Origin of the sequence: Enterobacter cloacae complex sp. 382A5, assembly GCF_050031095.1 — a bacterium.
GTDB classification, from domain to species: Bacteria; Pseudomonadota; Gammaproteobacteria; order Enterobacterales; family Enterobacteriaceae; genus Enterobacter; species Enterobacter cloacae.
The window spans coordinates 1-49830 of record NZ_JBLGVK010000003.1 but is presented as its reverse complement, the minus strand read 5'-3'; the positions used below and the strand labels follow the sequence as shown (position 1 = coordinate 49830).

The following is a 49830-nucleotide window of genomic DNA, read 5'->3' as shown; positions in this document are numbered from 1 at the left end:
AGGGGTCTGACGCTCAGTGGAACGAAAACTCACGTTAAGCAACGTTTTCTGCCTCTGACGCCTCTTTTAATGGTCTCAGATGTCCTTTGGTCACCAGTTCTGCCAGCGTGAAGGAATAATGGCCGAGCATATTGATATGTCCGTGGCAAAGCGGGGAGAGGCGTGCGATATCTTCATCATTCAGTGTTTCACCCTGCGCCCGGAGATGATCCAGGGCTGCCTGCATATAAATAGTGTTCCATAACACGACGGCGTTAGTGACCAGCCCCAGTGTGCCCAGTTGATCTTCCTGACCGTCGGTATATCGTTTTCTTATCTCACCTTTTTGACCGTGACAGATGGCTCTGGCAACGGCATGGCGACTTTCTCCCCGATTAAGCTGGGTCAGAATGCGCCGGCGGTAATCTTCATCATCAATATAATTAAGCAGATACAGCGTTTTGTTGATGCGCCCCACTTCAATGATTGCCTGAGTCAGTCCGGAAGGACGTTCACTTTTCAGCAATGAACGGACCAGCACTGAAACCTGTACTTTGCCCAGCTTCAGGGAGCCAGCGGTCCGGATCATTTCGTCCCACTGAGGGGTTCTAGGGATTTTCCGTCCAAAAACGACAAAGTGCTCTGGAGGCCCCGCCGTCTGTGGCCTCCAGAGGGGTATTACTTTTTTCGAGATCCCTATTTGGGCTCTGTTTGAGTAAGATTTAGTCTTTTTGGGCTAAATCCATGGCATTCGAAGAACGTGTCCAAATCTTGTCCGAGGCAGAACAAGATGAGTTATATGGACCCCCCGCTTTCACCTCCGCCGACCAACGCTTCTTTTTCTCGCTGAACGATAAGGAACTGGCGATCGCTAAAAGCCTCCGTCATCGGGGCCAGCGTTACATGCTGGTGGTACTGCTGGGCTATTTCAAAGCCAAGCCGGTGGTGCTGAATCCCGGCTTTCATCAGATCAAGCAGGACCTCAAATACGTTTATCAAACCGTTCTACCAGGCCCAGGCTGTAGACCCTTTAATCTCACGCCAAAAGAGAACGAACGGATTTACCAACGTGTTTTCCAGCTCTGCAACTACCAGCGCTGGAATGTCAAAGACCATGGAGCGGCGTTGAGAGATTACTTATCCCAGCAAGCCAGAGCCTGGACAGCGCCTAGGCACCTCTTCGATGCGGCCAATGAATATTGTTCGGGGCAGAAGATCGCAATCCCTGCCTACAGCACGCTGCAAAAGATCATCAGTCAGGTGGTGGGAGACGAACAGGAACACATGGCCGCGCACCTTGAGCGTGCAATGTCACGCGGTCTTAAGCAAGCACTGGCGGAGCTCGTGAACGGCACAGGTCCACTGCCGTTCCGACAGTTGCGACAATCGGCTCGTAACTTCACCGGAACCGAGTTGGAGAAAGAACTGATTGTCTATCGCCATATCCAGCATTGGATGCCGGAAGTGGATCTGCTGTTGAGCACGCTATCACTGTCGCAGAAAAATCTGCAACACCTGGCAGAGAAAGTCGACTACTACGGTGCCAAACTGAAACGTCAAACCGTAGGCAGCCAATGGCTGTATTTATTGTGCTATCTTCAAACGCGATGGCAGCAAGCGCTGGAACGTATTGCCGATGGCTTTGTGCATCATGTCAGACAGACCAAACAGAAGGCAAAGGATTATGCGCAGGAAGCGGTGTTTAAGGATTGGCAAAAAGCAGCTAAAAATGTCAGCAAGGCAGCTGAAGTACTGCACCTGTTCATTGATGACAGCATTGATCTGCAACTACCGTTTGCAACAGTAAGACAGCAAGCACTGAGCCTGCTGACCAAAAGGGATCTGGAATCTGTATGTCTCTTCCTGAACGAGCAGCGACGATCGGTCGATGAAGCCATGTGGCAGTACTGCGACGAGAAAGAAAGTCTGCGGAAAGGTTTGCTGCGAGAGTTGTTCCTATGTCTGCGCTTCGAAGGCTGCGACGGCACCCAGCACTTAGCGGCCGCCTTGGCGAAAACACAAAACGAACTCAACGGCCAGGACGCTCAGTTGCAAACTGCCGACACCAGACTCCTTTCCAAAAAATCACGTGAATTCCTGCTGGATGGTGAAGGGAATATCCTGATCGATCGTTATGAGTGGTTCCTCTATCAACAGATTCCTGATCGCCTGAATGGCCAGCTGACGCTGCCTGATATCACTAAATACCGGGCACTCGACGCCGACCTGATCGACGGGGAACATTGGCGAAAAAACAAATATACGCTGCTTCAACAGAGCCATTTTACAAAATTAGCGGAGGAGCCTGAAAAGCTGATCAAACAGATGGCCATGGAATTGGATACCCGTTTGTACGAAGTCGGCGAATATCTTGAACAGGAAGACAACCGGAATATCATCTTGCGTAATCCGCAGGGTAAACGCTTCTGGCGCCTGCCTTCGGCCAGCAAACATCATCTGGTCAACAATCCCTTCTTCCAGCAAATTCCCACAACGGGGATTGCGGATGTACTGCGCATGGTTGATCGTGACACCGGTTTCATTGACTGCTTCGCTCATGTGCTGGGTTCCCAATCCAGAAGCCGTTCCCATGAATATGACCTGTTGGCAATTCTGGTCGGCAATGCAACCAATCAAGGCATTTACGGCATGGCACAGATCTCTGATCGTACCTATGATCAGCTCAGCACTATCCAGGCGAACTATCTTCGCCTGGAAACATTGAATGCTGCTAACGACAACATCAATAACGCGACAGCCAAGCTACCCATCTTCCGGTACTACAACATCCAGGAAGATGTGATCCACGCCAGTGCCGATGGTCAAAAGTTCGAAGCCCGGCGCGAGACCTTCAAAACCCGTTATTCGTCGAAGTACTTTGGCACTCAAAAAGGTGTTTCTGCCATGACCTTGATCGCCAATCACGCTGCGATCAACGCCAGAGTGATCGGCGCCAACGAACATGAATCGCACTACATCTTTGATTTGTTGATGAGCAATACGTCAGACATCATTCCGGATGTGCTCTCAACCGATACCCATGGGGTGAACCATGTGAACTTCGCGTTACTGGATCTGTTCGGATACCAGTTTGCCCCACGCTATGCCCAGGTTGGCAAAGTGATCAATGACATGTTTGATGTCAAGGAAGACAAAGAACACCGAATTCAGCTGTGCTTAAAAAAGCCAATCAATACCCATCGTATTGCGCAGCACTGGGATACCATCCAACGGATTGCAGTATCACTTAAGCAGCGGAAAACAACGCAAGCCACCTTGGTGAGAAAGCTCTCGGAGTACAAGCGCAATCACCCGCTGCTGGAAGCCCTGACGGAATACAATCGCCTGGTGAAAGCGAATTATCTACTGTGCTACATCGATGATGCCAGTTTAAGAAACTATGTTCAGCGCGCGCTGAACCGGGGAGAGGCCTATCACCAACTGCGTCGGGCCGTGAGCAGCGTCAATGGGGATCAGTTCCGGGGCAGTTCAGACGAAGAAATCCAGCTATGGAATGAGTGCGCTCGCCTGGTCACCAATGCCATCGTTTACTTCAACTCCAGGATACTCAGCCAGCTGTTGACCAGCTTCGAATACCAAGGAGATACCAAGAGAATAGATATCGTCAAACAGGCATCCCCTGTGGCCTGGCACAACATTAACCTCAAGGGGACTTACCACTTCGAATTGAGCGAAAAATTGCCAGATCTGGAGGAGCTTATGCGCTCAATCGAGGGATATTTACCCGTCAGCGAAAAGTAATACCCCTCTGGAGGCCACGGACGGCGCGGCCTCCAGAGCACTTTGTCGTTTTTGGACGGAAAATCCCTAGAACCCCATTATCTAAAAATACTTAATTGTCTTTTAACGTCGCTAAATTTTAAATAAATAAGTGAAGAGTGTTAGTGGAGCCACTGATTTAAAGTTGGCAGAGTAAAACTTGAAGTGCGACATAAACCACCTAATTAATTTAAAGGGTTTATGGAGTATATAAAATTGTCATACCATCATCTTAACTTTGAAGATCGTACTGCATTAATGCTTGAGTCAAGAAAAGAAGGCTTTTCAGCCAGAAAATTTGCTGAACTCATTAAAAGACATCCTAGTACGATCTATCGTGAGCTTAAAAGAAATAGCATCAATGACGTTTATCAAGCTCGATATGCTTCTGATAACACCTTCGCTAGACGTAGACGTGGTCACAGAAAACTCAAAATCGATTCAATCCTCTGGAAATTTATTGTTGAAGCGATCCGTTGTTTATGGTCTCCTCAGCAAATAGCAAAGCGTTTAAAGACATTTCCTGATTTGGATCAAACAATGAATGTAAGCCATACAACGATTTATTCAACGATACGAGCATTACCAAAGGGTGAGTTGAAAAAAGACTTATTATCCTGTCTACGTCATGAAAATAAAAAGCGAAAAGCTAACGGTGAACCTAAAAAAGATTCTATATTACAGGATATTAAAACTATTCATGAGCGCCCAGCCGAAGTTCAAGAAAGAAAAATACCGGGTCATTGGGAAGCTGATTTAATTAAAGGTAAAGACAATAAAAGTTCGATAGCAACACTTATTGAACGAAATACACGGCTCTGTATCTTGGCAACATTACCTGATGCAAAGGCAGAATCAGTGCGCAAGGCTTTAACTGAAGCTCTGAAATATTTACCTGCAGAACTGCGTAAAACGTTGACCTATGACCGTGGACGTGAGATGTCAGAACATAAAATACTCGAAGAAGATTTAGGCATAGATGTATATTTCTGTGACCCACATTCACCCTGGCAAAAAGGCACATGCGAAAATATGAATGGTTTAATTAGGCAATATTTACCTAAAGGGATTGATTTAAATCAGGCAGATCAGCATTATTTAAATCAAGTTGCCATGTCACTGAATACTCGTCCTAGAAAGGCGTTAGATTGGCTTACACCATTAGGGAAGGTGCGAATAAGCGGGGAAATTCTTCTCGGCTGACTCAGTCATTTCATTTCTTCATGTTTGAGCCGATTTTTTCTCCCGTAAATGCCTTGAATCAGCCTATTTAGACCGTTTCTTCGCCATTTAAGGCGTTATCCCCAGTTTTTAGTGAGATCTCTCCCACTGACGTATCATTTGGTCCGCCCGAAACAGGTTGGCCAGCGTGAATAACATCGCCAGTTGGTTATCGTTTTTCAGCAACCCCTTGTATCTGGCTTTCACGAAGCCGAACTGTCGCTTGATGATGCGAAATGGGTGCTCCACCTTGGCCCGGATGCTGGCTTTCATGTATTCGATGTTGATGGCCGTTTTGTTCTTGCGTGGATGCTGTTTCAAGGTTCTTACCTTGCCGGGGCGCTCGGCGATCAGCCAGTCCACATCCACCTCGGCCAGCTCCTCGCGCTGTGGCGCCCCTTGGTAGCCGGCATCGGCTGAGACAAATTGCTCCTCTCCATGCAGCAGATTACCCAGCTGATTGAGGTCATGCTCGTTGGCCGCGGTGGTGACTAGGCTGTGGGTCAGGCCACTCTTGGCATCGACACCAATGTGGGCCTTCATGCCAAAGTGCCATTGATTGCCTTTCTTGGTCTGATGCATCTCCGGATCGCGTTGCTGCTCTTTGTTCTTGGTCGAGCTGGGTGCCTCAATGATGGTGGCATCGACCAAGGTGCCTTGAGTCATCATGACGCCTGCTTCGGCCAGCCAGCGATTGATGGTCTTGAACAATTGGCGGGCCAGTTGATGCTGCTCCAGCAGGTGGCGGAAATTCATGATGGTGGTGCGGTCAGGCAAGGCGCTATCCAGGGATAACCGGGCAAACAGACGCATGGAGGCGATTTCGTACAGAGCATCTTCCATCGCGCCATCGCTCAGGTTGTACCAATGCTGCATGCAGTGAATGCGTAGCATGGTTTCCAGCGGATAAGGTCGCCGGCCATTACCAGCCTTGGGGTAAAACGGCTCGATGACTTCCACCATGTTTTGCCATGGCAGAATCTGCTCCATGCGGGACAAGAAAATCTCTTTTCTGGTCTGACGGCGCTTACTGCTGAATTCACTGTCGGCGAAGGTAAGTTGATGACTCATGATGAACCCTGTTCCATGGCTCCAGATGACAAACATGATCTCATATCAGGGACTTGTTCGCACCTTCCTTAGAGAAATTTGCTCAGCTTGTTGATTATCATATGGCTTTTGAAACTGTCGCACCTCATGTTTGAATTCGCCCCATATTTTTGCTACAGTGAACCAAATTAAGATCATCTATTTACTAGGCCTCGCATTTGCGGGGTTTTTAATGCTGAATAAAAGGAAAACTTGATGGAATTGCCCAATATTATGCACCCGGTCGCGAAGCTGAGCACCGCATTAGCCGCTGCATTGATGCTGAGCGGGTGCATGCCCGGTGAAATCCGCCCGACGATTGGCCAGCAAATGGAAACTGGCGACCAACGGTTTGGCGATCTGGTTTTCCGCCAGCTCGCACCGAATGTCTGGCAGCACACTTCCTATCTCGACATGCCGGGTTTCGGGGCAGTCGCTTCCAACGGTTTGATCGTCAGGGATGGCGGCCGCGTGCTGGTGGTCGATACCGCCTGGACCGATGACCAGACCGCCCAGATCCTCAACTGGATCAAGCAGGAGATCAACCTGCCGGTCGCGCTGGCGGTGGTGACTCACGCGCATCAGGACAAGATGGGCGGTATGAACGCGCTGCATGCGGCGGGGATTGCGACTTATGCCAATGCGTTGTCGAACCAGCTTGCCCCGCAAGAGGGGCTGGTTGCGGCGCAACACAGCCTGACTTTCGCCGCCAATGGCTGGGTCGAACCAGCAACCGCGCCCAACTTTGGCCCGCTCAAGGTATTTTACCCCGGCCCCGGCCACACCAGTGACAATATCACCGTTGGGATCGACGGCACCGACATCGCTTTTGGTGGCTGCCTGATCAAGGACAGCAAGGCCAAGTCGCTCGGCAATCTCGGTGATGCCGACACTGAGCACTACGCCGCGTCAGCGCGCGCGTTTGGTGCGGCGTTCCCCAAGGCCAGCATGATCGTGATGAGCCATTCCGCCCCCGATAGCCGCGCCGCAATCACTCATACGGCCCGCATGGCCGACAAGCTGCGCTGAGCCATGGCTGACCACGTCACCCCCAATCTGCCATCGCGCGATTTCGATGTGACAGAGGCGTTTTATGCGAAGCTGGGCTTTGCGACGAGTTGGAAGGATCGCGGCTGGATGATCCTGCAGCGCGGCGGTTTGCAGCTCGAATTCTTCCCCTATCCTGACCTCGACCCAGCTACGAGCTCGTTCGGCTGTTGCCTGCGGTTGGATGATCTCGATGCCATGGTGGCATTGGTGAACGCGGCGGGAGCCGAGGAAAAAAGCACCGGCTGGCCGCGCTTCAAAGCTCCGCAACTGGAGGCGAGCGGCCTGAGGATCGGCTACCTGATCGATCCCGACTGCACGCTGGTGCGGCTGATCCAGAACCCCGACTGACCGCATGCCCGCGAAAATCAAGATTTGCGGGATCAGCACACCCGAGGCGCTCGATGCGACCATCGCGGCGCGGGCGGACTATGCCGGGTTGGTGTTCTATCCAGCGTCGCCCCGTGCGGTTACGTCGAATGTCGCGGGCGCTTTGACATCGCGCGCAGCTGGCCAGATCGCCATGGTCGGTTTGTTCGTCGATGCGGATGATGCTGTCATCGCCGACGCACTGGTGGCAGCCAAGCTGAACGCGCTGCAGCTGCACGGTTCGGAATCGCCCGAACGCGTGGCCCAGTTGCGCGCGCGGTTTGGCAAGCCGGTGTGGAAGGCGCTGCCCGTCGCCAGCGCCAGCGATGTCGCACGCGCCGCAGCCTATGCCGGGGCGGCGGACTTGATCTTGTTCGACGCCAAGACCCCCAAAGGCGCGCTGCCCGGCGGCATGGGGTTGGCGTTCGACTGGTCGCTGCTGGCCGGATATCGCGGTGCCTTGCCGTGGGGGCTGGCAGGCGGGCTAAATCCGACGAATGTTGCCGAGGCGATTGCGCGCACCGGAGCGCCGCTGGTCGATACCTCCAGCGGCGTCGAAAGCGCGCCGGGCGTCAAGGATACCGACAAGATTACCAATTTCGCCTTTGCGGTGCGCTTGGCCTAAATCGCGTCGATCAATAGGCGTCGTTCAGCGCAAAGATCGGCTTGCGGGTGCGCCACTGCCCTCGGGTGAAGTCGGGAAAATCTAACGTGCGATTGCCCTCAGCAATCGATTGTTCCGACAGAGGCGTGATCGCGCTCCAGGCCAGCGCGTCGTAAATGTCGATTGGCATCGGGGCCTTGGCCTTCAGCGCCTCGACAAAAGCGTGGATCACGAACCAGTCCATCCCGCCATGCCCGGCCCCTGCCGCCAGATCGGCGTAGCGTTTCCATAGCGGGTGATCGTATTTCGCAAACCAGCCCTCGGCAGGCTCCCAGCGGTGCGGCTGTGGGCTCTTGCCCTCCAGATAGATCGACTTGTTGACGTCCATCCACAGCCCCTCGGTGCCTTGCACCCGAAAGCCGAGAGAATAGGGGCGCGGCAGCGAGGTGTCGTGGCACAGCATGATCGTTTCACCATTAGTGCAGCCGATCATGGTGTTGACCACATCACCCAGTGCGAATTTCACCTCGGCGTTGGGATGATCGGCAGAGCCGTTCTTGACGACATAATCATGCAGCCCGCGCGCCTTACAGCCGAAGCCGCCAGCGCCCGCTTCGCCCGGCAACGCGACCTTCAGGGTGCGGGTCTGCGGCGGGTAGCACACGCCGGCATCGGCGCAGCCCTGGTACTTCACGGTCAGGGTGGTCGCGCTCGCGCCGGCCGCGGGCGTGCCGGTGAGGGTGCCGAGCAATTCCTTGCGGTAGGTTTCGACGTCGCCGAAGAATTCGTCGCGGTAGGCCTTGCCCTTCGGCAGCGCCATGGTCGCGCCGGTGAAGGCGGCATCGGCCTTGACCGAGGTGCGGTGCCGGTACAGGTAATAGCCGTCGGCGATCCGCCAGCGCACCTCGATGCGGTCCGGCGCGGTGGCCTGCGCGGACAGGACGAAGACCTCGTCGACCGGCGGCAGTTCGAAGTCCTGGGCGACGGCCGAGGTCGCGGGCAGCGCAAGCAGCAGGGCGAGCCCGGCCAGCCAGCGGCGCAGGCGGATCGTGGATGCGGTCATTGGCTCAGTTTACCGGTCGGCTCTCGGCGGCCAGCCATTGCAGGTATTCGGGCAGGCCGGACGCGGCTTCGACCGCGAGCAGCTCCGGGAGTTCGTAGGGATGCAGTTGGCGCAGGCGTTCCTGCAGGGCGGGGGGCACTGTTGCAAATAGTCGGTGGTGATAAACTTATCATCCCCTTTTGCTGATGGAGCTGCACATGAACCCATTCAAAGGCCGGCATTTTCAGCGTGACATCATTCTGTGGGCCGTACGCTGGTACTGCAAATACGGCATCAGTTACCGTGAGCTGCAGGAGATGCTGGCTGAACGCGGAGTGAATGTCGATCACTCCACGATTTACCGCTGGGTTCAGCGTTATGCGCCTGAAATGGAAAAACGGCTGCGCTGGTACTGGCGTAACCCTTCCGATCTTTGCCCGTGGCACATGGATGAAACCTACGTGAAGGTCAATGGCCGCTGGGCGTATCTGTACCGGGCCGTCGACAGCCGGGGCCGCACTGTCGATTTTTATCTCTCCTCCCGTCGTAACAGCAAAGCTGCATACCGGTTTCTGGGTAAAATCCTCAACAACGTGAAGAAGTGGCAGATCCCGCGATTCATCAACACGGATAAAGCGCCCGCCTATGGTCGCGCGCTTGCTCTGCTCAAACGCGAAGGCCGGTGCCCGTCTGACGTTGAACACCGACAGATTAAGTACCGGAACAACGTGATTGAATGCGATCATGGCAAACTGAAACGGATAATCGGCGCCACGCTGGGATTTAAATCCATGAAGACGGCTTACGCCACCATCAAAGGTATTGAGGTGATGCGTGCACTACGCAAAGGCCAGGCCTCAGCATTTTATTATGGTGATCCCCTGGGCGAAATGCGCCTGGTAAGCAGAGTTTTTGAAATGTAAGGCCTTTGAATAAGACAAAAGGCTGCCTCATCGCTAACTTTGCAACAGTGCCACAATGTGCGTAATGACCCCCCTGACCTCCAACCCGTCCTCATCGTCATCAGGTATAGCCCTGAAGTTATCCAGCTTATCGAGTTCCTGGAGACACCGCTTGGGGTGTAGTCGCAATCGCATGATCCTGAATTCTTGTTCCAGGACACAGAGCACCAAAGACCCGTCAACGGGCGTGCCCCCAAAATCTACTATGAGCAGCGCACCAGGCTTTATCCCTTCCCGGAAAGAGTAGGTATCACTTCGAAAAAAGAATACTCCCGGCGCTCCTGTATTACAGTGCTGATCGAGTGACAGCCTGTTTTCCTGGTAGTCGGTTGCTGGCGATGGAAAACCCATTTTTAACGGCCTCCGTTGGGGTTAAAAAGCATGAATGTCCGGTTCTCTCCTTCCTGAGTGGAAATGTCTTTAAAAACGGTCACGTAGGTTTCAATCCACTGATTTGCTTGGCGACAACTCCAGTGAAAATTAATCAGCGCAAGCTGGCTGACAAAGGCTTCTGTCGTAACTGTCTGACGACCGTTCGGCTCACGCTTAATGCTCGCACGCCAGGCTGAGTCAATTTCATAGTGTCTAGGCATGAAAAACCTCCGATCAATATAGCTGTATGCATATGGGTCTTCCCTTGTTGTGGTGGCTGAAGGCATGATAATGGTGTATTTAATCGCCAGAGGTCACCGCCATGGACGAAAAGTCCCTCTACGCTCATATTCTCAACCTGTCCGATCCGTGGCAGGTAAAGTCCCTTTCTCTCGATGAAAATGCCGGTTCTGTTACTGTCACTATTGAGATCGCTGAAAACACCCGGCTAGCCTGTCCGACCTGCGGTAAATCCTGTTCTGTTCACGATCACCGTCATCGTAAATGGCGCCATCTTGATACCTGCCAGTTCACCACTATTGTTGAAGCCGATGTTCCACGAATTATGTGTCCGGAGCATGGCTGCCTGACGTTGCCTGTTCCGTGGGCTGGCCCCGGAAGCCGGTATACGTTGCTATTCGAATCGTTCGTTCTCTCATGGCTGAAAATCAGCACCGTTGATGCTGTCAGGAAGCAACTTAAGCTCAGTTGGAATGCGGTTGACGGCATTATGACCCGGGCAGTTAAGCGAGGTCTTGCCCGGATAAAAAAGCCATTATCCGCCCGTCATATGAATGTGGATGAGGTCGCCTTTAAAAAAGGACATCGTTACATAACGGTGATCTCCGATCGCGATGGTCGGGCGCTGGCCTTAACGGATGATCGCGGCACAGAGAGTCTTGCCGGCTATCTTCGCACGCTCACTGATGGGCAGTTGCTGGCTATCAAAACGCTCTCAATGGACATGAACGCGGGCTATATAAGAGCAGCGCGTATCCACTTACCCAGTGCGGTTGAGAAAATCGCCTTTGACCGCTTCCATGTGGCGAAGCAACTGGGCGAGGTAGTTGATAAAACCCGTCAGAATGAACATCCGCACCTCCCTGTTGAAAGCCGACACCAGGCAAAAGGAACCCGCTTCCTGTGGCAGTACAGCGATAAGTGGATGACCGAATCCCGGCAGGAAAAGCTGATGTGGCTGCGTGCACAGATGAAGCTGACGAGCCAGTGCTGGGCGCTGAAAGAGCTGGCAAAGGATATCTGGAACAGGCCATGGAGCGAGGAAAGACGGAGTGACTGGCAGAGATGGTTGGCGCTGGCGGCTAACAGTGACGTTCCCATGATGAAAAATGCCGCGAAAACGATAGGAAAAAGGCTGTACGGGATCCTGAATGCGATGCGACACAGTGTCTCAAACGGAAATGCGGAGGCACTTAACAGCAAGATCAGGCTGCTGAGGATAAAAGCCAGGGGATACCGAAACCGGGAGCGCTTTAAACTGGGGGTGATGTTCCACTACGGAAAGCTGAATATGGCGTTCTGAGCCTTCCCACCATGATCGGGGAAGACCCATGCATATACAGTATAAAGAATCAGTTTTATTCTTCAACACACTGTTTATTATGTTGTAACTACTCCCTACCTTCAGGTTCATGGTTCATTTTGTTAACGGTCTGTTGCTTCACAGCTTTGCTGATAGTCGCCCGGCTACAACCCAGCACTTTTTGAATCTGGCTCCAGGAGCTGCCGCTCGCAATCAGCCTGTTTATGGCGTCATAGCGAGACTGATTAACCTGGCGGCCTTTATACTTCCCTTCCCTTTTCGCCCTGGCGATCCCCTGCTGCTGCCGTTCCCGGCGCTGTTCATAGTCTCGCCTGGCGACGGCGGCCAGCATATCCAGCAACATATCGTTTATGGCCGAAAACATTCGGCTGTCAAAATCATTGTGACCCGATGCGAGCCAGGTTGTCGGAACGTTGACGGCCACAACCCGGATATCTTTCTGCCGGATCATTTTCTTCAGTGTGTTCCAGTCCTCCCCTACCAGGCGTGAAAGCCTGTCCACATCCTCTACCAGCAAGATATCGTTTTGCTGACAATCTTTCAGGAGCCGGAACAACTCAGGGCGTTCAAGCTTAGAACCTGATTCATTTTCAATGTAGTAGTTACAGATGCTCAGGCCGCGCTCGATGGCGAAGGTATTTATCGTGTCCAGGGCGCGTGTTGCATCCTGTTCAGTCGTGGATGCGCGTAAGTAAGCTCTGACAAAGCCTTTCGGTACTGTTTGAGTCATTATAGGGAACCAGTTCATTTTGAGTTAACCAGACACACCCATACAGTACCCATTTCAGTTGGTTCAGGGAAGGCACACTCAAAAAGGGGTCGGTTCCGGCTGAGGGCGAAATGACACCCTAAGCGTTAGCTCTGTGTCGTTGCACGATGTCAGCGACGGTATTCTTGCTGATACCGAGCTCGCGTGCGATCCAGCGATAGCTGCGTCCCTCGGCCCTCATCGCAACCACCTTAGGCAAAAGTCGGTCTGATTTTGGTCGCACTCCGGCCTGACGACCAAGCCTCTTACCACGTGCCTTCGCAACAGCAAGGCCTGACTTGACCCGCTCGCTGATGAGATCCCGCTCAAACTCCGCAATGCCGGAAAGAAACGTCGCCAGCATTCGTCCATACGGCGACGAAAGATCGAACGCCATTCCATTCATGGCTATCACGGAAACCTTCCAGTTCTCCAGTTCACGTAGCGTATTGAGCAGATCGAGCGTCGAGCGCCCCCACCGGGAAAGCTCAGTGACCAGGATTGCATCAATTTGTCTGGACTGGGCAAGCGCCAGGACTTTCTTTCGCTCGGCCCGGTCGAGTTTAGTTCCTGAACCTGTTTCCTTAAATATTCCCACCACGTCGTAGCCGGCACGGCCGGCGAAGGCTCGCAGATCAAATTCCTGGCGTTCACAAGACTGATCCGCTGTTGAAACCCGGCAGTAAATGGCGGCACGATGTCCCAATTGAACCCTCCTGGATTTTTGTATCGGAACGCCCTGATTTATATGGGCTGGCTGTTGTCCAAAACAGACTATACTTCAAAAGGGACGAATTTGTATGTCACGACGCCATATTTTCACCGAACGGCAGCGAGCAGCGCTGTTCGATCTGCCCACGGACGAACTGTCGCTACTGAAGTTCTACACGCTGGGCGATGATGACCTGGAAAACATTAGGCAGCGCCGCAGACCGGAAAACAGGATTGGCTTTGCCCTGCAACTTTGTGCCTTACGATATCCGGGCCGTGCACTGGCTCCTGGTGAGATGATCCCGCGTGAAGTCCTTTCCTTCGTCGGTGCTCAGCTTGGAGTTCCGGCTGATGCGCTTCTCACTTATGCCACACGGCGCCAAACCCGTCAGCAGCACATGGACACGCTGCGCGAAATTTACGGCTACAAGACCTTCACGGGCCGTGGTGCCCGTGATCTGCGTGAGTGGACTTTCGGCCAGGCCGAAGATGCCAGATCAAACGAGGATCTTGCTCATCGTTTTATTGTGCGGTGTCGGGAAACTTCCACCATTCTGCCCGCAGTATCGACAATCGAGCGCTTGTGCGCGGATGCTCTGGTCGCCGCTGAGCGGCGGATTGAAACGCGGATTGCGGAAAATTTAACAGCGGATGTTCGCGATCACCTGGACAAACTTCTGAGTGAAATGCTCGCCGGCAATATCAGTCGTTTCATCTGGCTTCGCAACTTCGAGGTTGGTAACAACTCGGCTGCTGCTAACCGTTTGCTCGACAGGCTCGAATTTCTGCGTACCCTGAATATCAATCATAGTGCTTTGGCCAGCATACCTGCCCATCGCATTGCCCGGCTGCGTCGGCAGGGTGAACGCTACTTCACCGACGGTTTGCGTGACATCACTTCGGACCGCCGCTGGGCGATCCTTGCCGTCTGTGTTGTGGAGTGGGAAGCGGCGATTGCTGATGCCATAGTCGAAACCCATGACAGGATCGTAGGAAAAACCTGGCGGGAAGCGAAGCGCCAGCATGACGAAACAATTTCCGGCTCTAAAGCCACACTCACGGATACGATCCGTACCTTCACCGCGCTGGGAGCTTCGTTGCTTGAGGCCCGCAGTGACGGAACCCCGCTGGAGATGGCTGTCGCCAGTTCGGTTGCATGGGACCGGCTCGCTCAACTGGTAGCGACAGGGACTCAACTCAGCAACACGCTAGCCGATGAGCCTCTTGCATATGTCGGGCAGGGATACCATCGCTTTCGTCGTTATGCGCCCCGCATGTTGCGCTGTCTGAAGCTCGAAGCCGCGCCGGTCGCCGGACCATTGGTAGCAGCAGCTTTGTCGATCGGAGAGATGAAAGGTGTTGCATCGCCAGAAAGGCGTTTCCTGCGGCCCAACTCCAAATGGAACCGTCATTTACGAGCTCAGGAAAAAGGAGATACCCGTCTTTGGGAAGTGGCGGTACTCTTTCACCTCCGGGATGCTTTTCGTTCCGGAGATGTCTGGCTCGCTCATTCGCGCCGCTATGGTGACCTCAAGCAGGTACTGGTGCCGATGATCGCGGCGCAGGAAAATGCAAAACTGGCCGTGCCTTCCAACCCACAGGATTGGCTGGCAGACAGAAAGGCGCGACTCACGATCGCTCTTAAGCGGCTGGCCCGGGCTGCCCGTAACGGCACTATTCCGCACGGTAGCATAGAAGATGGAACGTTGCGGATCGACAGGTTGACAGCAGACGTGCCGGATGGTGCCGAGGCACTCATACTGGATCTGTATCGCCGAATGCCGTCCGTTCGGATTACCGACATGCTGCTTGAAGTTGATGCAGCCCTTGGTTTCACAGATGCGTTTACCCATCTGAGAACCGGGGCTCCATGTCGCGACCGGATCGGTCTGCTCAACGTCCTGCTCGCTGAAGGGCTCAATCTGGGCCTGCGTAAGATGGCGGAAGCTACAAACACGCATGATTACTGGCAGCTCTCACGCCTTGCCCGCTGGCATGTTGAAAGCGAAGCCATGAACCAGGCATTGGCAATTGTGGTGGCCGCGCAGGGTAAACTGCCGATGTCACGCGTCTGGGGGATGGGCACGTCAGCATCGAGCGATGGTCAGTTTTTCCCGACAGCGCGGCATGGCGAAGCCATGAACATGGTCAATGCCAAATATGGTTCTGTTCCCGGCCTCAAAGCGTATACTCACGTAAGCGACCAGTTCGCGCCATTCGCTTGTCAGTCGATCCCGGCGACCGTGAGCGAGGCACCGTATATTCTCGATGGACTACTGATGAACGAGGTCGGTCGCCATGTTCGCGAACAGTATGCCGATACAGCAGGATTCACCGACCATTTGTTCGGAGCCAGTAGCCTGCTCGGCTACAATCTCGTTCTGCGAATCAGGGATCTGCCATCGAAGCGGTTGTACGTATTTAATCCCGATACGACCCCCAGGGAGTTACGCAAGTTGGTAGGTGGAAAAGCCCGGGAGGATCTTATCGTTGCGAACTGGCCTGATATTTTCCGTTGTGCCGCGACGATGACCGCTGGCAAAATCAGGCCCAGCCAACTCCTGCGCAAGCTCGCTTCTTACCCACGACAAAACAACCTTGCAGTTGCGCTTCGTGAAGTTGGTCGTATTGAACGGACCCTTTTCATTATTGAGTGGATCCTGGATACGGACATGCAGCGGCGTGCTCAGATCGGTCTTAACAAGGGAGAGGCCCACCATGCGCTCAAAAATGCGCTCCGTATCGGGAGGCAGGGGGAAATTCGCGATCGCACGACAGAGGGGCAGCACTACCGAATCGCTGGGCTCAATTTATTGACTGCGGTGATCATTTACTGGAATACCGTCCATCTTGGTCATGCCGTCACGGAGCGGCGGAACGAAGGGTTGGATGTTCCCCCTGAATTTCTTCCCCACATATCCCCATTGGGCTGGGCGCACATTCTACTGACTGGCGAATATCTTTGGCCCAAGGAACCGAAAGCTTAGGGTGTCATTTCGCCCTCAGCCGGAACCGACCCCAAAAAGAACCAGCAAACAGACCCCAGCCCTATAGTGACAACGTCACACTAAAAATTTACAACATAAAGATGATGTAAAGACACACCAAGATTTACACCATAAAGCGCACATAAAGACACAGCAACATTTACCATGTAAAGACACCATAAAGATAAATATATCTTTATTTGTGCTTTACATGGTAAAGCCATTGCATTATAAAGACACTGTAAAGACAAAAGTATCTTTACGAAAAACACACCATGTAAAGACATTCATATCTTTACATGAGCTTTACAACATAAAGAGAGGGATTCTGAAATGGGTAAAATCTTGCTTGTCGTATCAGATAAAGGTGGGGTAGGCAAAAGCACCTACGTGGCTAACACAGGCTCAATGCTGGTCAACAAAGGTAAGTCGGTAATTATCCTGAAGACAGATAAAAACCACGATCTGTTGAGCTGGAACGAAAAGCGGACAGATAACGGCTTACTCACTATCCCGGTTCACGCAGCTTACGGAAACGTCAGCAACGAAATTAAGCGCCTTAGTAAGCTGTGTGAAGTTCTCATTGTCGATTGCCCCGGCCACGACAGCCAGGAGTTCCGTAGCGCCCTGACAGTATCAGATATCGTGGTGACACTGGTTAAGCCGTCCTCTGATTTCGAAAGCGAAACACTGACCAGTGTTACAGAGAAAATCCGCACCGCTCAGAAAGCTAACGCAGCTCTGGAACCGTGGGTGCTGTTCACCAGAATCAACTCAGCGAAACCCCGCCACAGAAAAGCGGCCATTGATCTGGATAAATTACTGCGTTCGGACAACATCTGGATTCAACCTCTGAAAACCCGGATATCCGAGCTGGATGTGTATGAAAGCGCCTGTAATGAAGGGGCAGGGGTACATGACGTTAGCCGGGCATCGAGCCTTTCAACAGCGAAAGCACAGATTGAACTTGTGGCACAGGAAATTGGCATTTTATAGAAATATCAACAATATTCATCGAAATCTTTACATTGTAAATACACCATAAAGATACTATGATATTTACAATTAATGCATACCGTACAAGGGGAAATTTTCATGGCTTTAAAACTAAACCGCCCGAACATCGATGAATCTCAGCAACCAGCAACAAACGCAGAAACCGCGCGTTTTATCTCCGGCGCTACCAGAGCGCCTGTAGCGGGTAAACCAAAGTTGATGAACTTCAGACTGCCAGCGTACTTTGAGGAGATCCTGGAAGCGGAGGCGCAGAGAACAGGCCAGAGCAAGACAACCGTTCTAAAGGCAGCGCTGGCCGCATTCGATAACCTGGACGAGAACCTGAAAAACCACTGGCTGCTTGAATCTGCAAAATTAGGGTAGCGTTATGGCTAAGAAAAAGAGATATGTTGTGATGGTTAGAGATAAACCAAATACAGCGGCAATCAGCGATTATTAGCCTGGTTAGTATGGTTCGCTAACAGGCATAATAAGGCCGTTGCCTATGACTGCGGAGAATGGATTGTCGAACCATCACATTGGTTAAGAATTGGAAATCCAAAATAGAAAGAAACCTAAGGAAAGAAAAATGTTCATATTCAGATATATTAAAACTCTTATTAATATCTACTTGTTATACATCCAACCGATATTGGGGATGTTCCTTATAGGTATAGGCTTATGGGGGTTCTATGCACCTGATGAGGGAACTTGTACTAATCTCAATATTGAGTTATGCGCTGTATCAGCTATTGATGTTCTGAAGCCTGCTATTTTTGTATTTTTAGGCATTATTACCGTTGCCGGATGGTACTTTACCGAACTTCAGCCGAAGCTAAGGGGGGAGGGCAAGTATATGAAGGTAAAAACAGGTGTAAAACCGGAAGATTTCGTTAAGTAAAAACCGAGCCTAAAGACGTTAACCGTGGGGGATTTATGAATAAATCATGGCTTGAACAACAGGTGCAAAATGAAAAATTAAAAAAAGTACAGGAAGAGAAAAAAGATGGCACTATCCAAAAAGGATTGTACAGGGTTCGTATAAAAGACAAATACAGGTGGGATTTGTGGGAAAATGATTTCAGAGTTGTTATTGCTTATTCGAAAGATGATGCAGAGCTAAAATTTACAGAAATGACAGGTTTTAATGAGCATTACTATATAGAAAGCATTGAAAAAATAGTGCTTTCAGATATAGAAAAAATCTTACTGGAAAACTGAAAAGATAGTTATCCAGAGGTTTAGTTAAATAATGGCGTCAGTTTTTCAACCAGTAGCAGATCGCTTAAACCGTCTAAAGAAACAACTTCTATACCAGAATCAACAAGTGAATCAACTCCACATACTTCACCGAAGCCGATAACCATAATCGGCTTTCGGTCTATCAAATCAAAAATCACCAAAGGCAATATTACACTGTTAATCGCTTCAAACTCCTGAAAAAACATTTCAGAGCCGTATTCGCTGGCAGGAAAAAGAATCTCACTTAATCTCAAACCATAAAAAATATGGTAGTGTTCTTTAAGGTTATCCTTTAAAATATTAACAGCCTTAGAATATTTTTCGTTAATAAACTCTTTAACCTGATATTTCATAACTCTCTCCAACAAGAACCGACTGTAGGTCACCGGGCAAACGTTGCGGAATGGCGTCAGAGACGTCATTTTGCGGCGTTTGCCCTATCCTGCATCGCAGTGAAAAGAACTCGCCTCGTGCGCTATGATTAACCGATGATAAAAGGCTGAAAGAAGCACTGCAAGCCGACTGGATAACATTGTTGCTTCACGGCTGATCATCATTGGTTGCCTCAGTGCTAGTGTGCTTTGCATCAGGAACCAGAAGACGATACCACGGCATTTTTTTGTTAAGCAGCTCCATCAGGGGAGTGGCAAACAAACTCAATCCCCACAGCGTTACGATTACTGGAATCGTGAAATTTTGCGGCGTCCAGAACTGGCGCTCAAGGTGGAACCATGTAACAACACAGAGCATTCCACCAATCCAGAAAATAGCTTTACTGAAAGCCCCCAGGACTGCCAGAGAAATAACAGAGACTAAATGCAGTGCGCCAGCCGTAGCAAGACGTAGATAAAACCAGAACCATTTAGCGTGCCGGATAACCGGGTTACCGTTCGTTTCTCGCAATCGTTTTTTACGTTCCCGGATGATTTCTTTTTTCAGCTTACTTCGTTCGGCTCCCTGCGGAAACTCATATATTTTAGCCATGTTTTGCCTCACTTATTCTTTTTTGGTGGAACGACTTTGTCAAACTCCTCTAAAAATGCCATATCATCTTCCGAAAAGGATGAGGATTTTTCATTTATACTAAACTCAAATCTAAGCATGTGAGCCATTCTCCCTTTTTTCCCAACAACAGAGAAAGATAACTGATTTATTTCCGTTTTCTCAATTATCTCATTAATGCTTTTATTGATAACATCACGAACAAAAAATGAGTATTTAGGATACTTATATTTCTTCTCCCCTTCCTCAATAGTATAAAGTCCCATTTCCTCTTTTAAATCATCCACGGATATATCAAAAGATTTTTTTGAACTATTCTGACTGTAATATTTCCTAATGACTTGATAAAGGTTTGTTGAGTTTACACTGTTCAACAACACAACTGATTTCAATACCTGAGTGGTATATCTATTTTCAGAACCAATCAACTTAGAAAAATATCGCTTAGCTGTATTTGTGAATTTTATCCGTACAGTTGCAAGATGATCGTAATAGGCACAGAATTCTGTTAAGTTTAAATCCAAGCGATCAGGTATTTTATTCTTAGATGATAGTATCCCAAGTTCATCAGCCAAATTTTTTAAATCATCTCTGTTTAAAACTAACGTAGTTGAAGAAAGAACTTTAGCTCCCTCTTTCAGAGCTGCATAAGAGGCATATTTATCTAAAGAAGTAGCTTTTGAAAAAAAGTCAGCATCAACCTCCAAAATATCATCATCTAACATTTCCTTTGTATCAATCTGGCAAAGAGCCAGAAAAAGCACTCTTTTTGCTGAAAGGGAAAGGGATGCAAGAGTTACCCCAACTTCATTTCTATGTCTAACTTTCGTTAATCCCGTTACTGTCTTCACGATAAGCCTCATATAACCTTTCCTATGTAGGCAAATCATAACCCCACAAAGGTTGTAATTCAAGACAACAATACAACCTTTAATTAAAAAACCTCTCACCTTTAGATATGAAGATCTGAGGATCTTCATATCTAAAGATAGCAACAACCGCATGTTTCACTTGATGTTCAGTCAAACTGTGGAAACCGTTAAAAATCTTCTCACCTTACGTGAAAAATCCTCTCATCTTTAGTGAAAAATCTAACTACCTTAACTTAAAAATCTTCTCACCTTACGTGAAAAATCCTCTCACCTTACGTGAAAAATCCTCTCACCTTTAGCAATTTTTTTCCATAATTTTCAGGTAATTGAAGCGAGCTAAGTTTTTAAGTTTTTAAGATCAAGAAGAAAATATAAGGCTTTTAATGCACAGCGTCTGTGGATAACTCAGCATAAATCCAGAGGATAGATCCGTCTGGCCTCCCTGAGCACTGCACCACCAAAAATTGAGCAAATATTAACCTTAGCGCGTAAGTGCTCTATTGAAACCCCGTGGAAATTCCGCTTCCTCGCTCACTCGCGGGCTTCGCCCTGTCGTTCGGCTGCGGCGAGCGGTGTAATCTCTCTAAAAGATCCAGACGGGATCCTTTTCCGATCCAATTCTTAAATGCTCTCAAAAGCCCTCAGAGGCGTTTTAACCGCTTTAACCCGGTCATGGTTCAACGGAGCGGGTAAAATGCGCTTAGAACGTCATACAGCTCGTTTTTAACCTGATCCCTAATCAGGGGGTATAACAGAGGCGGCCAAAAAATCCGGCCTTGCTCGTCAGAGTATCTACCGCGCATTATCCCCGAACGGAAACCCGACCATCACAACACTTGCACAGCTTGCAGCAGTAGCCGGGTTACAGTTCACTCTCAGTAAGCCCAACCACTAACCTTTCAGACAAGCCCCTCATACCGGGGGGATTATTTCTTATGCCAGCAAAATTTCACGACCGGCGAGGATGGCCAAGTGTTTTTTGCTGGCAATTTTCGTGCAGCAGCTGGCGCCCGGATTCATTTTTTGCTGTCAGGCATCAATCGGTTTCAGCAACCCGCCCCGTAATTCGCTGCTAACGCATCTCATAACGCGCAGATACAGCGCCCCGCGCCAGTGTTTCACACTGACCCGGCGTACCGTTCGCAAGCTCACGCGCTAACTGCGACAGGCTAAACATCGTCTGATAGTCAGAAATTGGCCTGGCAGGGGTGAGGGGGGTTATCGCTCTCATTCGGGCTTGTTGGTTCGCCAGTCCTGGCGAACGTCTCCGGCGCGATGTTACGACAGCGCATTATGTAACTACAGTTCGCGCCTCTTTCGGAAATCCCTTCATGCGCGGTAAAGCAATATACATCTTTATGTAATCTTTACAATGTAAAGCATTAAAAATGATTCCATAACCATCATTTGATGGTATAATGAATTTGTTGGTTGGGAATGGTTCCCTGCCAGATTCCAGAAGCCCACACGGGCGGGAGCGAAAAATGAATATTCAGGAAGCATTAAACGTTTTTGGTTTATCCGGTGATCTGACTGAAAAGGACATCAAGGCGGCATACAAAAAAGCGGCTTTAAAATATCATCCAGACCGCAATCCATTGGGTGCCGAGCTGATGAAAGCAGTAAATGCTGCGTTTGATTTTCTCATGGCTAACATTGATAAAATCAATCAGTTTCAAAGCACTGATGAAAACGCACGTTACAACTACGGTGAAGATCTGGAAAAAGTTCTGAATACGCTTTCCGGCCTTACAGGGATTGTCTATGAAGTTATTGGTAATTGGGTCTGGATTAGCGGAGAAACTAAAGAACACAAAGACATTTTAAAGGAAATGGGCTGTAAGTGGGCATCTAAGAAAAAACAATGGTTTTACCGTCCTGAAGAACACAAAAGCCGCTGGAACCGTAAAGAACACAGCATTGAAGAAATTCGTGAAATGTATGGTACAGCGGGTAAACGTAAGGCGTCAGGCTGGACACGTGTAGAAGCAAGCGCATAACCGGAATGGGGGCGAAAGCCCCCTAGAACATGGCAAAGATTGATTCGGAGACACGTTGATGAAAAACAAGACCATAACGGAAGCGGAGCTGATAAACATTTTTGAAAGTTACGGAGCCTACATTTGCCCGGATGAGATCGAAGTTACAGCCAAAGAATGCAATGAAAATGGTTCAGTCTTGCACCGTGGCTTAAACGCAGAAGGATGGGCGCATCTTTTTGCGAAGGAAGAAGCATATCAGCAGGAATGCGAAGCCCAGGAAGCTGCAAGTGATGATGGACACTTTGATGAATAGTCTTAAAACTGCCGTAATTCGATTTACGGCTTTTTTATTGAGTTCAAAAGGCTGAATCGATGAAAGAACAGAAAAATTTCTTTGAACGGTATAAACCGGTGTTTGAAATCGTTTGTCGAATCCTGGGGAACGGCTGGCGTGTAAATCTGCTCGATGATTGCCAGTACAGGATTAAGCTAACCTCACCTGATTTTAAAAATTACTCTATACATATTCGAATGGAGAAAGGAAGGTTAGTTATCATTGGAAGCGTAGATAGTCGCAGCTGGAGAAGTCCTTACCATACTTGCACAGTATCGCCAGAGCGTAACCCTGTAGAAATCGCCGCCGATATTGAAAAGAAAATCCTGTCGGATGCTTTAGATAATGTAGATATGGCGCGAGAGTATGAACAACAGTTACAGCAAAAACGCGAGAAAAAACTGATCCTGAAAGGAATGCTATCTCGTTTAGTGCATCTTGAAAGCTGGCATGGGACATTGACCGGGTTTAAAGTTGAGAATGGGTTAGATGGTAACGTATCAGAACGGGGCGACGGATATGAAATGGTAATTCGTGGCCTGAGTGTAGATCAGCTCATAAAGGTAGCGGGGTTTATTAAACAGCTATGAGGCAAAAAATGAATGAAGTCCTGAGCGACAGGAAAAACAAAGGTAATGTAACATACAGGATTGTTGTGTCTGAAGATGCAACACGTTTGTTTATTGAACTTGAAAAACTGATGAAGGTACGCTCTAAAGAAGCGGATAAAAAAACAACTAAAAAGATTGTTTTCCAAAAATCATTTTATTACGAAGAATTCTCGAACGTTAAAGATGAAATTGATGATCCAATTTTATTGAAATTCTATACAGATACTATTGTGAAGGTACAAAATCATGAGTTTTAAGCCAACACCTGAAGAGGTGAAACAAGCACGTATTAAAGCTGGCTTTACGCAGCAGGAAGCCGCTGAACGGTTTGGTTTTACGTTATCAGCCTGGCAAGCCAAAGAAACATCCGGTAAAACGTCTCGTGGTTTAGCCGCTGGTACGTATGAATTACTTTTGCTCCTGGCTGATGAACATCCAGATTACCAGCTCGTTAAGAGAGAAAAAAATCAGGATAAAGTGACTAAATAAATTGCATTACCATCATATGATGGTATAATTTATTTGTAGGTCGGGAATAGTTCCTTACCATGATCCAGTAGCCCAAACGGGCGGGAGACTAAAATGAACACGTATGTTATCACTTTCCAGGCTTTAAACACTAAGAAAGAAAAAATCACCTGCTCTGCTTTTGTCCATTCAGAAACTCTCTTCCTTGCCGTTCATTCTTTCGAAGATAAAAATCGCGGTCGTGGTTATGTTATCACGTCTGTTAGTGAATTGTTGTCCGAGGAACTGACGGCGAAAAATTCCCTCAAGAAAAATATTAACTTTTGGTTTAATGAGTGTGGTTTAAGTAAATCTGAGGTTATAAACGAAGTAATTAACTGGAAGAATTTCGCATATACCCTTAAAGAACTGGAGGAAGCCAAAAATGAAGCGATAAGAGAACTGCGGAGTTAATCAATTAGGGGTGGTATCAGGTTGTGGAGGCAACCTGATACCGTGACACTCAATTCCCTCGCGAGGAATATAAAATGTCGGAACGCATGTTATCAGCAATACAGACTGTTGAAAAGGGTGGGCGTCCGGTTTTTCCCTTGATGCCATTCTCTGCTTTTCCTGAGTACATGGCATTACTCAGAAAAGCCCTGGAAAAGAAAGAAACAAAAGCACTGATAGAAAAACAGGAGGTGCTATGAAAAAACAGGAGTTTTTAGATTTTATCAGTGCAGAACAGAGGCGGGGAGCTGTCCGGTTTTCGCTGGGATTTAACAGCAAAGGGGAAATTGTATTGCACTGGACTAACGAGGCCGGGTTAAGAGTCTGGAGTATACTAAGCGGTAACAGGGGAAAAAGTCCCAGCCGGGCAAACCGGGAAAGAATGAGTAACCTCCGCCGCTGGCTCCATGATGCCCGGCAGGGCATGGAAGGCGACACACCAGAGGCAGAATAAAATTCCCGTTCCTGAATCGCCGAAGCCCTCCCGTTTACGGGAGGTGCTTTTTTTGTATATTCCGTAAAACAGCGCTCGCGCCCCCTGCCAGGCCATTCGCGTAGCGAATTTATTTCCGCCCAAGTTAGCCGCGAATCCGTTGTCTCCGGTCGCAGACGCACCAGATCACAGCCACGATAGCCTTTCATTTTTTGCATTTCGATGGACGCTGAAGCACAATTTATGTGTGGAGGTAGTTCACTGCGATGCAGGATAGGGCAAACGCCGCAAAATGACGTCTCTGACGCCATTCCGCAACGTTTGCCCGGTGACCTACAGTCGGTTCTTGTTGGAGAGTTTTATGAAAAAAGTTCAATTCAGGATTGAAGAAAGCCAACATGATGATCTACTTGATTGTCTTAAAACACTTTATCCAGATGAACCGGGTTTAACCGTGGCAAAAGGAATGAAGCTGCTTGCCAATGCTTTACTGAAAAGCAAGGTTAAAAATGAAGATGTTAATGTGTCAAAAGACAATGATGATTTTATCAAAACCACAATGTATTTGACAGGGAAACAAAGAACTTTAATAGAGAAAGCGGCTCATCGTCATGGCTGGAATTTATCCAGAGAATGTCGTTATCGAATCCAGACGACACTTGAAAATGAACTTGATTTTTTCGATCAGGAACTTCTGGTGATGAATCGTTGCCGTAATGCAATAGATAAAATAGGGCGAAACTTTCATTATATTATCGTTAATGATAATGCCAGAGTACTTGATAAAGATGGGTTCTATCAGGACGCTGAGCGGTTGAGTTCAGAGATAATGAGTCTCAAAAGTGAGTTTGAAAACTACATTATGTTATGCAAAGGGCGAACTGTTTCTAACAAGGTTGAGGTGTAATCATGGGCGTTTATGTTGACAAGGAATTCAGGGTTAAGCGTAAGTCCTCTGAAGCTGGCCGCAAGTCTGCTTTCGCCCATAAAGTTAAAAATGGTGGTAAAAACTATCAACGCAACGTTCAGGAACGTATCAACCGCAAGGGTGCCAGTAAGGAGGTTGTTGTCAAAATCTCAGGAGGTGCGATTACCCGGCAGGGAGTTCGAAACAGTATTGACTATATGAGCCGGGAGTCAGAGCTGCCAGTGATGAGTGAAAGCGGTCAGGTATGGAAAGGTGATGAGATTCAGGAGGCTAAAGAGCACATGATAGATCGTGCTAATGACCCTCAAAATGTTTTCGATGATAAAGGTAAGGAAAATAAAAAAGTAACCCAAAATATTGTGTTTTCACCGCCTGTATCAGCAAAGGTAAAACCTGAAGATCTGCTTGAGTCTGTCAGGAAAACGATGAACAAGAAGTACCCAAATCATCGTTTTGTGCTTGGCTATCATAACGACAAAAAAGAACATCCACACGTGCATGTCGTTTTTCGTATTCGTGATAATGACGGTAAACGAGCTGATATCAGGAAAAAAGATTTACGGGAAATTCGTACAGGTTTTTGTGAAGAGCTGAAGATGAAGGGCTATGACGTTAAAGCCACTCATAAGCAGCAGCATGGACTTAACCAGTCTATTAAAGATGCGCACAAAACAGCGCCAAAACGACAGAAGGGCGTTTATGAGGTTGTTGATGTTGGCTACGACCATTATCAGAACGATAAAACCAAACCAAAGCAGCATTTCATAAAGCTTAAGACACTGAACAAGGGCGTGGAGAAAACATATTGGGGGGCTGATTTTGGTGAGTTAACCACTCGCGAGAACGTTAAGAAAGGTGATCTTGTTAAGCTGAAGAAGTTAGGACAAAAGGAGGTGAAAATCCCTGCACTTGATAAGAACGGTGTACAGCATGGCTGGAAGACTGCACACAGGAATGAGTGGCAGCTAGAGAACCTGGGGGTTAAGGGCATAGACAGAATCTCTTCATCCAGTAAAGAGCTGGTGCTGAACAGCGCGGAGATGATTAAGAAACAGCAACTCCAGATGAGAAATTTCTCGCAAATAAAACAGTCGATGATTCAAAGCGAACAGAAAGTGAAAATCGGAATTCGTTTAGGATAATTCATACTCTCCGGTAACTTATTGATTAAGATCGATTTATTTATCTTGTTAGCAGAGTTTTTGTAAAAAGTAACTAGCGGTAAAAAATTTAGTTAACTTGACTATAAAATAAGCGCATGGTGATCAATCGATCTGCTTTTTTGTTATCAAATAGCATATGTATCTAGATATAAATAAAATACAAGCACAAACAAAATGAAATGTGTCGTAAATGCGATCTAAAGATCTGCTTGTGTGGTTGAACGCAGCACATGTAGCTGATAAAGTTTTTATGAGATGTAAATTTGTCCTTTTGTTTTTTTTCTCTGATTCGGGGTCATCCGAGTCGAGAGAGCGCCTGAAAGGAAAAACTATGGAATGGTATGTTTTGCAATTCACCACTACGAGATTTGCAGCAGTTTTTGCTCATCTCGAACGCCTGAACTTCTCTTACTTCTGTCCTATGGAGACTGAAAGGTATCGTCGCCCGGATAAGATAATTTCATATCGAGAAAGACGTTTGCCGCTTTTTCCCGGTTATCTTTTTATCCAGGCAGATTTTGAAGAGGTTCATTCCACTACAATAACTGCTATCCCTTACGTACAACGCTTTATCTCATTTGGCGGTGAGCCTTTACCTGTACCAGAAGATGTGATGGCGGAGCTTTTGTACAGACAATCACATACAACAGCTCAGGCAAATCTTTTAAGGAAATCAATTCCACACGATTTTGCTGAAATTCTACTCATGGATAATCCGCAGCAAAGAAGTATGGCTTTCATCCACTACATCACAGAGAGAAGCTTAACCCACAAAATGAAACGGAAGAAAAATGACTGCTACCCGAAAAAAAACCGCAACGAGACGCAAGCCCCAACGTAATACACTCTACCTGCCCTCAGCTTCTCGTGAGGAACTGGATAAAATTGCTCTGGAGATTGGCTATCGCAGGGGGCGACGTATTTCAAGCTCTGGTGTTGTCCAGTACCTCATAAAAAAATATTCCAGCCAGGCTATTGAGGAGCTGATAAACGAAGACGATGAAGACGATGACGACTTCGATGACTAACCATTCAGTCTAAACTTTCCGCGCTGTTCTGGCCGGGAGAAAATCATGTTATCTACTACTGCTTTTGCGGCGCTTGCTTTGCAATGCGCGGCCAGCGTTCATCCCGATACTGCGCATGAAGTTGCAAGGGTTGAATCTGGTTTTAACCCATATGCTATTGCCGAGATAATACCGAAGGTTGAACGTAAGCCCGGTGACAAAGGCGTAGTGTCCTACTTTCCCAAAACTAAGGAGGCTGCACTCCAGATCGTAAATCAAATTGAATCACGAAATCATCGTTACTCAGTCGGTCTTATGCAAATAACGAGTACGAATTTTGCAAACTTCAATACAACCGCTGAGAAAATGTTTGACCCCTGCGAAAATCTCAAGGTTTCAGAGCAAATTTTGGTGGATTGTTATAAACGTGGTGGCGATATTTTACGTGGCCTGAGTTGCTATTATTCCGGCAATCCAGAAACAGGAACTAAACCTGAATCAGATTTTAATAACACCAGTTATATACAGCGCATAGGGTTTAATCCGCCTGATAACAAAAAAAACTGGGTGGTTCCTTCAGTTAAAGATGCAATCAGAAAGGAGAATGTAACACAGAGTATCAAACCTAAAGAAGTTACCGTATATCCCCAATATGCCATGCGTGGCACTGTTTTAGATGAAAAGGAAACAAACGATGTTAAAACTCAATAAACGTTATTTAACTCTTTCTGTATTTATGGCTGCATTGATGCTTTGTGTAGCAGAACCCGCCTTTGCTGATGATGTATCCACTAAAACAACTGGCTTCTTGCAGAAGATTATCGATTTTCTGACGGATATCCGTAAGCCAGCAATCACCATCATTGCGCTGGTAATTGGTTATATCGCTATCTTCTCACGCCAGCATGCAGCGTGGATTACGCCTTTAATTATCGGGATTATCATCTTTATTGTTGCGCCATATCTGCCTGACTGGTTAGCGTAATATGTAATAAAAGGGGGCGTAAAAATGAGTACCGTTTTTAAAGGGCTGACACGCCCCGCTTTGATTAGGGGGCTGGGCGTTCCGCTCTACCCCTTTCTTGGAATGTGCGTTATCTGCGTTTTGCTTGGTGTCTGGATTCATGAGGCTATGTATGCCCTCATCCTCCCTGGCTGGTATGCCATCAAGCGAGTTACGAAGATAGATGAACGCTTTTTTGACCTGCTTTATCTGCGAATGCAAATCAAAGGTAATCCTCTGGCAAACAAGCGCTTCAATGCCGTCCATTATGCGGGGAGTTCGTACGACGCAGTCGATATATCGAAAGTGGACAATTTTATGAAGCTTAAAGACCAGTCTTCTCTTGAAGAGTTAATCCCGTATTCATCACACATCACTGATAACCTCATTGTTACCAGAAACCATGATCTACTGGCGACCTGGCAGATTGACGGAGCTTATTTTGAATGTGTAGATGAAGCGGATCTAGCCTTGCTTACTGACCAGCTCAATACGCTGATACGTAGTTTTGATGGGAAACCCGTTACCTTTTATACGCATCGTATTCGGGTTAGAAAAGAAGTGCGACCTGTATTTGACAGCAAGATCCCATTCGTCAACAGAGTGATGAACGATTATTACGAATCGCTTTCGGCGGCTGAGTATTTTGAAAACAAATTATACTTAACCGTATGCTATAAACCGTTCAGCGCTGAAGATAAAGTGACGCATTTTCTTTCAAGGAAAAAGGGTAATAAAAATATCTTCGAAGAACCCATTAATGATATGAATGAAATATGTGGCAGATTGAGCACCTATCTCTCCCGGTTTCATTCCCGTCGTCTTGGGTTATATGAAGAAAATAATATAGTTTATTCAGAACAGCTTACGCTGTTCCAGAAACTGCTATCCGGGCGCTGGCAGAAAGTCAGAGTCACCAATAGTCCGTTTTATACATACCTGGGTGGTAAAGACCTGTTCTTTGGTAACGATGCTGGACAAATCACTGCCTCTGACCATGCCCGGTACTTTCGTTGCATCGAGATCAAGGACTACTTTCAGGAAACGGATGCCGGAATTTTTGATGCACTGATGTATCTCCCGGTTGAGTATGTACAGACTTCCTCTTTAACTCCGATAGACAAGCAGTCTGCAATCAAGGCGCTGGATGATCAGATCGACAAACTCGAAATGACCGATGATGCCGCTAAATCCTTGCTCGCTGATTTGAAAGTTGGTCTCGATATGGTCTCCAGCGGCTATATTTCTTTCGGGAAAAGTCACCAGACACTGATTGTTTACGCAGATTCGCCGGAGCGTCTGGTGAAGGACACCAATATTGTAACGACGACCCTGGAGGATTTAGGGCTGATCGTAACCTATTCAACCTTGAGTCTTGGCGCAGCGTATTTTGCTCAGTTACCTGGTAACTACACGTTACGGCCACGCCTGAGTTCTATCAGCAGTCTGAACTTTGCCGAAATGGAAAGCTTCCATAATTTCTTTACGGGCAAGGAGAAAGGAAATACCTGGGGTAACAACCTTATCACCCTGGGCGGCTCAGGAAATGATATTTATAACCTGAACTATCACATGACTACCGAGCATCAAAATTACTTCGGTAAAAACCCCACGCTGGGGCATACCGAAATTCTTGGTACGTCAAACGTGGGTAAAACGGTAGTGATGATGACTAAGGCTTTCGCCGCCCAGCAGTTCGGAACGCCGGAGTCTTTTCCACCTGAGAGGAAATTAAAGAAGTTAACTACAGTATTTTTCGACAAAGATCGGGCAGCGGAACCCGGTATACGTTCAATGGGAGGTGCTTACTTTCGGGTGAAAGAAGGAGAGCCGACTGGCTGGAACCCTGCGGCTTTGCCACCAACCAAACGAAATATTTCCTTTATGAAAGACCTGGTGAGGCTACTTTGTACGCTTAACAGTGAGCCGCTTGATGATTACCAGAACCGCCTGATTTCTGATGCCGTTGAGCGCCTGATGCAGAGGTCAAACCGCTCTTATCCGATCAGTAAGTTGCGACCACTCATTCTGGAGCCTGATGATACTGAAACCCGGCGGCATGGGCTTAAAGCACGCCTGAATGCCTGGGTGCAGGGAGGGGAATTTGGCTGGGTGTTTGATAACCCGGACGATACGTTTGATGTGGACAACCTGGACGTTTTCGGTATAGACGGAACGGAGTTTCTGGATAACAAAGTACTTTCCAGCGCCGCTTCATTCTATCTCATCTACCGTGTCACCATGCTGGCTGATGGCCGCCGACTCCTTATCTACATGGATGAGTTCTGGCAATGGATTAACAACGAAGCGTTCAGAGATTTTGTTTATAACAAACTCAAAACCGCGCGTAAGCTGGATATGGTGCTTGTCGTAGCGACACAATCGCCGGATGAACTAATTAAATCACCTATCGCGGCTGCCGTTCGTGAGCAGTGCGCAACACATATTTATCTGGCGAACCCCAAAGCGAAACGTAGTGAGTACGTAGACGAGTTGGAAGTGAGAGAACTTTATTTTGACAAAATTAAAGCCATTGACCCGTTATCTCGTCAGTTCCTGGTCGTCAAAAACCCACAGAGGAAGGGGGAAAGTGATGATTTTGCGGCTTTCGCAAGACTGGATTTGGGAAAAGCGGCGTATTACCTACCGGTTCTCAGCGCATCGAAACCCCAGCTTGAACTGTTCGATGAAATCTGGAAAGAGGGTATGAAGCCGGAAGAGTGGCTTGATACCTATCTGGAACGTGCAAACCTGATTTAAGGAATCCCTATGAAAAAGCATATCGTTGCGGCACTTATCGCCTCTGTTACGGTTATTTCTGGTGCTCAGGCTGGTGTTCCCGTTGCCATTGATGCAAACCCTGAATGGGCTGTCGAAGCGCAGCGCTGGACAGAACGCCTCAAACAGTGGCAGGACACCGTGAACCACTACCAGAAACAGATTAATGCCTATAAGCAGGAGCTGCTGACCAAAACGGGCATTCGTGATGTTCAGGGACTGGTGCAGTCTGCGCAATCTGTCAGTAAGGAGCTGGAGAATATTTACGACCAGGGGAACTCCTTCATTGATGATTACATTAAGAACCCGGAAGCCACCCTGTCTGAGCAAGCCAGATCACTACTGGCCGATTATAAGGTGACAAACACCTGTAAGGGGCTGGGATATACGGGCGACCTGGTGCGGGGCTGTGAAGCCTCGTTCCTGTCCCAACTGGCGGGGATCGAGTACGGCAATAAGCTGGAAAGTAAACTGCGTGAAGATAATCAGGAAATGGCCGACCTTATCGACCAGGTGAAGAACGCCCAGGACACGAAAGCCACGCAGGACGCGACAAACGCTGTATCTCTGGCAAGCCTGAAATTTAACAAGCTCAAATTTCAGTATGAAATGTATCGCGATAAGCAGCGCGATCTTGCAGAATACAAGGAGAAAATGTTACAGGCTGCTTTCCAGGAGAAACAATTAGGGGCTGTTAATAAAGAAACTCCAGTTGTTGATTATAAGGCAGCATTTGAGCAGCAGAGTTATGAAATGAACTGAGGGGGCATTTTGAAAAAATATGGATTAGTTGCGGCGTTGGGGCTTACATTCTTTCTTACCGGGTGTGAAGAGGTTAAATCTGTAGACTGGTGGCAGTCTCACGTAGACGATGCAACGAAAAAAGTAGCTGAATGCAAAAAGTCTGGGAGTGATAGCGAAAATTGTAAAAACGCTAAGGAAGGTTTGTTTAGGTATAAGCAATTACATCCTAAGCATGTTGACTATAAAGATGCATTCAAAAATGTATTGGGTAAAGATGGAAGTTAAAAGGAGCCACTATGGCAACTTCTAGGTATTTCCAGGCCGCTCATGACGTTATTGTTAAAACTCTTGACCAGTCTTTGACTGGTCAGTTAGATAACTTTTCTTCAATAGCGTCTCAGTTGGGTAAGTATGGTATTTCCATTTATATATTGTGGTATGCTTATACCACAATAGTTGGGAAGCAAAAAACCGCAGTGCAGGATTTTTTATGGAATCTATGTCGATTCTGGTTAATTCTTGTTTTTGTCAAAAATATGGGGGGGTGGTTAGATAGTGCAACTCAGGCCATTGATGGGCTGAAGGAAACATTTGCAGGAGGTGATCCTTGGAAATGGGTTGACGAGCTTTGGGAGAAAGTTCAGCAGGTAGCTGCATATCTTATGTCCAAAGATACTTCGAAGTATGTGAAAACAGATGGGGCAATCGCATCTTTATTAACATATGCTGGAGGGATAATTGCATTATTGCTAACTTCAATAGTTTATCTCGCCGCCGAAGTTACTATTAAGATACTTACTATTACCGCGCCGTTGTTTATTATTTGTCTTTCATTTGGTTTTTTAAGGCAGATGTTTAATAGCTGGCTTCAGTTAATATTTAGCTCATGCTTCATATTCTTGTTTTGTGGACTGGCAATTAAAGCGGGAATGACGTTCCTTAATGGCATTCTGACAATCTCGATAGCTAACGCAGATGAATTAAATCTGATATCAACAGGTGCTCAGGCCGGGGTTGCAGGTGCATTTATGGCCTGGATTATCTGGCAAGCCAAAACCTATGCTTCCCAGCTCGCAGGGGTAGGTGTTGAAGGCGCGATGCAAGGGGCAGCCGCAATGGGGATTGGTGCTGGCGTGTTCGGCGCTTCCCGTATGGGGCGTAATCTGCTTGGTATGGGTAAAAATGCAGGGATTGGCGCATGGAAAGGCGTTCGCCGTCAGGATGGAGGGTTCAACCAGTCTCCTGGTGTATCCGGTAAGTTGGGGAATCTGACCGGGCAGGGCGTTAATATTGGCGCTAAGAGGCTTCGCCAGGCTGCGATAGATGCGGCGAAAAAGAAATATGGAGGTTAACCGATTTATTATTTAAATCTGTCAACTCTGAGTATTCCGCAGTAAATATTCACTCCTCTATTTAGGTTCTCACATTATGAAACTACTTATCACGGCTATCGTGACGCTTTGCCTTGTCGGATGCCAGGCGTCACATAAACAACCTCCGGTATCCGGAAAAAGCGAACCTGTTAATTCAGCAGAGGTAATGCGCAATGGGGTTTAAACTCTCAGGATTAAAACTTCCCGGTTTTAACAAGAAAAAAGAAGTAACAGACTCTTCAACTACTTTTGAAGAGAAAAATGTATTGATGCAGGAGAAAATGAACCGCATTTATAAATTCGGTGGTATTGCAGGAATTGCCGTAGGTGTGTTGTCTCTGCTGGCACTGAATGGAGCGCTACCGTTAAAGAGTACGGTTGTCGAAGCTTATCTTATTAATGGTGTCACTGGCGTTGCTGAAAGACTGACTTCTGTTAAAAAAGAAAACCTCTCTGAAAATGAAGCGCTGGCGAAATACTTCATTACTCAGTATGTGAAGCGTCGTGAAGGGTATAACTATTTCAGTCTCCAGCATGATTATGATTATGTTCTGTTATACAGCGCTGAGAATGTGGCGACGGATTACAACGCTTTAATCAACGGCAACCAGTCACCAAAGGTTATTTATAATAAAGCGGAAAAAACCGCATCTGTTCAGGATAATCCGTCCGTGATTATCAGTCCGTCATCCCGGCGCGATGATAAGGATATGGGAGCATATATCCGGTTTAAATTAACCATTCGAAATGTCGCGACAGGCCAGGATGATTATGAATACTGGAACGTCCGGTTGACCTACCGTATTGAACCACAGGTCGAAATGGCATCGGGTGACCGAAACAATAACCCGCTTAAATTCGTTGTAACGAGCTATGTACGCGATAAAGAAGTGAAAGGGTGAAAACTATGAAAATGAATAAAGGAGCGCTAATTGTGGCGCTTCTGTTGGTGTCGCACGTCTGCCATGCAGCCGTTACGCCAGCAGCCAGCCGTTTTGATCCCCGTAATCAGATTGTCAGTTATAACCCGCAAAACACGACAGTCATAAACAGTGCGGTTGGCTATACAACCACACTGGTATTTGACGAGGATGAAACGGTCATCAGTGCCAGAACCGGCTTTCCCCAGGGCTGGGAAGTGAACAAAGAAGATAACCTGGTGTATCTCGAAGTGAAGCCCGTCAAACAGACCGTACAGAAGAACAGTACCGATGACAATGGCAACCAGTCTTCAGAGGTGGTCAGTGTAGCCCTTGATCCTGAAAACGACCTGGAACGCTGGCGAACAAACCTGTTTGTTCGCACAACAAAACGTAATTACAGCATGGAGCTGAACGCCCGAACGTTCCGGCAGCCGGATAAGATCGCGTTTGTTGTTAATTACCAGTACCCGCAGGAACGCCGGAAGGAGCAAGCCGAAATCGAGAAGAAACGGATTGAGGCTCTTAACAAGCGGCAGGAGGAGCAGGCAATCAACCGTTCTCTTGAAAATGCGAAGTCGCCCAAGAACTGGGATTACTGGAAGCGGGTAGCTGACGGCAGCCAGTCAATCAGCCCGGATTATGCGTATGACGATGGCCGCTATACCTGGTTTGGCTTCAGCCCCCTGAAGAAAATCCCCAGCGTCTTTGTTATGAGCGGCGAACAGGAAACGCTGACTAACCCGGTAGTCAAAAACAGCGGTAGTTTCACCGTTGTTGGTGTTCCTGTAGACCAGCGCTTTGTTTTGCGTATGGGAAATCAGGTTGTTGGGGTTGAAAACCGGGGCTTTGGCAAAGTCCGTCTTCCGGCAGGAGATACCGTTTCCCCGAACGTTGAGAAAGAGGTGATCCAGTGAGCGAACAGGAAAATAAAATCCCGACCGCTGTAGAAATTGAACAGGCACTACGGGAACGGCATCAGAAAGAAATTGAGCAAAACGATAAAACGGATAAGGGAGATGAAGATGACGGTAAATCAGTAAAACGCCTGGGTATCGAGAAGCTTAAAAAATCGCGTAAGGGGCTGGTGATTATTGTGGCCGCTTTCCTTCTGCTGGCCGCCGGGGTGTCTGTCTACTATATCCCGTCGATTATTCGTGCAATGTCCAGCGGTGATGATAAGCCTGCCAGTAATGCGGTATCTACTGGTTCAGTAAAACGCGCGACAGGACTCAGCGATGATGTTGATCCATTCAACACCAGGGAAGAACCGGCTAAGACGGAAGAACGGAAGGAAAGCAGCGGCAAAGCGGAAACGCCACCGGAAAAAGTACAACAAAACTTCAGTCGTGCGCTGGATGTGGCCTATGGGGGGAGCAGCTCTGCTTCCTCAAATTCCGGTGGTAGCTCATCAACGGCCAGCAATACCAGGAACGAGGGGGACGGCAGTGACAAACAGGCAGAGGTTCAGCCTGTTAATGCAGGGCAACCCGCGCAGCTTTCTAAAATTACGCGCGTTCCTTATGACCCTAACCTTTTCATTCCTGAAAATACCGCGATTAAGTGCTCGCTGGACAGACGATTTATTTCTGATCTGGCTGGCAAGCTGGTCTGTACGATTAATGAGGACGTATACAGTGCAAACAGGAATGTAAAGCTAATTGAAAAGGGAACAGCCGCATATCTGATGTATAAAACGGGCACGTTCAATCATGGTCAGGGAGCCGTGTTTATCGCTGCTACGAAGCTTAGAACACGTAAGGAACCTTTCATTGATATTCCGCTGATTGATACACAGGCGGCGGGAGCGCTGGGTGAGGCCGGGGCTTCAGGCTGGATTGACACACATTTTGCAGATCGCTTTATGGGCGCGATGATGGTTGGCATGATCCCCGATGTGGCACAGGCCGCAAGTGGAGCGGCTAAAAGTAATAAAGACAATCAGACCGACTATACAGCTAACAGTCGCCAGGCTTTTGCTGATATAGCACGCGAAGCGTTTGCAAACAGCGTAAATATCCCTCCAACGCTTTATAAAAACCAGGGGGAAATCATTACTCTGATCGTTGGTCAGGATTTGGATTTCTCCAGCATCTACAAATTAAAAATGGTGGGTACCCGGAGGTAATTTGATAACGCTGGATATCAAAGAGTTTTCAATGCTGTTAGGAATAAGGGAAAGCGAAATATACCATCATATTCGTAAGGGCATACCAATAAATGGCGTTCCTTTCCCCAAACCACTGAAACAAATCAAAACGCATCGATTTAATTACGAAGAAGTCATGCGTTTTATTGAAGATCTTAAAGGAAAAGGTGAATTATGAAGGATGCAGAGAACAGACATATTGTTTATGAAATAATAGATGAATACTTCCACCACTGGCTTAATGAAGTCGATGGTTTAACTGAAATCGCGGTAAATCGGCCTGATGAACTGTTTGTTAAAGTGAGTGGGAAATGGCAGCAGCATGAATTAAAAATGGATTTTAAAGATTGTATGTCATTTGCAGGGGCAATTTCTGATTATCATGATGGTGGGTCGGTTACGCCAGAATATCCCTTACGTTCTGTTACGCTCCCCGGAGGGGAGCGTGTACAAATAGTTATTCCCCCGGCAACGGAACGGGAAACGGTGTCTATTACAATCCGTAAGCCGTCCAGTGTGTTTATCGACCATGATACCTTTGTTAAACAAGGGTTTTACTCAAGGCTAAATCAAGGGGGGAAATTCAGGGATAAAGAAGATGAATTATCTTCAATGTTTAAAGATAATTGTTTTGAACAATTTGTCCCTGAATGCCTGGTTAAGGGTAAAACGATGGTATTTTGTGCCGGAACGGGGGCGGGTAAAACCACCTTTGCAAATGCCTGTCTTCAGTACATACCCCATCATTTACGATGTATTTCAATTGAAGATACAGATGAAGCAAAGTTCAGGTTCCACAAAAATCATGTGAAATTGTATTACCCGTCAGAAGGGGAAAGTAGCACTGTCAGTTCCGCTTCTCTTTTACGTTCTGGTTTTCGTATGAACCCGGACAGAATCCTCATGACTGAGGTTCGCGGCGCGGAAGCCTGGGATTTTCTCAAAGGCTCAAGTTCCGGCCATGCAGGGAACCTTACAACCGTCCATGAGAGCACCCCTGAAGATGCTGTGCTTGGACTGGTTCAACGGTGCTATATGAACCCTGAATGTCAGAATTTGCCTTATAACATTATATTGCGGAGGGTGTTAAGCAACGTCGATGTGATTATGAGTATTAAGTACATCGATGAGGAAGATAACCGATTTGCATCGGGTATTTACTATCGTGATATTCATTTTCAGGAATACTTTGAAAAGCTGAAGGAGTGATTATGTCTCTGAAACTACCCGATAAAGGCCAGTGGGCTTTTATCGGTCTGGTTATGTGTCTTGTGACGTATTATACTGGCTCAGTTGCTGTTTACTTCCTGAACGGAAAAACGCCGCTTTATATATGGAAGAATTTTGATTCCATGCTGCTGTGGCGGATAATAACAGAGAGTAATATACGGACAGATATCAGGTTAACCGCAATCCCCTCTCTTTTATCAGGTATGGTTTCGTCTCTCATTGTGCCTGTTTTTATTATCTGGCAACTGAATAAAACGGATGTTGCTCTTTATGGTGACGCGAAGTTTGCCAGTGATAATGATTTAAGAAAATCGAAACTTCTGAAATGGGAGAAAGAAAACGATACTGATATTCTTGTAGGTGCATATAAAGGTAAATACCTGTGGTATACCGCACCAGATTTTGTATCACTTGGCGCAGGAACCCGCGCAGGTAAAGGGGCTGCAATAGGTATTCCAAACCTGCTGGTCAGGAAACATTCCCTGATTGCATTAGATCCAAAACAGGAACTGTGGAAAATCACCAGTAAGGTACGTGAAAAACTGCTGGGTAATAAGGTCTATCTTCTTGACCCTTTCAACAGTAAAACGCATCAGTTTAACCCGCTTTTCTATATTGATTTAAAAGAAGAGAGCGGGGCTAAAGACCTGCTGAAGCTGATTGAGATCCTGTTCCCGTCTTACGGTCTGACCGGAGCGGAAGCACACTTTAATAACCTCGCGGGGCAGTACTGGACGGGGCTGGCAAAATTGCTTCATTTCTTTATTAACTACGACCCCTCCTGGCTTGGTGAGTTCGGGCTTAAACCTGTTTTCTCAATTGGTTCTGTAGTCGATTTGTACAGCAACATCGACCGGGAGCTGATACTCAGTAAGCGAGAAGACCTGGAGGGAACAAAAGGACTTGATGAAAACGCGCTGTATCATCTGCGCGATGCCCTGACCAAAATCAGGGAGTATCACGAAACCGAAGACGAACAACGTTCGAGTATTGATGGTTCGTTTCGTAAGAAAATGAGTCTGTTTTATCTTCCGACTGTTCGCAAATGTACAGACGGCAATGATTTCGACCTTCGCCAGTTGCGCCGGGAAGATATCACTGTTTATGTTGGCGTTAATGCTGAAGATATGTCCCTGGCCTATGACTTCCTCAACCTGTTCTTTAACTTCGTTGTGGAAGTCACGTTACGAGAAAACCCTGACTTTGACCCGACACTGAAACATGACTGTCTGATGTTCCTGGATGAGTTTCCGTCTATTGGTTACATGCCAATCATTAAAAAAGGTTCGGGTTATATTGCCGGGTTTAAACTCAAACTTCTGACGATTTACCAGAATATCAGTCAGCTTAATGAAATCTATGGTGTTGAAGGTGCCAAAACGCTGATGAGTGCGCATCCCTGCCGGATTATCTACGCTGTCAGTGAAGAAGATGACGCTAAAAAGATTTCGGAAAAGCTGGGCTATATCACCACCAAATCGACAGGTTCAAGCAAGACAAGCGGACGCTCAACGTCGAAAAGCAGTTCAGAAAGTGAGGCGCAGCGCGCCCTTGTGCTCCCGCAGGAGCTGGGAACGCTGGATTTTAAAGAAGAATTTATCATTCTTAAAGGTGAAAACCCGGTTAAAGCTGAGAAAGCCCTCTACTTCCTCGACCCGTATTTTATGGACAGGCTGATGATGGTAAGCCCCAAACTTACCGAGTTAACCGCCTCTCTGAATAAGACTAAAAAAGTATTGGGTGTTAAAGGGCTTAAATATCCTTCTAAAGAAAAAATGCTCTCCGTCGGTGAGCTGGAGTCAGAGGTTTTACTATGAAAAAAATGTTAATGGTCAGTGTCCTTTTTCTCTCTGCCTGTTCCTCTCCGCCTGAACCACCACAGGTTGACTGGGAACAGAATCCTGAAACGGTGAATACACAATTAATGGACTGGCAACCGACATACTCAGTTATTAAATCAGACAAGGTTAATTCATCGTGGGTTAAGGTTATCCATAATTTCAGGCCTGAAAACCGCCTTTACGATGATGCTGTTTTTTATTCTGTTGCACATTCTGATTCAGTGATTGTTGAAACCAGTAACGGAACAGACTTTTTCACAGCTAAAAACTGGTTGAGGGCGAACGGTGCAAACGGTGTCATACAGTATCGTTATAAAATGAACTGTTTTTCTTGCCGGACTACCAGTGTTTATTTATCACGATAACGCCGGATTAATAAAATTCTTGTAATTTTATTGAGCCGGGGTTGAACAACCGCAGGGCGTTAGTTGCCCGTTATCCATGAGGTGTATATGAAAAAGACCGTAACCACGGCAGTGCTGCTTTGTGCGTTCGCTGCCGGAACTGCTCATGCTGAGGAAAAGGCCGACCCGAACGATCCATGTGCAATGGTGTTATGCCTTGCCGGAAAACTTGACGGAAGTAGTCCGGCAGAATGTGACCCGATGTATAAAAGTTTTATGTCAATCAGGAAAAAGAATAAACATGGTTTTTTACCCGATCACACGGCAGATGCCAGAAAGAAAAAACTAAATGAATGTCCTGCGGCTGATGCAGGTACAGTAAGTAAAATTATTTCAAGCTTTGGCCGATTGAAAAACTTTTAATTCTGTTTGATTTAATTCTGATGTGAATACGCAAGTTTCAGGTTTGAGACTGGAACTTGCGAACATTTTTTACAGGGGTGGGAGGATGAAAATTATTAACGTACCTGATGCAAGAAGTGTGAGAATTGCCGGAATTGAAATTATCGATAGTGTCAAATCGGTCGCTTCTGTTTTTACTGAAATTTTGTTGTTTATGGTCTGGTTTCCGGCAATTGTCTATGGGCTTTATCGTTTTGTTATCGTTTTGTGGGATGCTTCCTTAAAGCCGCAATCGCTCATTGAGTTTATTAATTTCATGGTTGAGTTATACAGCTATGTACTTCCTTCGTTGGCTGTTATCGCAGTGGCTTTAGTCGTCGTTTTATCCATTTTTAAAAGACTCTCAGCAATATGGGAGGGAAGAAAGCAATGAGACATTTTTTTAATGTTCTTTCCTTTGCTGTTGCCCTGTTGCCAGCTACATTGTGTGCTGCTCAGATTCAGGGGAAAGTTATTCGCGTTCTCGATGGAGATACCATCGAAGTTAAAACACTACCCGCGAAAATTGTTGTGTATGAAGTTCCGATTCGAGTCCGATTGATAAATATCGATGCACCGGAAAAAAAACAACCCTTTGGTCGCTGGTCAACCAATCAACTTAAAGCCCTGCTGGCAGGGCAATCAGTTACCGTCTCTTATACGCAAACAGATCGCTACGGGCGAGTCCTGGGACGAGTGGTGACAGCGAACGGCACTGAGGCTAACCGCCAGCAAGTGCTAAAAGGGGCTGCATGGGTTTATGACAGGTACAACACCGATAACTCATTACCGGCTCTGCAACGGGAAGCTCAGACACAGAAGCGCGGCCTGTGGGCTGACAGTAATCCCGTTCCTCCGTGGGAGTGGCGTCATAAACAAAACTGACGCGCTTCGCTTGTCCAACCCCTCCTCTGCCTGAAGAAAATCTTCAGGCAACGTCACGGTTTTTAATATACATGGTGCGCATATGGGTAAATTAACTCTGGTAGAGCAGGCTTTACGGCTCCATAAAGAATATTACGGTGAAGATAATTTTGGTACTGTCGTAAAGGATTGTGATTACTATCCTAAAGTGGCAGAGATTTTTATAAACAGAAAGAATCGTAAAATTTATTCGAATCTTGATATCGAACCCGTTGCTTCAACCGTCGTTCATACGGGAAGTAGCCCTGTTATGGCTAAAGCCGGGAGGATTAAAAAGCTTATGTTTAAAGATGGTTCGGGAGCATACCGGATTCATCTTGGTCAAAATGAAGTGGTTCATATTATTCGCTTCATTCTTAACTCTAAAGTCAGAATGGAGTACGCAGTTGGCACAACCAAAAGTATGTCGATGCTTCATAATCTTTGCGAAGCTGGACGCGCTAAATTAAACCGCTCTTTACCCCGTAAAGGTATCTGGAAAATCGGGTGTTACGACGGCGTTTATTATCACGGTAAGGCAAGGAAGGAAGAAATAGAAAACGCTTTACGTTTTTCTGTTCATCCAAAGTTTAATGAGCTGGAGAATGACTTTAATCAGTTCTTTTCGGATATTGATTTCTACACCCGTTATGGTCAGTCAGGAATGCGAAAAGTGCTTTTTACTGGTCCTCCGGGCACAGGGAAAACGACTATCGCAAAAGCTTTGGGGGCAAAATATCAGGATAAATATGTATTTGTTTATGCTGATGATTACTTTAAAGATGTTTGCTATGCCGCAGCTCAAAAGAAAATACCCGTTATCATAATAGCTGAAGAGGTTGATGAACTTTATCGGGCTGATGCCGGAACGTTAAGTTTTCTTGATGGGGCTGATACACCGCGAAATCTTGCCGGGACATATGTTATTTTTTCAACGAACTATCCTAACCGGATTGATCCGCGCATCAGAAAACGCCCTGGCAGAATTGACAGAATCATATCTGTAGGTGCTTTTCGGACTAAAGCCGCTGCCGCTTGTGCCAAAATGTACTTACCAGACGATATAAATATTGACCTTAAAGAACTTGGCGCGGTGCTGGACAGAACGACTCCTGCTGAAATAAAGGAGATAATAAATATTGCTATTGGCATGATTCGCGGAACAAAAAACGAATTAACAGTAGATGTAATCAAGAATGCGCGTGCCTTTTTGAAAGGAACCCTTGACCTTAGTGTGCAGGAGGCAGAAGAAGACATAGAGGAAAGGGAAGAAATCTTTAAAAAGAATGGTGCGCAGCCTGACTATTCAAGTTACCTTGAGGATTGATTAATGAGACTTTTTATTGCAGAAAAACCGTCTTTAGCAAAGGCTATTTTTGAAGGACTGGGCGGAAATCCCAATACAGAAAAGAAAAACGGCTATTTTGAACACGGTTCTGATGTCGTTACCTGGTGTTATGGTCATATGCTGGAGCTTTACGACCCACAGGATTATGACGACAAATATTCCAACTGGCGTTATAGTGATTTACCCATTAAAGCGGTTTATCCGCCAAAATATAAAATCAAGCCTGAATCAGAAGCACAGACCCGCATTATTTTGTCTCTTATCGATAAAGCCGACAGCATCGTTCATTCAGGCGACCCCGATGATGAAGGATGTTTGCTGGTTGATGAGATTCTGGGTTATGCCGGAAACAAGAAACCCGTCCAGCGACTGCTTGTTGCCGACCTCAACCTTGCGCCAGTGCAAAAATCACTGTCGAATTTACAACCTAACGATAAATTTCGCGGTATGACGTTAAGCGCCCTGGCGCGTTCCCTGTGCGATCAGGGTTTTGGCTATAACATGACGCGGGGATGTACATTAAAAGGCCGTGAGAAGGGCTATGACGGCGTTCTGAACGTTGGCCGGGTACAAAGTGCCGTTCTTGGTCTGGTGAACATGCGCACGCTGGCGAACCAGAATCACACAGAAAGCTTTTATTACGATGTATTCGCCAGTCTGTCGATGAACGGGCATCAGATTAAGGCGAAATATCAGACAACAGACGACGATCAGATAGACGAGAAAAAACGCCTGATCTCCGAAGCTCAGGCCGCGCATATTGCCGGACGTGTTACGGGTAAGGATGCTATTGTTACTATCGCGACGACAAAGCCGGAAAATAGCAAGCCTCCGCTTCCGCTTAACCTTTCCACGCTTCAGCAGCTCTGCGCAAAGCGATTTGGTTATTCTGCAAAAGATACGCTCGATGTGATGCAGGGGCTGTATGAAACTCACAAGCTTCTGACCTATCCACGTTCTGACAATCGCTATCTTTCAGATGAGCATTATTACCAGGCCGGAGATATTGCCACTGCTATAGCGGCCACCGTACCCGAACTGGCGTCTGCGATCGTAGATATGGATAAAGGCCAGAAACACAAAGCCTTTAATGCCAGTAAGATTGAGGCGCACCACGCCATCATCCCGACGACAAAAAGCGGAGCCGGTATTCAGCTTAATGAAAAAGAGCGGAACGTTTATAACCTGGTGTCCGTCTACTTTATCGGGCTGTTCTACCCGGATGCGATCCGCAACAAGACGAAAATCCACTTTGATATTAAGGGGGATACCTTTACGGCCACACAGAGCGTTCTGGTACAAAAGGGCTGGGAAGCGCTGGGTAAGGATAGTGATGACGAGGACGAAACCGAAGATGCCGGAACGGACGGTTTTGACCTTTCATTGCTGAAATTTAATGACAGCGGCCTGTGTGAATCGGCAGACGTGGACAAGAAAAAGACTACACCACCTCGCTATTTCACAGAGTCAACGTTACTGGCCGCCATGACGAGTGCGGCAAAATTCATTGATGATCCGGCTCTCAGAAAGGCGCTGGAAGCGAAAGACGAGGGCAGCAGTGATCGTGGCAGTATCGGAACGGAAGCCACCCGCGCGGGTATTCTTGAGAAACTGGCGGCAAATACCGGGCTTATCTCCATCGAAAAAGAAAAGGGGTATTCGGAGCTGGTATGGAAAACCACAAAACAAGGCCAGGAGTTTTGCGCTGCACTGCCTCCTGAAATCACTAAACCGGATATCTCCGCTCTGTGGGCTGAAAAGCAGTCTCAGATCAAAGCCGGAGAGCTGACAGTTGAGGAGTTTATTAAGGAAAATGATGAGTACGTCCAGGGGTTAATCGACGAGCTGGACAGGAACGGAATTTCGATTTCTTCAAATGCCACGCCCTGCCCGGTTTGTAACAACGGTTTCCTGCGTAAGCGTAAGGGGCAAAATGGCTTTTTCTGGGGATGCTCCTGCTACCCTGAATGCAAGACAACATTCCCGGACAAAGACGGCAAACCGGATATGGAAGCAAAATCCAGATCAGAAGGTTCCATGTCCCGGCTCGAAGCCCCCTGCCCTTCATGCAGTAAAGAAATTATTATCCGGCCTAAAGGCTTTTTCTGTTCCGGGTGCGAGTTTAAAATCTGGTCTGAAGTGTCAGGAAAAAAACTGACACAAAATCAGGTTGAGACATTAATCAAAAAAGGTAAAACCGGAGAGATTAAAGGCTTTACCAGTAATAAAACCGGGAAAAAGTTTGACGCTGCAATTGTTTTGCAGGATAAAACTACGGGTAAACTTGGGTTTCAGTTCAGTAAAAAATAAGGATTAACTCGATGAGTGAAAATGAAACGTTTGACGCAACAAAAAAGCTACTCCTGAATATTCGCTCTGTTCGTGTTTTTGCGCGAGAAACCAGCTTTGAACAACTGCTGGAAATGCAGGAAAAGCTTAACGCCGTGATCGAAGAACGTCGTGAAGAAGCAGAGCGTGAGGCAGCAGAACGCGCAGAGCGCGAAAGAAAGCGCCAGGAACTGCTCCAGTTGATTGCCGGAGAAGGTTTTTCACCGGAAGAACTGCTTGGCCTGTCCGAAGATGCGCAAAAAACACGCAAAAAGACGTTGCCAAAAGCGCCGCCTAAATATCAGTTTGATGAAAACGGCGAAACGAAATACTGGTCTGGTCGTGGCCGGACACCAAAACCAATCGACGAAGCGTTAAAAGCTGGCCGTTCTCTTGATGAGTTTCTCATCAAAAAAGATGCTTCCAGCACTGCTGGTGACGAACAGTAATCTAACAAGCCTCTGACACTGCGTCAGAGGCTTTTTTTTAGCAAAAAGGGCGCGGGGGGTTATGGTGAAGAAATCTTTGGATATCTTCGCGGGGATAAGGGAAGTAGTCTCTGATATCTTTGGTTTCTAACTTACCAGTGCAGTGATACGTCTGAAAATAGATCCACTCTGCTATTGTTTTGTAGATGTGATTTCCCATGTTCGCGCTTTGAGAACCATACTGCATGACTTGTGCATCCAGGTCATTACACATCTCCGGCGGAGTGAGTACATGATATGTCCTGCATAACAGCGGGCGGTAATTGTAGATTGAGCATGTTCCCTTCTCAGACAAAAACGGACATTTTGACTCATGCCCGGTCGTAAGCGGGTTGTCTCTGGCAGTAAGTTTACTTGCTTGTGCAATATGTGTTGCCTCAAGCGCGGTTAAATGAACATCCATTTTACAGCACGAAGAGCACCCCTTTTGACAGGAGGTAAACGTGCTCACAAATTCTTTGTTAAAACGATCCAAAAAGGCGTACATCTGTTTTAACTTGAGGTAAATATTACCGGATTGAGTATTGAGTTTATTTATGAGTGCCTTTAACTCATCGAAATACTTATCAGGTACGGGTTTCAGATTGGTATAGCCGGGTAATGTTTCGCCTGGCTCCAGGTGGATCACTGAGTTAGGTTTGATATCCATTGCTTTTGCTTCCTATATTCTTCTCGCGCTGGTTGTTCATTTGACACTAAAACAAGCGTCATACAATGGCAAGGTGTCAAGCCCAGCAGTAAATCACGCTTGCCAGCAAACCAGTTTCCTGCAGCCGGTTTGGCCGTTGATTTTTGCCAGCAATATTACCCGCTCGATGCCCGCCCTGGGCGTGAAATTGCCAGCAAAAAAGATTGCCGCTATCAAAGGTGTGGTTTATATTATCTGTATCGTACGATACAGATAATGGAGAAGCTTAATAGATGACTGAAAAAATCACTGACGAGGAACTGGTAGATTTGTTGGAGGCGCTCAAAAGAGCACATGGTATGGGCGTTTGTTCAAAGGCGGTTAAGCTGGCACAGCGTTGCGCTGATGTGTTCCCTGCTATTGTTGCAGAGTTACAGGAATATCGGAACGCCGCTAAGCGAACTTCAGCATGACAAGAGCCACGGAACGCGCTTACAGCGAGCTACAACAGGCGTTTGATTTCTATAACCAGCGCCTTTTTGACGGCGAACTCCCTGACTGTCTGATTACGTTCCAGCGCGGCAAGAACACAATGGGCTATTTCAGTTACAGGCGCTTTGTTGCTGCTGACGGCAGCGGCAGGATGATTGATGAAATCGCCCTCAATCCTGAATACTTCCCGGTGTACCCGCTTATTGAAGTCATGCAAACGCTGGTTCATGAGCAGTGCCATATGTGGCAGTACCACTACGGCAACCCGTCGCGTAAGACGTACCACAATGCGCAGTGGGCGGCAAAAATGGAAAGTATCGGACTTATGCCCTCCTCCACCGGGAGACCTGGTGGTGCGAAAGTCGGCCAGAAGATTAATGACTATCCGATCCCTGGTGGCCGCTTCCAGCGCGTCACACTGGAACTGTTCCAGGGGCAATTTGCTTTGAGCTGGTTTGATCGCTTCCCTGTCCAGGTCGAACAACAAAAAGATATGACCGCCGTAATAGAGCAATGGCGCGAAACGCTTGCTCTGGCGCATCAAAATGCTGAGGCCGGGATTGATATAGAAGCGGTGCTTTCTATGGCTCTGCTGCCGTCAGTATCACCGCAGAACGGGAGCCATTCAGATGATATGGCCGGGAGCAATGACAATGATTTGTCAGTTGCAGCATTTGAGGACAAGCCAAAACGAAATAAAGTTAAATATCAGTGTCGCGGGTGTGGCGCTGCCGTGTGGGGCAAAGCCGGACTGAATATTGAATGCGGCGATTGCGAGCTGGCTTTCATCGAAAATTAATTGCCAGCAAATTTTCCCGGTCACATCTGTTGGCCAGTGTTTTTTGCCAGCAAAGTTTCTTCCCGGGTTCGCGCCGGCAGCGCAAAAATGACAGCAAAAGAGGGGTATCATGGGGCATTACACAATCAGAACGAATGACGACGAAGATCAGGCCATTAAAAAGGCGCAGGAAGCGACCGGACAGGCATCAGCCAGCAAAACCTTTATGACGGCTATCCTTGAGCTTCAGCGTAACAGAGACGAGATGGCGCAGCTACGGCGTGAACTGGCGCAGGAAAAAGCGCGGAGTCAGGAGCTGGTATCATCGGTAAAACAATTCCGTTCCAGCCTGAACAATCTGTTTGATCTGGCTGACAACCCTTAAATAACAAGGAGCGAAACGTGCATACCACAAATGCGATTATCCTGTGCCTGGTGTCATATCCCTGCATCGTTGCATGGGTTATCTATAAAAACAGATTTGTCGATTACTTGTTTTTAACTCTGCTTGCTTGTTTGGGGAGCATTTTTTCAGTCGTATTGTATAAACAGCCCGACTACTCATTGACCATATATCAGGCCGTTGCTGTCGGCTATGCTGCCGTGATCATGCCAACGGTGTTAGTTTTGAGTGTCGTTAATATCTTCATGGGAAAAGCAGAGAGAACGTGCAAATGAATACACTGGCTGCACTGGAAAATACGTTTCGTGATATGAGAAAGCATGGCTGCCAAACAGTCATGGTCACGCAGTCTTTAGCTGATTTTGGCCGCTACAGCTATAAACCGCGCCCTGCATTTCAGGACTGGATCGAACGGCTGAAGACTGGCGAACGTCTGCCGCGAGGCCGTTACTTTGTTGGCAAGAAGCCTGGTGGCCGCCTGGTGCTCATTGATGAATTGGGGGGAACATGGACAGAAAAAGTAACAGTGATTCATACCAACGCTGGATGATAGAGAAGGCTGACAAAAGGGAAAGGACGCAAATCAGTATGTCGTTCGTAAAGATGAAGGACGTACTTTTTAACGTGCTGGCTATCGGTACTGTTTTAGCAGCCCTGGTGGTGATCTTTTATGAAGTGCAAAGCAGCTTATAAATTGATGGCCGTTGACAATGAATGTCATACTACCTGACCGGGCAATGCCGGAAGATTTCTTTCACGGGTGATGGTTTGTGATCCCGGCATTGTTCCGGCGCTCTCTCGTAAATTCTCGCGCCCAATCCCCCTCGCAAAACCTCAGAATTCACGTAACGCACCGCGATTTCGGCAACCATCAACCCTAACGTCCTTATGTTGTTGGGTTTGCCGCAGAACAATTTATTCATTTAAAATAGATTTAAACGAAGCGGGAAACCGCAGACGTAAAAAAACCGACTGGTGAGGTCGGCTTTTTTACGGTTCCGGTGCGAGCTGGTAACTCAGCCCGGAAGGGAAACTCTCTACAACTGACAATAGTATGATAATCCGTGAAGCCTGATTATGCAATATGACGGGCAGTGACTGTGCGTTAACGGTTTGCCTGAACGTTAGATAAACGTATAATCAGAGGGTTAGCTCTGTGGTGAGTCTCTCCCTGCATTCCGCTAAATGCGGCATGAACAGGTTCAAAGTCCTGACAGGTAATACAGGTGGTGCTGGTTATCTGTGCTCTGGCAGGAGTGAGACTCTCTACAACTGACAAGACGAAGAGAAGCCGTGGTGACAGGCAGTGTAAGAGCAAGCCACGGTGTCTTTACTCCATTTATGGAGAAAACGGATGATTAACCTGTTAATCATCGTTCTGAGGGCGGTAGCGGCGCTTGCAAACGCGCTGATTGCCATTCTGGAACTGATCCGCCAGTTCATCGACTAATGAACACGGAAACGTAATTAAGGCCGGAGGAACACCACCTCCGGCCTTTAATAAAAATATAGTTTAGTTACAACATTCACTAGTCTGTACTAACCACCACACACCTGACCTTCTGCGCACAAGTTACCTTTAATCACTCCTAAACAGGCATTTCATGAAACTCCCCTGTTCTTGCATCGGTAAC

59 protein-coding genes and 2 pseudogenes are annotated in these 49830 nt (G+C 47.3%); 49 read left to right on the top strand and 12 right to left on the bottom strand.

Going from position 1 to position 49830, the window contains the following annotated elements; translation table 11 throughout:
* Positions 1-67 precede the first annotated feature (67 nt).
* A pseudogene (locus tag ACQG2G_RS23365) lies at positions 68-580 on the bottom strand (Tn3 family transposase); the annotation flags it as partial.
* Between the two features lie 143 nt (positions 581-723).
* On the opposite strand from ACQG2G_RS23365, the gene ACQG2G_RS23360 reads away from it, so the two are divergent.
* Entirely contained in the window at positions 724-3741 is a 3018-nt protein-coding gene (locus ACQG2G_RS23360; protein ID WP_004199413.1) for a Tn3-like element IS3000 family transposase, read from the top strand.
* Between the two features lie 219 nt (positions 3742-3960).
* Positions 3961-4962 carry an IS30 family transposase gene (locus ACQG2G_RS23355; RefSeq protein WP_023408311.1) on the top strand — a complete coding sequence of 334 codons (1002 nt, stop codon included), beginning with the start codon at positions 3961-3963 and terminating at the stop codon, positions 4960-4962.
* A 108-nt stretch (positions 4963-5070) separates the two neighbouring features.
* Here the strand turns inward: ACQG2G_RS23355 and ACQG2G_RS23350 are convergent, their stop codons facing one another.
* Positions 5071-6051 carry an IS5-like element IS5 family transposase gene (locus ACQG2G_RS23350; RefSeq protein ID WP_000019402.1) on the bottom strand — a complete coding sequence of 327 codons (981 nt, stop codon included), beginning with the start codon at positions 6049-6051 and terminating at the stop codon, positions 5071-5073.
* A 234-nt stretch (positions 6052-6285) separates the two neighbouring features.
* Between ACQG2G_RS23350 and ACQG2G_RS23345 the strand changes: the two genes are divergently transcribed.
* The 3 genes from ACQG2G_RS23345 to ACQG2G_RS23335 are packed head-to-tail and all read left to right on the top strand — an operon-like array spanning position 6286 to position 8110.
* Positions 6286-7098, top strand: coding sequence for a subclass B1 metallo-beta-lactamase NDM-7 (locus ACQG2G_RS23345; RefSeq protein WP_032495622.1), 813 nt, complete (start codon positions 6286-6288; stop codon positions 7096-7098).
* A 3-nt stretch (positions 7099-7101) separates the two neighbouring features.
* Entirely contained in the window at positions 7102-7467 is a 366-nt protein-coding gene (gene ble, locus ACQG2G_RS23340) for a bleomycin binding protein Ble-MBL (RefSeq protein WP_004201167.1), read from the top strand.
* 4 nt (positions 7468-7471) lie between these two features.
* The gene (locus tag ACQG2G_RS23335) at positions 7472-8110 is read left to right on the top strand and encodes a phosphoribosylanthranilate isomerase (RefSeq protein ID WP_004201168.1); all 639 of its coding nucleotides are present in this window, start codon (positions 7472-7474) and stop codon (positions 8108-8110) included.
* A 10-nt stretch (positions 8111-8120) separates the two neighbouring features.
* Here the strand turns inward: ACQG2G_RS23335 and ACQG2G_RS23330 are convergent, their stop codons facing one another.
* Both ACQG2G_RS23330 and cutA read right to left on the bottom strand, forming a co-directional pair.
* Positions 8121-9152, bottom strand: coding sequence for a protein-disulfide reductase DsbD domain-containing protein (locus ACQG2G_RS23330; protein ID WP_004201169.1), 1032 nt, complete (start codon positions 9150-9152; stop codon positions 8121-8123).
* A 4-nt stretch (positions 9153-9156) separates the two neighbouring features.
* Positions 9157-9291, bottom strand: a complete 135-nt coding sequence (cutA, locus tag ACQG2G_RS23325; protein ID WP_023408307.1) for a divalent cation tolerance protein CutA — start codon at positions 9289-9291, stop codon at positions 9157-9159.
* Between the two features lie 58 nt (positions 9292-9349).
* Here cutA and ACQG2G_RS23320 point away from each other — a divergent pair, with 58 nt between their 5' ends.
* A complete protein-coding gene (locus ACQG2G_RS23320; protein WP_001067855.1) occupies positions 9350-10054 on the top strand; it encodes an IS6-like element IS26 family transposase in 705 nt (234 codons plus the stop codon).
* 33 nt (positions 10055-10087) lie between these two features.
* Here the strand turns inward: ACQG2G_RS23320 and ACQG2G_RS23315 are convergent, their stop codons facing one another.
* Complete coding sequence (locus tag ACQG2G_RS23315; RefSeq protein ID WP_004199403.1) at positions 10088-10444, bottom strand: S24 family peptidase; 357 nt, start codon at positions 10442-10444, stop codon at positions 10088-10090.
* Positions 10445-10446: 2 nt separating this feature from the next.
* Positions 10447-10686, bottom strand: coding sequence for a hypothetical protein (locus ACQG2G_RS23310; RefSeq protein ID WP_001549892.1), 240 nt, complete (start codon positions 10684-10686; stop codon positions 10447-10449).
* Positions 10687-10787: 101 nt separating this feature from the next.
* Here ACQG2G_RS23310 and ACQG2G_RS23305 point away from each other — a divergent pair, with 101 nt between their 5' ends.
* Positions 10788-12008 (top strand): ISL3-like element ISKox3 family transposase, encoded by a 1221-nt coding sequence (locus ACQG2G_RS23305; protein ID WP_000343760.1) that lies wholly within the window; start codon positions 10788-10790, stop codon positions 12006-12008.
* 88 nt (positions 12009-12096) lie between these two features.
* On the opposite strand, the gene ACQG2G_RS23300 is transcribed toward ACQG2G_RS23305, so the two are convergent.
* Both ACQG2G_RS23300 and ACQG2G_RS23295 read right to left on the bottom strand, forming a co-directional pair.
* Entirely contained in the window at positions 12097-12759 is a 663-nt protein-coding gene (locus ACQG2G_RS23300) for a recombinase family protein (RefSeq protein ID WP_001549893.1), read from the bottom strand.
* A gap of 118 nt (positions 12760-12877) precedes the next feature.
* A complete protein-coding gene (locus ACQG2G_RS23295; RefSeq protein ID WP_000509966.1) occupies positions 12878-13483 on the bottom strand; it encodes a recombinase family protein in 606 nt (201 codons plus the stop codon).
* Positions 13484-13577: 94 nt separating this feature from the next.
* Between ACQG2G_RS23295 and ACQG2G_RS23290 the strand changes: the two genes are divergently transcribed.
* From ACQG2G_RS23290 to ACQG2G_RS23270, 5 genes are all read left to right on the top strand, one after another.
* Positions 13578-16475 (top strand): Tn3-like element Tn5403 family transposase, encoded by a 2898-nt coding sequence (locus ACQG2G_RS23290; RefSeq protein WP_000091108.1) that lies wholly within the window; start codon positions 13578-13580, stop codon positions 16473-16475.
* A 333-nt stretch (positions 16476-16808) separates the two neighbouring features.
* On the top strand, positions 16809-17471 hold the full coding sequence (locus ACQG2G_RS23285) for a division plane positioning ATPase MipZ (protein WP_000516402.1): 663 nt from the start codon (positions 16809-16811) through the stop codon (positions 17469-17471).
* 99 nt (positions 17472-17570) lie between these two features.
* Positions 17571-17855 (top strand): hypothetical protein, encoded by a 285-nt coding sequence (locus tag ACQG2G_RS23280; RefSeq protein WP_001185481.1) that lies wholly within the window; start codon positions 17571-17573, stop codon positions 17853-17855.
* Positions 17856-18060: 205 nt separating this feature from the next.
* Positions 18061-18372, top strand: a complete 312-nt coding sequence (locus ACQG2G_RS23275) for a hypothetical protein (RefSeq protein ID WP_000469598.1) — start codon at positions 18061-18063, stop codon at positions 18370-18372.
* A 35-nt stretch (positions 18373-18407) separates the two neighbouring features.
* A complete protein-coding gene (locus ACQG2G_RS23270) occupies positions 18408-18692 on the top strand; it encodes a hypothetical protein (RefSeq protein WP_001043731.1) in 285 nt (94 codons plus the stop codon).
* A gap of 20 nt (positions 18693-18712) precedes the next feature.
* Here ACQG2G_RS23270 and ddp1 (ACQG2G_RS23265) read toward each other — a convergent pair whose 3' ends face one another.
* The 3 genes from ddp1 (ACQG2G_RS23265) to ACQG2G_RS23255 all read right to left on the bottom strand — a co-directional run bounded on the left by ddp1 (ACQG2G_RS23265) (position 18713) and on the right by ACQG2G_RS23255 (position 20719).
* Positions 18713-19066 (bottom strand): DNA distortion polypeptide 3, encoded by a 354-nt coding sequence (gene ddp1, locus ACQG2G_RS23265; protein ID WP_000877224.1) that lies wholly within the window; start codon positions 19064-19066, stop codon positions 18713-18715.
* Positions 19067-19253: 187 nt separating this feature from the next.
* Positions 19254-19697 (bottom strand): hypothetical protein, encoded by a 444-nt coding sequence (locus ACQG2G_RS23260; protein WP_001074369.1) that lies wholly within the window; start codon positions 19695-19697, stop codon positions 19254-19256.
* Positions 19698-19705: 8 nt separating this feature from the next.
* Positions 19706-20719 (bottom strand): replication initiation protein, encoded by a 1014-nt coding sequence (locus ACQG2G_RS23255; RefSeq protein WP_001348704.1) that lies wholly within the window; start codon positions 20717-20719, stop codon positions 19706-19708.
* 610 nt (positions 20720-21329) lie between these two features.
* On the opposite strand from ACQG2G_RS23255, the pseudogene ACQG2G_RS23250 reads away from it, so the two are divergent.
* From ACQG2G_RS23250 to ACQG2G_RS23100, 31 genes and pseudogenes are all read left to right on the top strand, one after another.
* Positions 21330-21482, top strand: a pseudogene (locus tag ACQG2G_RS23250) (DNA-binding protein); the annotation flags it as partial.
* 589 nt (positions 21483-22071) lie between these two features.
* Positions 22072-22587 (top strand): DnaJ domain-containing protein, encoded by a 516-nt coding sequence (locus tag ACQG2G_RS23245; RefSeq protein ID WP_001025390.1) that lies wholly within the window; start codon positions 22072-22074, stop codon positions 22585-22587.
* A 58-nt stretch (positions 22588-22645) separates the two neighbouring features.
* Entirely contained in the window at positions 22646-22882 is a 237-nt protein-coding gene (locus ACQG2G_RS23240; protein ID WP_000792381.1) for a hypothetical protein, read from the top strand.
* 59 nt (positions 22883-22941) lie between these two features.
* Positions 22942-23493: a hypothetical protein gene (locus ACQG2G_RS23235; RefSeq protein ID WP_000662998.1), complete on the top strand. Its 552-nt coding sequence runs from the start codon at positions 22942-22944 to the stop codon at positions 23491-23493.
* A gap of 8 nt (positions 23494-23501) precedes the next feature.
* On the top strand, positions 23502-23771 hold the full coding sequence (locus ACQG2G_RS23230) for a hypothetical protein (RefSeq protein ID WP_001006717.1): 270 nt from the start codon (positions 23502-23504) through the stop codon (positions 23769-23771).
* Entirely contained in the window at positions 23761-24003 is a 243-nt protein-coding gene (locus tag ACQG2G_RS23225; RefSeq protein ID WP_000008707.1) for a hypothetical protein, read from the top strand. The genes ACQG2G_RS23230 and ACQG2G_RS23225 overlap by 11 nt, the downstream gene beginning before the upstream one ends.
* Before the next feature lie 93 nt (positions 24004-24096).
* Positions 24097-24435 carry a hypothetical protein gene (locus ACQG2G_RS23220; RefSeq protein ID WP_001099725.1) on the top strand — a complete coding sequence of 113 codons (339 nt, stop codon included), beginning with the start codon at positions 24097-24099 and terminating at the stop codon, positions 24433-24435.
* Positions 24436-24509: 74 nt separating this feature from the next.
* Positions 24510-24674, top strand: coding sequence for a hypothetical protein (locus ACQG2G_RS23215; RefSeq protein WP_000004083.1), 165 nt, complete (start codon positions 24510-24512; stop codon positions 24672-24674).
* Entirely contained in the window at positions 24671-24928 is a 258-nt protein-coding gene (locus tag ACQG2G_RS23210; protein WP_004199355.1) for a hypothetical protein, read from the top strand. Before ACQG2G_RS23215 ends, ACQG2G_RS23210 begins: the two co-directional genes overlap by 4 nt.
* A gap of 340 nt (positions 24929-25268) precedes the next feature.
* Positions 25269-25814 (top strand): DNA distortion polypeptide 1, encoded by a 546-nt coding sequence (gene ddp1 / locus ACQG2G_RS23205; protein ID WP_001348698.1) that lies wholly within the window; start codon positions 25269-25271, stop codon positions 25812-25814.
* A 2-nt stretch (positions 25815-25816) separates the two neighbouring features.
* On the top strand, positions 25817-26977 hold the full coding sequence (gene mobP1, locus ACQG2G_RS23200; protein ID WP_004199101.1) for a MobP1 family relaxase: 1161 nt from the start codon (positions 25817-25819) through the stop codon (positions 26975-26977).
* Positions 26978-27329: 352 nt separating this feature from the next.
* On the top strand, positions 27330-27839 hold the full coding sequence (locus ACQG2G_RS23195; RefSeq protein WP_000455437.1) for a transcription termination/antitermination NusG family protein: 510 nt from the start codon (positions 27330-27332) through the stop codon (positions 27837-27839).
* Positions 27840-28071: 232 nt separating this feature from the next.
* A complete protein-coding gene (locus tag ACQG2G_RS23190; RefSeq protein WP_000953538.1) occupies positions 28072-28716 on the top strand; it encodes a lytic transglycosylase domain-containing protein in 645 nt (214 codons plus the stop codon).
* On the top strand, positions 28700-28990 hold the full coding sequence (locus ACQG2G_RS23185) for a TrbC/VirB2 family protein (RefSeq protein WP_000916156.1): 291 nt from the start codon (positions 28700-28702) through the stop codon (positions 28988-28990). Before ACQG2G_RS23190 ends, ACQG2G_RS23185 begins: the two co-directional genes overlap by 17 nt.
* A 24-nt stretch (positions 28991-29014) precedes the next feature.
* A complete protein-coding gene (locus ACQG2G_RS23180) occupies positions 29015-31768 on the top strand; it encodes a VirB3 family type IV secretion system protein (RefSeq protein ID WP_015060057.1) in 2754 nt (917 codons plus the stop codon).
* Positions 31769-31777: 9 nt separating this feature from the next.
* Positions 31778-32548, top strand: coding sequence for a type IV secretion system protein (locus ACQG2G_RS23175; protein ID WP_000716326.1), 771 nt, complete (start codon positions 31778-31780; stop codon positions 32546-32548).
* Positions 32549-32557: 9 nt separating this feature from the next.
* Complete coding sequence (locus ACQG2G_RS23170; protein ID WP_000759841.1) at positions 32558-32815, top strand: EexN family lipoprotein; 258 nt, start codon at positions 32558-32560, stop codon at positions 32813-32815.
* Between the two features lie 11 nt (positions 32816-32826).
* Entirely contained in the window at positions 32827-33882 is a 1056-nt protein-coding gene (locus ACQG2G_RS23165) for a type IV secretion system protein (protein ID WP_000235886.1), read from the top strand.
* Positions 33883-34076: 194 nt separating this feature from the next.
* Positions 34077-34805: a virB8 family protein gene (locus tag ACQG2G_RS23160; RefSeq protein WP_004199085.1), complete on the top strand. Its 729-nt coding sequence runs from the start codon at positions 34077-34079 to the stop codon at positions 34803-34805.
* A 5-nt stretch (positions 34806-34810) separates the two neighbouring features.
* Positions 34811-35740: a TrbG/VirB9 family P-type conjugative transfer protein gene (locus tag ACQG2G_RS23155; RefSeq protein ID WP_000783386.1), complete on the top strand. Its 930-nt coding sequence runs from the start codon at positions 34811-34813 to the stop codon at positions 35738-35740.
* Positions 35737-36951, top strand: a complete 1215-nt coding sequence (virB10, locus tag ACQG2G_RS23150) for a VirB10/TraB/TrbI family type IV secretion system protein (RefSeq protein ID WP_001295060.1) — start codon at positions 35737-35739, stop codon at positions 36949-36951. Before ACQG2G_RS23155 ends, virB10 begins: the two co-directional genes overlap by 4 nt.
* A 1-nt stretch (position 36952) precedes the next feature.
* Positions 36953-37150, top strand: a complete 198-nt coding sequence (locus ACQG2G_RS23145) for a DNA-binding protein (RefSeq protein WP_000629109.1) — start codon at positions 36953-36955, stop codon at positions 37148-37150.
* Entirely contained in the window at positions 37147-38181 is a 1035-nt protein-coding gene (gene virB11 / locus ACQG2G_RS23140; RefSeq protein ID WP_000650512.1) for a P-type DNA transfer ATPase VirB11, read from the top strand. The genes ACQG2G_RS23145 and virB11 overlap by 4 nt, the downstream gene beginning before the upstream one ends.
* Before the next feature lie 2 nt (positions 38182-38183).
* Positions 38184-40019, top strand: coding sequence for a type IV secretory system conjugative DNA transfer family protein (locus ACQG2G_RS23135; RefSeq protein WP_000053822.1), 1836 nt, complete (start codon positions 38184-38186; stop codon positions 40017-40019).
* A complete protein-coding gene (locus tag ACQG2G_RS23130) occupies positions 40016-40408 on the top strand; it encodes a cag pathogenicity island Cag12 family protein (protein ID WP_000738524.1) in 393 nt (130 codons plus the stop codon). The genes ACQG2G_RS23135 and ACQG2G_RS23130 overlap by 4 nt, the downstream gene beginning before the upstream one ends.
* A gap of 87 nt (positions 40409-40495) precedes the next feature.
* Complete coding sequence (locus ACQG2G_RS23125) at positions 40496-40810, top strand: TrbM/KikA/MpfK family conjugal transfer protein (protein ID WP_000754496.1); 315 nt, start codon at positions 40496-40498, stop codon at positions 40808-40810.
* A gap of 85 nt (positions 40811-40895) precedes the next feature.
* Entirely contained in the window at positions 40896-41222 is a 327-nt protein-coding gene (locus ACQG2G_RS23120; protein ID WP_004208538.1) for a hypothetical protein, read from the top strand.
* Entirely contained in the window at positions 41219-41713 is a 495-nt protein-coding gene (locus ACQG2G_RS23115) for a thermonuclease family protein (protein ID WP_001215543.1), read from the top strand. The genes ACQG2G_RS23120 and ACQG2G_RS23115 overlap by 4 nt, the downstream gene beginning before the upstream one ends.
* Positions 41714-41795: 82 nt before the next feature.
* A complete protein-coding gene (locus ACQG2G_RS23110) occupies positions 41796-43058 on the top strand; it encodes an AAA family ATPase (protein WP_000517490.1) in 1263 nt (420 codons plus the stop codon).
* A gap of 3 nt (positions 43059-43061) precedes the next feature.
* Positions 43062-45389 carry a type IA DNA topoisomerase gene (gene topB, locus ACQG2G_RS23105; RefSeq protein ID WP_004199098.1) on the top strand — a complete coding sequence of 776 codons (2328 nt, stop codon included), beginning with the start codon at positions 43062-43064 and terminating at the stop codon, positions 45387-45389.
* An 11-nt stretch (positions 45390-45400) separates the two neighbouring features.
* Positions 45401-45856, top strand: a complete 456-nt coding sequence (locus ACQG2G_RS23100; protein WP_001293458.1) for an H-NS family nucleoid-associated regulatory protein — start codon at positions 45401-45403, stop codon at positions 45854-45856.
* Between the two features lie 37 nt (positions 45857-45893).
* Here ACQG2G_RS23100 and ACQG2G_RS23095 read toward each other — a convergent pair whose 3' ends face one another.
* A complete protein-coding gene (locus ACQG2G_RS23095; RefSeq protein ID WP_000351937.1) occupies positions 45894-46544 on the bottom strand; it encodes a YkgJ family cysteine cluster protein in 651 nt (216 codons plus the stop codon).
* 272 nt (positions 46545-46816) lie between these two features.
* Between ACQG2G_RS23095 and ACQG2G_RS23090 the strand changes: the two genes are divergently transcribed.
* The 6 genes from ACQG2G_RS23090 to dqlB all read left to right on the top strand — a co-directional run bounded on the left by ACQG2G_RS23090 (position 46817) and on the right by dqlB (position 49646).
* Positions 46817-46996, top strand: a complete 180-nt coding sequence (locus ACQG2G_RS23090) for a hypothetical protein (protein ID WP_023408316.1) — start codon at positions 46817-46819, stop codon at positions 46994-46996.
* On the top strand, positions 46993-47814 hold the full coding sequence (locus ACQG2G_RS23085) for a SprT-like domain-containing protein (protein WP_000196235.1): 822 nt from the start codon (positions 46993-46995) through the stop codon (positions 47812-47814). The genes ACQG2G_RS23090 and ACQG2G_RS23085 overlap by 4 nt, the downstream gene beginning before the upstream one ends.
* A gap of 109 nt (positions 47815-47923) precedes the next feature.
* A complete protein-coding gene (locus ACQG2G_RS23080; protein ID WP_000510385.1) occupies positions 47924-48178 on the top strand; it encodes a hypothetical protein in 255 nt (84 codons plus the stop codon).
* Between the two features lie 17 nt (positions 48179-48195).
* Positions 48196-48471 (top strand): hypothetical protein, encoded by a 276-nt coding sequence (locus ACQG2G_RS23075; RefSeq protein ID WP_000557557.1) that lies wholly within the window; start codon positions 48196-48198, stop codon positions 48469-48471.
* The gene (locus tag ACQG2G_RS23070) at positions 48468-48746 is read left to right on the top strand and encodes a hypothetical protein (RefSeq protein WP_001093608.1); all 279 of its coding nucleotides are present in this window, start codon (positions 48468-48470) and stop codon (positions 48744-48746) included. The genes ACQG2G_RS23075 and ACQG2G_RS23070 overlap by 4 nt, the downstream gene beginning before the upstream one ends.
* An 804-nt stretch (positions 48747-49550) precedes the next feature.
* Positions 49551-49646: a DinQ-like type I toxin DqlB gene (gene dqlB, locus ACQG2G_RS23065; protein WP_000609145.1), complete on the top strand. Its 96-nt coding sequence runs from the start codon at positions 49551-49553 to the stop codon at positions 49644-49646.
* The last annotated feature ends 184 nt before the right edge of the window (positions 49647-49830 follow it).

Bases quoted from the DNA above. Each gene is read 5' to 3' on its own strand.
- ACQG2G_RS23360 (WP_004199413.1), top strand. From the start codon at position 724: ATGGCATTCGAAGAACGTGTCCAAATCTTGTCCGAGGCAGAACAAGAT.
- ACQG2G_RS23355 (WP_023408311.1), top strand. From the start codon at position 3,961: ATGGAGTATATAAAATTGTCATACCATCATCTTAACTTTGAAGATCGT.
- ACQG2G_RS23350 (WP_000019402.1), bottom strand. From the start codon at position 6,051: ATGAGTCATCAACTTACCTTCGCCGACAGTGAATTCAGCAGTAAGCGC.
- ACQG2G_RS23345 (WP_032495622.1), top strand. From the start codon at position 6,286: ATGGAATTGCCCAATATTATGCACCCGGTCGCGAAGCTGAGCACCGCA.
- ble (WP_004201167.1), top strand. From the start codon at position 7,102: ATGGCTGACCACGTCACCCCCAATCTGCCATCGCGCGATTTCGATGTG.
- ACQG2G_RS23335 (WP_004201168.1), top strand. From the start codon at position 7,472: ATGCCCGCGAAAATCAAGATTTGCGGGATCAGCACACCCGAGGCGCTC.
- ACQG2G_RS23330 (WP_004201169.1), bottom strand. From the start codon at position 9,152: ATGACCGCATCCACGATCCGCCTGCGCCGCTGGCTGGCCGGGCTCGCC.
- ACQG2G_RS23320 (WP_001067855.1), top strand. From the start codon at position 9,350: ATGAACCCATTCAAAGGCCGGCATTTTCAGCGTGACATCATTCTGTGG.
- ACQG2G_RS23315 (WP_004199403.1), bottom strand. From the start codon at position 10,444: ATGGGTTTTCCATCGCCAGCAACCGACTACCAGGAAAACAGGCTGTCA.
- ACQG2G_RS23310 (WP_001549892.1), bottom strand. From the start codon at position 10,686: ATGCCTAGACACTATGAAATTGACTCAGCCTGGCGTGCGAGCATTAAG.
- ACQG2G_RS23305 (WP_000343760.1), top strand. From the start codon at position 10,788: ATGGACGAAAAGTCCCTCTACGCTCATATTCTCAACCTGTCCGATCCG.
- ACQG2G_RS23300 (WP_001549893.1), bottom strand. From the start codon at position 12,759: ATGACTCAAACAGTACCGAAAGGCTTTGTCAGAGCTTACTTACGCGCA.
- ACQG2G_RS23290 (WP_000091108.1), top strand. From the start codon at position 13,578: ATGTCACGACGCCATATTTTCACCGAACGGCAGCGAGCAGCGCTGTTC.
- ACQG2G_RS23285 (WP_000516402.1), top strand. From the start codon at position 16,809: ATGGGTAAAATCTTGCTTGTCGTATCAGATAAAGGTGGGGTAGGCAAA.
- ACQG2G_RS23280 (WP_001185481.1), top strand. From the start codon at position 17,571: ATGGCTTTAAAACTAAACCGCCCGAACATCGATGAATCTCAGCAACCA.
- ACQG2G_RS23275 (WP_000469598.1), top strand. From the start codon at position 18,061: ATGTTCATATTCAGATATATTAAAACTCTTATTAATATCTACTTGTTA.
- ACQG2G_RS23270 (WP_001043731.1), top strand. From the start codon at position 18,408: ATGAATAAATCATGGCTTGAACAACAGGTGCAAAATGAAAAATTAAAA.
- ddp1 (WP_000877224.1), bottom strand. From the start codon at position 19,066: ATGAAATATCAGGTTAAAGAGTTTATTAACGAAAAATATTCTAAGGCT.
- ACQG2G_RS23260 (WP_001074369.1), bottom strand. From the start codon at position 19,697: ATGGCTAAAATATATGAGTTTCCGCAGGGAGCCGAACGAAGTAAGCTG.
- ACQG2G_RS23255 (WP_001348704.1), bottom strand. From the start codon at position 20,719: ATGCGGTTGTTGCTATCTTTAGATATGAAGATCCTCAGATCTTCATAT.
- ACQG2G_RS23245 (WP_001025390.1), top strand. From the start codon at position 22,072: ATGAATATTCAGGAAGCATTAAACGTTTTTGGTTTATCCGGTGATCTG.
- ACQG2G_RS23240 (WP_000792381.1), top strand. From the start codon at position 22,646: ATGAAAAACAAGACCATAACGGAAGCGGAGCTGATAAACATTTTTGAA.
- ACQG2G_RS23235 (WP_000662998.1), top strand. From the start codon at position 22,942: ATGAAAGAACAGAAAAATTTCTTTGAACGGTATAAACCGGTGTTTGAA.
- ACQG2G_RS23230 (WP_001006717.1), top strand. From the start codon at position 23,502: ATGAATGAAGTCCTGAGCGACAGGAAAAACAAAGGTAATGTAACATAC.
- ACQG2G_RS23225 (WP_000008707.1), top strand. From the start codon at position 23,761: ATGAGTTTTAAGCCAACACCTGAAGAGGTGAAACAAGCACGTATTAAA.
- ACQG2G_RS23220 (WP_001099725.1), top strand. From the start codon at position 24,097: ATGAACACGTATGTTATCACTTTCCAGGCTTTAAACACTAAGAAAGAA.
- ACQG2G_RS23215 (WP_000004083.1), top strand. From the start codon at position 24,510: ATGTCGGAACGCATGTTATCAGCAATACAGACTGTTGAAAAGGGTGGG.
- ACQG2G_RS23210 (WP_004199355.1), top strand. From the start codon at position 24,671: ATGAAAAAACAGGAGTTTTTAGATTTTATCAGTGCAGAACAGAGGCGG.
- ddp1 (WP_001348698.1), top strand. From the start codon at position 25,269: ATGAAAAAAGTTCAATTCAGGATTGAAGAAAGCCAACATGATGATCTA.
- mobP1 (WP_004199101.1), top strand. From the start codon at position 25,817: ATGGGCGTTTATGTTGACAAGGAATTCAGGGTTAAGCGTAAGTCCTCT.
- ACQG2G_RS23195 (WP_000455437.1), top strand. From the start codon at position 27,330: ATGGAATGGTATGTTTTGCAATTCACCACTACGAGATTTGCAGCAGTT.
- ACQG2G_RS23190 (WP_000953538.1), top strand. From the start codon at position 28,072: ATGTTATCTACTACTGCTTTTGCGGCGCTTGCTTTGCAATGCGCGGCC.
- ACQG2G_RS23185 (WP_000916156.1), top strand. From the start codon at position 28,700: ATGTTAAAACTCAATAAACGTTATTTAACTCTTTCTGTATTTATGGCT.
- ACQG2G_RS23180 (WP_015060057.1), top strand. From the start codon at position 29,015: ATGAGTACCGTTTTTAAAGGGCTGACACGCCCCGCTTTGATTAGGGGG.
- ACQG2G_RS23175 (WP_000716326.1), top strand. From the start codon at position 31,778: ATGAAAAAGCATATCGTTGCGGCACTTATCGCCTCTGTTACGGTTATT.
- ACQG2G_RS23165 (WP_000235886.1), top strand. From the start codon at position 32,827: ATGGCAACTTCTAGGTATTTCCAGGCCGCTCATGACGTTATTGTTAAA.
- ACQG2G_RS23160 (WP_004199085.1), top strand. From the start codon at position 34,077: ATGGGGTTTAAACTCTCAGGATTAAAACTTCCCGGTTTTAACAAGAAA.
- ACQG2G_RS23155 (WP_000783386.1), top strand. From the start codon at position 34,811: ATGAAAATGAATAAAGGAGCGCTAATTGTGGCGCTTCTGTTGGTGTCG.
- virB11 (WP_000650512.1), top strand. From the start codon at position 37,147: ATGAAGGATGCAGAGAACAGACATATTGTTTATGAAATAATAGATGAA.
- ACQG2G_RS23135 (WP_000053822.1), top strand. From the start codon at position 38,184: ATGTCTCTGAAACTACCCGATAAAGGCCAGTGGGCTTTTATCGGTCTG.
- ACQG2G_RS23130 (WP_000738524.1), top strand. From the start codon at position 40,016: ATGAAAAAAATGTTAATGGTCAGTGTCCTTTTTCTCTCTGCCTGTTCC.
- ACQG2G_RS23125 (WP_000754496.1), top strand. From the start codon at position 40,496: ATGAAAAAGACCGTAACCACGGCAGTGCTGCTTTGTGCGTTCGCTGCC.
- ACQG2G_RS23120 (WP_004208538.1), top strand. From the start codon at position 40,896: ATGAAAATTATTAACGTACCTGATGCAAGAAGTGTGAGAATTGCCGGA.
- ACQG2G_RS23115 (WP_001215543.1), top strand. From the start codon at position 41,219: ATGAGACATTTTTTTAATGTTCTTTCCTTTGCTGTTGCCCTGTTGCCA.
- ACQG2G_RS23110 (WP_000517490.1), top strand. From the start codon at position 41,796: ATGGGTAAATTAACTCTGGTAGAGCAGGCTTTACGGCTCCATAAAGAA.
- topB (WP_004199098.1), top strand. From the start codon at position 43,062: ATGAGACTTTTTATTGCAGAAAAACCGTCTTTAGCAAAGGCTATTTTT.
- ACQG2G_RS23100 (WP_001293458.1), top strand. From the start codon at position 45,401: ATGAGTGAAAATGAAACGTTTGACGCAACAAAAAAGCTACTCCTGAAT.
- ACQG2G_RS23095 (WP_000351937.1), bottom strand. From the start codon at position 46,544: ATGGATATCAAACCTAACTCAGTGATCCACCTGGAGCCAGGCGAAACA.
- ACQG2G_RS23090 (WP_023408316.1), top strand. From the start codon at position 46,817: ATGACTGAAAAAATCACTGACGAGGAACTGGTAGATTTGTTGGAGGCG.
- ACQG2G_RS23085 (WP_000196235.1), top strand. From the start codon at position 46,993: ATGACAAGAGCCACGGAACGCGCTTACAGCGAGCTACAACAGGCGTTT.
- ACQG2G_RS23080 (WP_000510385.1), top strand. From the start codon at position 47,924: ATGGGGCATTACACAATCAGAACGAATGACGACGAAGATCAGGCCATT.
- ACQG2G_RS23070 (WP_001093608.1), top strand. From the start codon at position 48,468: ATGAATACACTGGCTGCACTGGAAAATACGTTTCGTGATATGAGAAAG.
- dqlB (WP_000609145.1), top strand. From the start codon at position 49,551: ATGATTAACCTGTTAATCATCGTTCTGAGGGCGGTAGCGGCGCTTGCA.